The organism is Flavobacterium glycogeni (genome assembly GCF_048286775.1).
In the GTDB taxonomy this organism is placed as follows: Bacteria; Bacteroidota; Bacteroidia; order Flavobacteriales; family Flavobacteriaceae; genus Flavobacterium.
This window is the reverse complement of the sequence record NZ_JBLVPV010000005.1, coordinates 1-57,671: the sequence shown is the minus strand read 5'-3', so window position 1 is coordinate 57,671 and position 57,671 is coordinate 1. Positions and strand designations below refer to the sequence as shown.

Genomic DNA, 57,671 nt, shown 5'->3' with positions numbered 1-57,671 from the left:
CCTCGTAAAATAATACCTGAAACACCTCTTATTACTGCTCCCGTAAAAATTGTCGCACCCAAAAAAGTAGTGGCGGACGCTGCAACCATTCTCGCAAAAAGAGAAGTACCTATATTATGCTATCACAACATTAAAGACTTTAGCAGCAGTGCGAGCGGAAACATAAAAACGTACACCGTAAAACCTACCGCTTTTGCAGAACAAATGAAAGCCTTAGCCGATGCAGGTTACGAAACTATTTTACCGCAACAATTGTACGACTATTTAGTATACGATGGTCCATTACCCGCTAAACCGATCATGATTACTCTTGATGATACACGCGAAGAGCAATTCAGCATTGGTGCCGCTGAAATGAAAAAATATGGTTTCAAAGGCGTGTTTTTTGTAATGACAGTTTCTATTAACCGTCCTGGATATATGAGTAAAGAGCAAATTAAAAGCTTATCTGACAACGGGCATATTGTAGGCGCACATACTTGGGACCATCATATGGTAACTAAATATGCCGGAGACGACTGGAATACGCAATTGGTAAAACCTAAAGCAAAACTGGAGGATATCATTGGAAAACCGGTAACGGATTTTGCTTATCCGTTTGGTTTATGGAATACGGCGGCAATTCCTGAAATAAAAAAGAGCGATTATAAAATGGCCTATATATTGTCTACCAAAAGAGATCCTGTAAATCCACTTTACACCATCAGACGCATTATAGTTTCCGGAACTTGGACTACTCAAGGAATGATGAAATCTATTAATTCTTCCTTTAATAAAACCGAATAGTTTGTTAAACCGATCCTGTTTTTAAAATCAAATGACATTAGTTTTTCTAAATTAAATCGGTTGTAACGTAGCTGTTGATAAATGGTTCCTAATAAAATCTTTTCTCTATCAGTTCTAAGTCTTTCGGAACTAGAAACCCCTTTCATAAAAAAAGCACTATTGCATTCCTTGGAATATAATAGTGCTTTTGTTTTTATGTGAAATAACCGTTCTTATCTTGGTGACAACCAACCCTCAGGGTTATTGTACGTTGTATTTTGAAGAATTAAAAATTTGATTACCGTTTTTCCAGTCTCACCATTGGTTCTTACTTTTCCAATGCTTTGCTTAATACTCACTTTATCGCCTTTACTAACATTCACAGAACTCAAATTTTGGTACACTGTGAAGAAATCTCCGTGTTGTATCATTACCGCTTTGTTTACAGGTGATAAAACAATAACGCTCGTTACTTCCCCGCCAAAAACGGCTCTGGCACTTGCGCCACGATCTGTGGTAATTTCCACGCCACTATTGTGAACCGTTATGGTATTGAATAATGGATGCGTCTGATTACCATAACCAAGAGATATAAAACCTTTTTCTACAGGATAAGGCAACCTTCCTCTATTGGCTCTAAAATTGTCTGCAATTATCTTAGATTCTGGTGTTAATTCTATTTTTGATGATGAAACCGCGGCTTTTGAAACCGGAGCACTTGGATTAGCTTTTGCTTTTTCTAAGGCCGCTTTTCTATTAGCAGCCGCAATAGCTTCACGTATTAATTTATTGATTTGTCTGTCAATTGTTCTGTATTCCTGTTGTCTTTTCTTAATTTCTTGGGCAATCTTATTTTTATCTTTTTTAATAGAATTGACCAGTTTTTGTTGCTCTTTTTTCTCTTTTTCGAGTGACAATCGCTCTTTTTCGTTCTCAGCGATGAGTTTTTGTTTCGCCTTTTTCTGAACATTTAATTTTTCGTTGTAATCTGTAAGCTGGTTTGATTTTGATTTTATTTCCTCACCCTGCATTTTTCTGAAACCAGTATATTGCTTCATATACTGCGCTCTTTTATACGCTTGTAAAAAATTCTCGGAAGACAATAAGAACATGGCACGGCTTTCTTCGGAACGGCTTTTATATGATTTTACAATCATTTCAGAATAATCATCCTTAAGTACAGCCAATTCCTTTTTTAGCTTATTAATTTGCACTTGATTGATATACATATCATTTCCAAGCAATTTAGTTTGCTTTTCGGTCGTGTTTATTAATTTTTCTTTAAGCTTTATTTTAGTGCTTTGAATCACTACTACATTAACCGCAGATTTTTCTTTTTTCTTTACGGTTTGTAATAACCTTTCATTTTCTCTAATTTCTTTTTGAATTTGAGCTTTACGTTCTTCTAATTTTTCTTGTTGGGATTCCTGACTCCATACTAATGAAGTCATACAGATAAAGATTAGGCTAAGGAGAAATTTTGGCATATTAAAAAAATATTTTTGCTAATTTACTTAATTATAATTCTTTTGTACCCATTTGGAACACTATATGGAAAAGAAAGTTCTTCATTGAAAGTTACCGTGTTGTAATCCAGATTAATTTCGGTATTGCCTTTCTTCTGGAAAGTATTGATCTGAACACTTGTAGGCAAAGTTACCTCCTTGTATACTATATTGTCAGCATAAGCCACTTTTATCATTCGTTCTTCGGCAGTTTGAGTGATTTCTTGTTTTTGAACCAAAAACTTATCAGCATCCAAAAAGAAAGATTTTTTCGTATTTGTATTCGAAGTATCATCCAATCGGTACGTTTGTTCTAATAATGATTCCAGATATTTCCCTTTTGTCAAATCATCTATTGCTTCTCCCAATAACATATTTTGAATTTTACTAAAATCTAAATCAGTTCCCAGCCATTGGCTCAAACTGCTAAAATCGCCTTCAAAATAACTACCGTTTATTTTTTCATAATAGTTAACTGACTTTGGCGTAATCAATGCTTTCGCCATTGTAATTCCAAGGAAACGGATGCTTACCAAAATTTGTTCATCCTTCTTGATCTTAATTTCAGCCGTAACATTTTGGGTTTGTTTGTTGTCAGCATAACGGGCGTTTGACTTTATATATAATGTAGAAAATTGATTTTTATTGTTGTAATGATTTTCTATGATTTTTTGGGACGTCATATAGCCCGCCTCCGTTGTTGGCGCATTACTGGCCGCAACGACAATGGCTTTCGATTTACAGGAAACCATAAAAAGAGTTAATACTACTACTATTGCTATTTTTTTCATTATTTTTTTTCTTTTAATAATTGATTGGCTTTGGAAAAATACACTTCTTTTTTCTTGAAATCCCCTAACCCGTTGTATGCTTCTCCCAACTGTATGTTGAAATTTATTTCTAATGCTCTGTCTTCCACTAAATAATCCAAGCCCATTTCCAGCATGTCCTTGGCTTTTTTAAATTGTTGCAATTGATTATTCGCCATCCCTGAATAATAATAAAACTGGGGCTGTGTTGGAAAAGTCTCCATCATTACCGACGCTTTTTTGGCTACTAATTCAAATTGCTTTGTCTCTGTATACGTTTGAAGCAAAAGCAAATTGGTTTCGATATCATCTCCTGAACCATTTTTTAATGCTTGTTCATAATACTTAATCGCTTTTACCCATTGCTTTTTCGCATGATAAAACTTCCCTATTTCTTTAGCTACATTAACTTCTTTGTCATTATCGAAATACGAAATCGCTTTTTCTAAATCAGTTGTGTATTGAGGATTTTTATCTGCAAAAATCAAAAACTCATTCAGTATTCTGTGCTTTATTTTAGCATCTATTTTGGCACTGGCCAAAACCACATTCATGGCGTTTATTGCTTTTGGTCCGTCATTAGTATCCAAATAATTTTTGAACAGCGTTACTTGGGCCCATTCGGAATTTGGCAAGGCTTTTTCCAGCTTTTTGACAATTTCAAAAGCTTTTGCTTCTTCATTATTTTTAGAATACAAAAAAATCAAACTGATATAATTAGACTCTTCTTTTGGGTTCTTTTCAATTTGCTCTAACAAATTTGAAGCTTCCATATTCTGAAATTTCCCTTCCGATAAAATCTGGTTTTTGTATAAATCCCGTCTGTCAGTTTTTCCAAATGTTTCGTTTAACTCGTTAATTAAGTCCAATGCTTTGTCAAACTGTTTGGTACCCATATAAAGCGATGTCAAATCTTCTTTATACTTCTCGTCAAATTCTATCAGTTTATTGATCACCACTATTGCCTGGTTATAGTTGCTAGTTTCATAACTCACATCATACATTCCCACCCAGAACCATTTGTTTTTCGGGTCAATTTGTGTGGCTTTTTCAAATGAAGAATAGGCGTTTTTATATTCTTTTAATGCTAAATAATTTTTACCTAATTCATAATACACAGCTGCATCATTCGGTTTAATCTTGATGCATTTATCCAAAGCCACTACCGCTTTATCATAATTTTCGATTCCTTTTTGAAGCAATGATTCATAAAAAAATTCCTGAAACTGATCAGTATCGAGCTTAATTTCTTCAGGTTCCGTTTGTGCCAATAGCAAAGCTGAATTGCATTGCAAAACCAGAAATAAAAGTATTAAAGCGCTTTTTTTCATTCTGTTGTTTTAATCCTGAATTGTTTTAAATCACACAAGAATTGAACCATTTTTTATTCTAAAACCGAATAATCACCAATACTGACACTTGTAAAAGTACCGTCAAAACTGGCATGATTACCAATCATTGCATTATCTAAATTCGCATTTTTTATATGAGAGTGCGTTTGTACCAAACTATTTTTAATACTGCTGTTTACTACATGACATCCTTTTCCTAAAGAAACATTAGGACCAACTGTTGCGTTTATCAACACCACATCTTCCCCAATATAACATGGCGGAATAATTGTGGCGTTTTCTAACTTGACATCAAAATCTACCAAATGTGTTCCGTCATTGTGCAAGAAACCTAGCATTCTGGAATTTGTTTCTACCGTAACGTCTTTGTTTCCACAATCCATCCACTCATCAACCGTACCCGGTACAAATTTCATGCCTTTTGCCATCATTTGCTTAATTCCATCGTTAATTTGATATTCTCCACCGTGAATAATATTATTATCTAATACTAATTGAAGTTCGTTTTTTAAAACGGCAACATCTTTAAAATAGTAAATTCCAATAACGGCAAGGTCCGAAATAAATTCTTTTGGTTTCTCCACCAGTTCGACTATTTCATTCGCTTCGTTTACGTTGATTACACCAAAAGCTTCTGGATGATCTACTTGTTTTACCCAAATAACACTATCGGCATTTTGATCTAAATCGAAATCGGCACGAATTAAAGTATCTGCATAAGCAATAACAGCTGGTCCGCTCAAAGAATCTTTGGCACACATAATAGCGTGACCGGTTCCTAAAGCTTCATTTTGATAATAAATAGTTCCTTTGGCACCTAATTTTTGTGCAATAGCAATTAACTCCTCTTCTACTTTTTTACCAAAACTTTCGTGAATGATAAAGGCGACTTCTTCAATATCTTGATTCAATACGCCAGCAATATCTTCCACCAGACGGTGAACGATTGGTTTTCCAGCGATAGGAATTAACGGTTTAGGAATAGTTAATGTATGTGGGCGAAGACGTGAACCACGACCGGCCATTGGGACAATTATTTTCATTTTTTATTTTATTAACCACAAAGTTCACAATTCCGAATCGTCGGGATTCGCAAAGTTCACTAAGTCTATTATTTAATAGTAATTATATTTTAAAAACACCTCGACTGTGCTCAGTGTCTATGTCATTAAGTTAAGAGATTTTGCACGTCACTTCGAGGCATAATTTTTATTCTAAAAAAAGCAATATAAAATGACATTCATTGTGTCACCCTGAGCGCAGTCGAAGGGCTACGTAATAAAAAACGTCAATGGTAGGCTTAATTTTTTTACAAAAAAAGCAATATAAAATGACATTCATTGTGTCACCCTGAGCGCAGTCGAAGGGCTACGTAATAAAAAACGTCAATGGTAGTGATTTTGAATTGTAATGCGATAGCTTTACTATTCAAAATAGTATCGAGAAGTCTTTAATATCAAAAGGTTCTCGATACTTCGTAAAAATTTTCTATCGCAAATTTTCACTCAACTCGAACTGACGAATCCTGTAAACTGAATACTATAAACTGAACACTGCTAACTATTTTACTCCAGTGCTTCCAAAGCCACCTTCGCCTCTGGAAGTTTCTGTTAGTTCCTGTACTTCGATCCACTCTGCACGTTCGTGTTTTGCTATGATAAGTTGTGCGATGCGCTCACCGTTTTCAATAACGAAATCTTCATTGGATAAATTTACTAAAATCACACCAATTTCGCCACGATAATCTGCATCTACTGTTCCAGGAGAATTCAGGACTGTAATTCCTTTTTTGGCAGCCAGGCCACTTCTTGGACGTACTTGTGCTTCGTAACCAATAGGTAGTTCTATGAAAAGACCTGTTTTTACAATAGTTCTTTCCAGTGGTTTAAGATTTATCGATGCTGTTAAGTTGGCTCTTAAGTCCATTCCTGCTGAAGCTATGGTTTCATAGTTTGGCAAGGCGTGTTGTGATTTGTTGATTATGTTTATTGTCATATTTGTTTGTTTTGAAGGGATCGGAGGGACAAGTCGCGACTTGTCCGTACCTATTGTTTTAGATTGTTTTGAGTTATAGCCCTGATTACATCACTTGATTTCTATTTTTCAGCGGAGTTCTGTGAACTTCGTTTGCAGTGAAAATCCTTTTTCTTTTTTCTTTAAAAAGGAAAAGATTACTTCACTATACTTTTATTTTCATTTGAGTTCAGTGAATTTCATTTGCAACGAATAGCAGGAAATAGCTCCTAAAAATTTAAATTAAATTCTAATTCTTTTTTCGGCTTAAAATTTTAGTTAATAATTCTTTTTCATTGTGGTATATAAAATACATAAATGCAAGCAGTAATGTGATTCCGACATAATAATTTTCTCTAAAGCCATAAAATGAAACTGCCGAAAATCCTATTGAAATCAACAGATACATTGCGATTTTGTTGGTGTCATACGGAATGGGGTAATATTTATTTCCAAAATAGTAGGAGATAAACATCATGCTTCCATAAGCCGCAATCGTGGCAATTGCAGAGCCGTAATAGCTCATTGTTGGGATTAGCAGGTAATTCAGTCCGAGTGTAATTATGGCGCCAATAATGGAAATATAAGCCCCAATATGGGTTTTGTCTATCAGTTTGTACCAAACGGAAAGATTCGTGTAAATTCCAAGGAAAAAGTTAGCCAAAATGATTAACGGGACCACTTTCATGGCTTCCCAATACGACTCATCCTGAATCATGATGTATTTTAAAACATCGACAAAAACGATTACGGACAGTAAAATAAAAGAGCCAAAAATGACAAAATACTTGGTAATCGTGGCGTAGGTTTGAGGCGCATCCTGATTATCAGCGTGGCTAAAAAAGAAAGGCTCAATTCCTAAAGTGTATGCCGTACGGTACAAAACCATGAACAAACCGAGTTTATAACACGCCGAATACACACCTACTTCGGCATCTGCAATATTGGCAGGCAGTAATTTCCATAACAAAATTTTGTCAAATTGCTCGTTGATGGCAAATGCGATTCCGGCAACCATAATAGGCAAACCATACTGCATCATTCGTTTCCAAAGCTTGTAATCAAACTGCCATTTCAGCAAAAGGTAATTAGGGGAAAGTATCAGGAATGTAACTAAGCTCGCAACGATATTAGACGCAAAAATATAGCCTATTTGAAAATCTTCTACGTAAAAAGAACTTAAAAAACTGTCCGGATTTGATTGTGCAATTACCGGTAAATAGCTCAAAAAGAAAAGGTTTAGAACCAGATTGATTGCAACATTTCCAATTTTGATTATAGCATATTTTATGGGTTGCTGATTGACTCTTACTTTAGAAAACGGAACAATCACCAAGGCGTCAAGGACTAAAATCCAGATGGTGTACGTGATATATTGAGTATCAATTCCAGACCAAACAGCTAATTTATTTCGGAATAATAAGGCTATGAATAAAAACGAAATAGATGTCCAAAAAAGCGAAACGGATGTTGTTTCCACAACTGAATTCTTGTCTGTTTCCTTATTGTAAAACCTAAAGAAAGCTGTTTCCATCCCGTATGCAAGAATAACATTGAAGAAAATCATGCAGGCAAAAATGACAGAAACCTTACCATATTCGGCTTTAGGAAGCAGATCTGTATACAATGGAACCAGCATAAAACTGAACATTCTTGGTATGACCGTAGCCAATCCATAAATGGCAGTCTGTTTAAAAAGATTTTTATATAATCCCAAAATGATGTGTCTATTACTATTTATAAAAACAAAAATAACGAATTCTTTGGTTTAATCATCTGAAGTGAATATTTGTTTTGGAACAGAAATCCCAGCGACAGAAACAAACTCATTCCACCTTTGCTATTTGATTGGCGGATAAGTACCCATAGGTTTTTCTCTGGGATTTATTATTTTGAAAAAATAGGTTTTATCGTCTTTCTTGTATTCTAATACAGCTTCGTTAGGTTTCAAATCAAATTTAGTTTTTTGAATAACCGGTGCTTTGTTGCCATATTCTTTGGCAGGATCTCTGTGCAGAATCAAATCTTCCTTTTTATTTTCTCTGTAAAAATGGGCTACAAAAGTATTTTTGGCAGTTCCTTTTATAGCGGACTCCTGATTCTGAAAATAGATTTTCTCCAGTTTGATGTTTGCCGCAAGTGGTTTTTTGAATTCAATATAAAAATGAGTTCCGCTGCTTTCCTTACCGTCTTCCCATTTCTGATAAAAGACTGATTTTATTTCTTGAGGAAATTCCGTTTGAAGTTCTGGTTTCATGGCACAAAATGTCAGGCTAATTGCAATTATAAATAAGAAAACAACTGTTTTATATCCTTTCATACTTTTATTATTTAGCTTAATCCTTCTTCGTTTAAAATTTTAAGAAAATGAAATCCTTTTGGGACATATCCTTGGTTGTAATAAAAACGATGTGCGGTGAAATTTCCGGTAAAAGCATCCAAAACAATCATTGTACAACCGGTTTCTTTGGCCTTAACATCAATATAATCTGTCATCATTTTGCCCAAACCTTTGGAACGGTGATCCGGATGAACAATAAAATTATCAATCTCTATGTATTTTCCAGACCAAAGTTTTGTTCCAGACCAAAATCCAGTAACAGCGACACAAACTTCATTTTCAAAAACGGCTACTTGCTTGTAATTATGCGGAATCATTTCAACCAGATACGATTCGTATTTTTCTACCGTAAATGTGGGATATAAAAACCGCATTACTTCAATGTTGCCAAGCATTTCCTCTAATGTGGTCAGTTCTCTAATTTCTAATTTCATTCTTCCTAGTATTGTTTTAAACTATAAAATTAAGCAAAAAAAGAGCCACGCAATGCGTGGCTCTTTATATATTTGAATAAATTTTTATTATCCATTCAATGCTTCCGCTCCACCAACAATCTCTAAGATCTCATTAGTAATAGAAGCCTGACGTGCTTTGTTGTACGTTAATTTCAATTGATTTCTCAATTCCGTTGCATTATCAGTTGCTTTGTGCATCGCTGTCATACGCGCTCCGTGCTCGGAAGCAAATGAATCACGAATTCCTTTGTACAATTGTGTTTTTAATGATTTTGGAATCAAAGTCAACACGATTTCTTCTTTTGAAGGCTCAAAAATATAATCTCCTGTTGAAACTGGAACATCCGATTTTATTGGCGCTAATGGCAAAAATTGTTCGGTTTGAACGATTTGTGTCGCAGCATTTTTAAATTGGTTGTAAATCAACTCAATTTTGTCATATTCACCAGAAACGAATTTCTCAGTCAACATATCTGAAATCTTAGCTACATTATCAAAAGTCAAAGCATCAAAAATAGCGCTTTGATTGTCAACCACTGAAAGTGTTTTACTCAAAACATCGTTTCCTTTTTTACCGATGGCAAAAACATCCACTTGCTTGCCTGCGTAAAATTCAGCACGGTTTTTAGCTTCTTTAATTGCATTGGTATTAAAGGCACCTGCCAAACCTCTATTTGAAGTTACTACAACTAGTAATACTTTCTTGATATCACGTTGTGTTGTAAATTCTCCACCGGCATCACCTTCAAGTGTAGCAGAAAGATTTTGCAATAATTCCGTTAATTTTTCGGCATAAGGGCGCATTGCTGTGATTGCATCTTGTGCTTTCTTTAGCTTTGCTGCAGAAACCATTTTCATTGCCGATGTAATTTGCATCGTAGATGAAACGGAAGTAATTCTATTACGGATTTCCTTTAAATTTGCCATTCTTTATGTAAAAGTTATAAGTTAGGAGTTATGAGTTAGAAGATTTCCTAACTCATAACTTTTAACTCCTAATTTAGTTATATTTTGCTGATAATTCTTTTGCTACAGTTTCGATTACATCTGTAATTTCGTCTGTTAATTTTCCTGCTTTCAACGCATCAAGAGTAGCTCTGTGTTTGTTGTTCAAGAACTCCAAGAAATCTTTCTCAAATTCTCTTACTTTGTTCACAGGAACATTTCTCAATAAGTTTTTAGAACCAGCATAGATAATCGCAACTTGGTCTTCAACAGTATAAGGATCGTTCAAACCTTGTTTCAAGATTTCAACGTTTCTTTTTCCTTTTTCAATTACGTTTAAAGTAACGGCATCTAGATCAGAACCAAATTTAGCAAACGCTTCCAATTCACGGAATTGTGCTTGATCCAGTTTTAAAGTACCTGCTACTTTTTTCATTGATTTAATTTGCGCATTTCCTCCAACACGAGATACCGAAATACCTACGTTAATTGCCGGACGAACCCCAGAGTTAAACAAATCTCCATCCAAGAAAATTTGACCATCTGTAATCGAAATTACGTTTGTTGGGATATAAGCAGAAACGTCACCAGCTTGAGTTTCAATAATTGGTAAAGCAGTCAATGAACCACCACCTTTTACAATTGATTTCAATGAATCTGGTAAATCGTTCATGTTTTTAGCAATTCCATCATCTGCAATTACTTTACAAGCACGTTCTAATAATCTACTGTGAAGGTAGAAAACGTCTCCAGGATATGCCTCACGTCCCGGTGGTCTTCTTAATAAAAGAGAAACCTCACGGTATGCAACAGCTTGTTTAGATAAATCATCATAAACAATTAAAGCCGGACGACCTGAATCTCTAAAATATTCTCCAATTGCAGCACCTGCGAAAGGAGCATACACTTGCATCGGAGCTGGATCAGAAGCATTAGCAGCAACAATAATGGTATACGCCATTGCTCCTTTTTCTTCTAACATTTTAGCAATTCCTGCTACAGTTGACGCTTTTTGTCCAATTGCAACATATATACAGAATACTGGTTTCCCAGCATCGTAAAATTCTTTTTGATTTAAGATGGTATCGATACAAACAGTTGATTTACCTGTTTGACGGTCACCAATAACTAGCTCACGTTGTCCACGACCAACTGGAATCATAGCATCTACTGCTTTAATACCTGTTTGTAATGGCTCAGTAACTGGTTGACGGAAGATAACTCCAGGAGCTTTTCTTTCCAAAGGCATCTCGTATAAATCTCCACCGATTGGTCCTTTTCCATCAATTGGAAAACCAAGCGTGTTTACTACACGACCTACCATTTGTTCTCCTACTTTAAGAGAAGCAATACGTTGTGTTCTTTTTGCAGTTGAACCTTCTTTGATTCCTGTTGATGGTCCTAAAAGCACCACACCAACATTGTCTTCTTCAAGATTCAAAACAATCGCTTCTAAGCCATTGTCAAATTCTACTAATTCCCCGTATTGAACATTCGAAAGCCCGTAAACACGAGCAATACCATCTCCAACTTGAAGTACCGTTCCTACTTCTTCTAGTGTAGCACCAGATTCAAAACCTTCTACTTGCTTTCTTAATATTGCTGAAATTTCAGCAGGTTTGATTTCCGCCATCTTAATTTATAATTTAGACACTTAAATGTGCAATAAAACTAATTACTTAACTCTCTTTTTAATACTTGTAATCTGTTGGCTACTGAAGCATTGTATTGCTTGTCGCCTATTCTTAAGATAAATCCTCCAATAATTGAAGCATCTACTATATTTTCGATTGTGATTTTTTTATCCGAAAGGGTTGCAATTTTAGCCAAAACTTGTGCTTCTAATGCTACATCCATAGGAATAGCTGTAGTAACCTGAGCTACTTCAACACCATTCATAATATCAGATAATTTACTGTATTCTATTGCAATTGCTTCTAGAATTTCGAATCTTTTGTTTTCAAATAACAAATGAAACAACCCTTGAGTTACGCCATTGATACCTGCAAAAACTTCTAACAGTGCTTTTTCTTTCACTTCCACTTTCATGGTAGGATTTTGAATAAAAGTACTCAATTCCAAATTACCATTAATTGTCGAAGCAATAGATTTCATGTCGTTATTTACAACTTCGGCAACACCTTTTGAGTTTGCTAAGTCTAGAATTGCTTTTGCATAACGAATTGCTGCTCTTGTACTTGCCATAATTGTTAGTTTAACTTTACGTCACCTAACATTTTCTCAACTAATTTAGTTTGAGCTTCTTTGTTAGATAATTCGTCTTTCAATATTTTTTCTGCGATACTCAATGATAAAGTTGAAACCTGTAATTTCAATTCTGCCATTGCTGCATTTTTTTCACTTTCAATTGCTGCTTTCGCTTGTTCGATCATTTTCAGACCTTGAACTTGCGCTTCGTTTTTAGCATCAGCAACCATTTTTTCTTTCATTTCACGAGCATCTTTAAGCATATTGTCACGCTCTAATCTTGCTTCTTGTAAAATACGTTGGTTATCAGCTTGAAGATTTTGCATTTCTTTTCTAGCATTTTCAGCAGAAAGTAATGCATTTTTAATTCCTTCTTCTCTATCATTAACTGCATCAAGAATTGGTTTCCAAGCGAATTTTTTCAATAAAAAAATCAACCCAACAAATATTGCTATCTGCCAAATCAACAAACCAAACGAAAAATCATTTATTAACTTATCCATTATATCTAATTATAAATTTTAAAGTATGAATTGCTTTTAATCGCAATTTGTAATGTTTTAATTTTAAAAACAATAGTCACAACCAACCGTTGCAACTATTGCTTTTTTAGTTTTAATTAAGCGAATAAAGCCGCGAAACCAATACCTTCAATAAGTGCAGCTGCAATAAGCATAGCTGTTTGGATTTTTCCTGAAGCTTCTGGTTGACGAGCAATAGCGTCCATTGCTGAACCACCAATTCTACCAATACCTAAACCTGCTCCGATTACAATTAATCCTGCTCCTACAATTTCTGGAATTTGCATAATATATATATTAAAAATTAAACATTCTTATTAATAGTCTAAAGTTGTAAAGTCTAATGTCATAAAGTCAAGCTGACTTTAAACTTTCGACGTTTGACTTTCGACTTAATGGTGAGCTTCGTCGTGATGATGCTCTTCGTTTCCTGCTCCAAAATAAAGGGCAGATAACATGGTAAAAATATACGCTTGTAAAAAAGCCACTAATATCTCAAGGATAGAAAGTACAAAAGCTAATCCAAAAGATAGCGTGCTTCCAATCCAGCTTTTAAAGATAAACATTAAACCAATGATGCTCATCAAAACTACGTGACCCGCAACCATGTTAGCGTACAAACGTATCATTAATGAAAATGGTTTGATAATTGTTCCCAATAATTCAATTGGAGCCAAAATAAATTTCATTGGAGTTGGCACACCCGGCATCCAGAAAATGTGTCCCCAATAATTTTTATTAGCCGTAAAAGTTGTTATTAAATAGGTCAATATTGCCAAAGAAGCTGTAATGGTGAAATTCCCGGTTACATTGAATCCAAATGGCATTAATCCAAGAATATTTAAAAACAATATAAAGAAAAATATAGTCAATAAATAACTCATGTATTTTTTATAATGTTTTTCTCCAATATTTGGTATAGCAATTTCGTCTCTTACATAAAGAACAAGCGGTTCAAAGAAACGTCCCGCACCTGATGCAATACCATTATTTTTACTGTATGATTTAGCTAATCCTGTAAATAACAAAAACATCACAATAGCTATACCCAAAATCCCCACAACACTTTTAGTGATTGAAAAATCCAATGGCCTAACATTTGTAGGATGACCGTGCTCTTCTGTTAAAGCGCCATCCGCCTCCGTTTTATATATTTTTTCGTGGTGCAATACGTAGAAGTTTCCATTGTGTTCTGCAACTTCTCCACCGTGATGAAATTTTGAAGAAGAAAACACTTGTAAACCATTATCCCAAAGAATAATTGGCAATGAAAAACCATAATGTTCACCCGTTTCTTCATTTGCCGAAAAGGTAAAATCATGCGCATCTAAAAGGTGATGATTGATGAACTCTTTTATTTTAGATTTTACATCTGTTGGTTCAGCATGAGCTCCTTCGGCTGCCTCATGAGCAACTTCTGTTTTTACTTTCACAGTATCCTGTTCAGGATTTGCAAAACTCATTAAAGGAAGACAGGCTACTAAAGTCGCTACTATAAATCTAAGTGGTTTGTTTGAAATCACCATAACAGTTAATTATCTTAATTTATTACGTTTCTGAAATTTGGTGCAAATGTACATCTTTTATTAATATTCAAAAGAATATAAAAAATTATTTTTGATGGATTTGTTCCTTGAATAACATATTTATTGCTTTTCGTTTAATATACGTATTGTTAATACGGTTTCAATTGCTAAAAAGAGAATAAACATCATAAAAAAATTCTTTTTCTCTATTGCATTGTTTTGTGTTGTAGCCTGCAATATAGGCTTTAAAATCAGATAACAAACAATCATTTTAATACTGGTACTCAAAAGAAATGACATACCCACGTTATCAAAACTGCGTTCTTTGACTTTTAACAAAACCACAAATATCATGATAGACAAAACCAGAAACAATATATAAAGGGTTTCTATCGAATAATAAAAAGTCGCATCATTTATATCAAACACATAAAAAGCAACCCGATGAACAACATAAGCTAATCCCGCAAGTGCCAACAAAGGCAGAAGCGGTTTGTAATTTTTCAAATTCATTGTGTTTATTTTTTGCCGTAGCGGCACTAAGGTGCAAATTTATACCATTTTATCTTTGAAAACACCGTCTTTTTTTATGTCAAATCGAGCACAATATCATCAAGCTAAGCAATTTTAACCGTCACTTCGAGTGATTTTAAACATTAATGCGAAAGCTTTAATGTTTAAAATTGTATCGAGAAGCCTTCAAAACGTAAGGGTTCTCTATACTTCGTAGAAATTTTCTATCGCAAATTTCTGCTCTCCCGAAGCGTCGGGACGAATTGACGAATCCTTAACCTTAAAGACATTGAAATCGAGCGTAGTCAAGATTATTCTGGTATTTCTATTGAAAAATTACTGCGTTTTATTGATTTCGTTCACCTGTCGTATCACATTATACAAAGCCAGTGCAACGCCAACCATTACTGAAATCTTGCTGTAATATACTTTTGGATGGGGATGATTCTCGTCTAACCAGTCTCCGAAATAGGAAAATAGAAAGATGATGGCTCCCATTTGAATCGGAATGTTAATCAGCGCAAGCCATTTATTCGCTCTTTTTTTGTTGGGATTGTTGTCCATCGTTCTGGATTAGATTTTTTATATTCGTCTTCATTGTACAAGAAGCGCTAAAATCAGCACCGGGTTCTACTGATAGTTTTCCCGTGGTAACTTCTCCATGAATACTGGCTTTTGATTTTACATTCAGCACTTCGGTTACTTGAATTTTTCCGTCAAATTTCCCTTCAATATCCGCATTTTTACACACAATATCTCCGGTAACGCTTCCGGCAGGGCCAATGACAATTTTCCCGCCAGACTGAAAATTCCCTATCAAGTTTCCGTCTAATCTAAAATCAGCATGCGAAATAATATCCCCTTTTATAGTAGTTCCTTCAACAATTCTATTGGTTTTACCCAAAAGATCGGTGTATGATTTTTGCTTTTTATCAAACATATTTATGGAATTTTTGGCGCTAAATAAGTGTCCATATTTTTCTTGATTTGAATCACTTTGTAGTTCTCACCCGAAACCACAATAGCAGGATCGACCAATTTATATTTCACATTTTCTTTCAATACAAAAACAATATCCTTAGCGTAAACTTCTGATTTTATTCCGTGAATCGTGATGAAATTTTCTTTTTCAGTATAAACATCATAGGAATAATATAGTTTCTGAAGGTTTTCTGCAGCAATAAACATTTTGATTTTTTCCTCTATTGCTTTTGTATTTTTATCCTCTCGTGAACCTACACGATATAGAATTTTCCAATTATTTGATTCTGTTGTATTCAACTCCATTTTCTCTAAAAACGGGATTTGACTCGTCAGGATTTCTTGCGCATTTTTTCCTTCTTCGCTGTTCGGATAATTATCAGCCACTCCTTGCAAAGCATTTTTGTAAGCCATTACTCCTTTTAATTTTCCAATGGCGTTTGCTTTAAGCAGTTCGAATTTTGATACAATTTCATCTCCCGAAAACTGATTAATCAAAGCGTCTGAGTTCTCTAAAACCGCAACAAATTGTTCTTGTTGGTATAATTTATACCATTTATTATAGGCTCTTTCAGGCGTTTCATTTATTGAAGCCACAGTTAAGCTTGTGTTGTTTACAATTTGCGCATAACGAGAATCCGGATATTGAGCCGATATTCTTTTTTTCATCGCTTCTGCTTTACTTACATCGGTGATTTGATATAATTTATACAAATTATACATCGATGGAAGAATCAGTTTTTCCTCTGGATTATTGTTTAATAATTGTTCCAGTTTAGCGATGGCTAAATTATTTTCTTTGAATTTTTCCTTATAAATAATCCCCAATTGGTAATAGGCAAAATTACGTTCTTTACCAATGCTGTCTATTTCCGTTTGTATTGTTGGAAGTTGTTTCAAATAAAAATCCGTGGTGTATTGCTGCTCCACAATTTTCTCCGCTGTTGATTCCTTCTCAAGAGTTTCTTTATCATCGTTCAGCGGATCTGCCGAAGTTGGATCTCCAGTACTGGATGATATTCTCCAATTGCCAGTCGGGGTTCTGTCACCCCACGTTTTTTTGAATTCTATTTTTCCAAAAGCTACGGTCGTAGGATTATAAAAATAGAAAATACTCCCTGCTTGTTGTGAGGAAATAGTAGTAATAGCCGGCGGCATCAATGCTGATTTTTTTGCCGGTTTTCCCGGTTCCTGATTAGAAGCCGGATCAATAGAACTGGTTGTACTATTTCTTTCTATATTTTCTTGTTTTTCTTTTCGCTTTTCTTCTAAAACTCTCTTGATTTCATCCTCTTCTTTTAATTTGACGATGTATTTTTCAAAATAGGCGATTTTATCGCTCTCATTCAATGAAACAACATTTAAAATACTGTCATTTCTTTTGGCAAGAGCCTCATACAAAATCACTTCATCCAGATTATTTCTAATTTTTTGAATTTTATTATGCTCTCTCGTTTTGTCATGGAGTTTTACCAATGTACTGTCATAATATTTTGCAGCAGCAGGATATTCAGCATTTCTAAAATACATATTTCCTAAATTTCGGTAATTTGAGGCTACTAAATAGGAATCTTTTGAATCAGTTCTTAAGGATAAGTTGTAAAAATCTAACGCTTTCTTCTGATCGTTTTTCTGATCATAAAACACCGCCATATGATGAAAAATTAAATCTTTATACGGTCGATTTTCTCTGTCTTTTGCCAGTTTATCAAATGTTTTTGTAAAGGAATTGAAATCACCGTTTTGATAATCAAATAATTCCGCTTTTTTAGCATGCGCCTGAATGACAAATTTTCTATCTGCTTTTCGGTTCATGTCAATCACTGATTGATACGAACTAACGGCGCTGTCCTTGTATCCTAATTGTTGATACAATTGTCCCAAAACAAAACGATATCGTGCTCTTTCCTGATTTACTTTGGTGAATGCTATGGCTAATTTTAGTTTAGCAACTGCGCTGTCTTTTTCTTCTAAATTTAAAAAAGACTCAGATAAAAGGGCATTTGCATCAGCAAAAACTTGTTTTTTTACTTCGTGGTCTTCTAATAATTTACTTATGTTTTTTATTACCAAAGCATCGTTTCCTAACCGCATATTGGTTTTTTCACGCCAAATTTTAGCCTCATAAATCTTGCTGCTGTTGGGATATTTGTATAAAATATAATTGAATGCGTCGAGTGCCGGAACAAATCGTTGGTCGTAATAACGGGATTTACCAAGCATAAGATAGGCTTCGTCAATTTGAGTGTTTTTTTCTCTTCCGCCAATGTTCATGGAATGTTTTTGAATGGCTTTGGTCGCTTTGGCTTCTGCCAATTCAAAATTTGTGTTTTTCGGTGTTGTGGTGGAAGCGAGGTCTTCTACAATTTGCATTTTTTCTATTGGCAGACGTTTCCAGAAATCATCATCACTGTTGGATTTTACTTCCTTTACTCCTTTGTCCAAACCTACTTGACCGTTGTATAAAATATTATACTTTGTACTTAAGGCATGGGAATTTCTGGCCATAAAAGTATCTCTCTTAGTAGAACAGGCTACTAAAAAACCGAAAAATAAGAAGAAAAATAACTGTTTGAATCTACTGACTTTCAATGGAAAACGTTTTTATCAATTAACTTTTAAATATGCTTTTTAGTATACTTACTGGTAAAAATACGTTTCTTTTTGCTATCGTGAAAATTATCTGGATTTATTTGAGTCCTGATTGTTTGCGTGAGGGTTGTAGCGGAAATCCTTTTTTATTCTTTTTCAAGAATAAAAAAGATTGAGAGTGAAAGCCCGACCCGGATTTTTTTCCGGGTCACGCCCAAATTAAGCTCTTACGGGCTTGAATGCTATACCTTTTGATTTGACAGCTTAAAAATAAACCGCTAATTCGCTAATTAAACACTCAAATTAATAAATGCAATTGGCGAATTAGCGGTAAACTGTTTTTTCTATAGCTGTTTTGTTGAATTTTAAACCGCAAAAAATGCTTCTAATTCCTTTAATGTTTCCTCAGAAGTTTGAATGTCTTTGACCACTTCGCCTTTGTGTAAAGTGACGATTCTGTCACTTACCTCAACGGTGTGCAACAAATCATGGCTGGAAACCAGCACCGTAACATCCGGATTATCGGCTAAATCCTTGATGATTTTTTTTAATCTAAATTGTGTCGTTGGATCTAAATTGGCAAACGGTTCGTCCAGAATAATCACTTCCGGATTCCCGATTAATGTGGCGATGATGCCCACCTTTTTCTGATTCCCTTTGGATAAATCGCGTAAATATTTCTTGTTTTTAAGGATTTCTCCGTTGAAGAATTCTTCGTGTGTTGCCAATAAAGCATCGACATCGGCTTTATTTTGTCCGCGCAAATCGCCTATAAAATAAAAATATTCCTCGGGAGTTAAGTAGCCAATCAGGAAGCTTTCATCGAGAAAAGAAGCGGTGAATGGTTTCCAGTTTTCGCTGGTGTTTACTTGTACCTCATTGTTGACAATATTCCCTGTTGAAGGCTGGATTAAATCCAATAAAAGGCTGAAAAAAGTGGTTTTTCCGGCACCGTTATTGCCCACTAATCCAAAGCTTTCGCCTTTTTTTATTTCTAAATTGTCAATTTTTAATACGGTTGTTCCGTTGTATGTTTTTGAAAGGTTGTTTACTTGTATCATTTTTTTTTAAGTTTAATCGTTTAACTGGTTATTTGGTTAATCTGATTTCTAATTATCCTTTTTGTTTGTAGGCCGCAATTGTGGCATATTTTTCGGATTTGTAAATTTTTTCAATCAAAGAAAAAACCTTGTCTTTCAAAGCAAATCCAATTACTCCTGCCGAAGCCACTAAGGCTAATCCCACATTTGCATTGGCCAAAGTCGAACCTAACCAATACAGTAAAACCGGCAAAGCCAACTGTGGAATAGAAATCAACATGGTTTTTATATTGAATGCTTTTTTGTCCCCAAAAGCACCTTTACCGGAACTCAAATCGATTGGCGTTTTGGTATAGGCGCCGCCCAGCAAAACCAAATGGGAATTGACTCCAATGTTATAAATTGCACCAACCACTATTGTCAAATATACCTGCCATCCAAAATACAGATAGAAAGAAGCAATTGTTGTGGTAACTATTGTAGCGATTACCATCAACCACCATTTAGAACTCAAATAGCCTTTGTAAGGAATATTTTGTGTCATCATTAACTGGTAATAGGCGCTGTCCCAGCTGGGTACAAATTGTCCGAAAGTGATGAGGAATCCACCGGAAACGAAAATTCCGGCAAAAATGTGCATCATAGGATTATTGTAGGCCTCAATTCCATTGGTAAAGAAAAGAAAGCCATAAAAAAGAAACATCACGCTCAATCCTACGGTGGTTTTAGATCGTTTGTTTCTTTTGATTAATTTAATGTCATTTTTCAAGAACGTTCCGATGGTTCCAAATTGATTCAACCAAGTCAACTCCTCGGTTTTGGCAATATCGTGTTTGTTCGACAATCCCGCATCGAGGTATAAATTGCTTTTGAAATATTGGAAAGTAACATAATATATGGCGATTAAAGCCAATACTGGAATACTAAACGCCCAATAGGTATTGAAAATAGCATTAAAAAACGGAGCAGTATAATCCGTGATGTTAAACAGTCCGTAATACTGTAAACCTCCTAAAACGGTTGCTATTGCTAAGAAAATTGCAAATAAATTATCTTTGTTACTCAATACAATATTTATAAAATTATTGATGTACAGCAGTGAAAACAGCGCGGTATACCAAAGCACCACTGACACTACATCATAACCTTCAATTATTAAAACAACACTAAATGGAATCAGGAAAAAAGCATGCACCAAATTAAAGAAGGACAAAACGGTTTTTCCTAAAGAGAAATGAACAATAGTGGATTTTTTTATAGGGAAAATCAACATCGGACGAATATTCATCACGGGTATTTTTTGCAACATAAATCGGATGATTAAATCCATCAACACATAGTAAATCATGAATTTGTTTACCGTTACGATCGGGTCTAAATTCATTTTTTTAATAATATAAAAAGCCCCGATTCCTAATGCTAAGAAAATTAAAATGAAATAAATGGCGACGAGACCCATCAGGATTTTCAAAGCCAAATTAGTAGCGAAGGAAGCCGATCTGATAAATGCTTTCCATTCGAGATAAAGAAATTTTTGAATCATAGTTTGGTTATTTTGGTTTTATAGTATGTAAGTCAAAGTAAGAAAACGTTACAAATTTTCTAATTTATATTCTGGGTAGGTTTGTTTTAAATAGGCTTCTGCTTTGGAAGGGATGATTTTGAATAAAATATAATTTAAAATCCCAAAAAGCACTACCATCAAACTTACGGAGAAAAGCCAGTAATCATTTAACAAATACCTTTCTGCACGACTGCTTACTTGCGTAAAAATATAAAACGGAAAAGTCAGAGCTCCCGAAAAACTGCCATATTGGTTAATGATTTCTTCAAATAACCATTTCTTTTGATTGGTCTCTTTTTGTATCTTTTTGATTTTCTTATTCTTATAAAATTCATGAAAAATAAATCCAAAATAAATAATACAAATGGCAATAAAAATATAGTCGTTGTAAATGCTTGTTTTAAGGATCTTAAAAAGTAAAAAGATCATTACTATTGTTAATAGAATTCTTGGTGCTTTAAAAAATGTTTTAAAATGTTGAAACACCAAACGATTGTATTTTTTACGAAGAACAGCTTGACGATTTTCAACCACGTCCATAAACCCAAAAACGCCAAACTTCCTGAATTCCTTATTCAGGACTTCGTCAAAAGTAAGCTTGGGGTTTTGTTTCCATTCGGTTTCAATGGCGTTCGCCAAATGATCGACTAATTCCGTTTGTAAATCGTAATATTCTACATAATGCTGGCGGGTAAAAAAGTAAAGTTGGTCTATTTGTTTGGTGGTTAGTTTCATAAGAAATATATGTTAAACTAATTTGTGTTTTTTGACTATTTCAAAGTGCTCCAAAGTCATTTTAATTTGATAAAAGGAATAGAAAAACTCAAGACCAAATAAAAAACAGATTATAAAATTATCCCCCAAGGAATGATTAACATTAAAACTATATAATGGATCACCATTAATATTACACTGATAAAAGAAAACAAAAGTAATCCACCCTCTAAATAAAAACAATCTTCCATAAGTTGTTTTAACTTTTGATTTCCATATTAAAAACAAACTAACAATTGTGGCTAGAACCATTAAGAAAAACACGCCTGTTAACCCCAAATTAAGAGTATAAAAAAACTTTTCCTGTTGAATATCGGAAATAATTGTGGCTAATAAAATCCCAAAAACAAGAGCTAAAATTAATACAATCACAGCTTGTCTTTTAGAATAAGAAACCAATTTATCTACAACAACTTTTGGAGCTTGAAATAACATTCCTAACCAAAAACTACTAGATGTTGTCTCCAATAATCCGTCCCATTTATTAAAAACAGTTTGAAATGCTTTTTCAAAGTTTGACTTATTATTTTCTAATTGATTTTCAATATCCGAAGCGATATGATCAATCAATTCCAGCTTTACATCTTCATAAAAAACTCCTTTATCTAATAAAGTTCTTTCAATTATTTGGATTTCTTCTCTACTTAATTTCATATTAAAATTCTAATTTAGGATTTACCAAGCTCTGCATGTTTCGGATAAAATCTTCCAGTTCCGAAAGTCGGTTTACGGTTTCTTTCTGGCCGCTTTCCGTGAGTTTGTAATATTTACGCATTCTATTATCCACTTTTTCAATTTCCACATCGAGCAAGCCTTCGGCTTCCAGTTTGTGCAAGGCCGGATACAAAGCACCTTCGGTAATGTTCAATTCGCCTTGGGTAATCGCTTTTACTTTCTGGGTGATTTCATAGCCATACATCTTGCCGTTTTCTTCGAGTAATTTCATGATAATCGTATTCAGACTTCCTTTGTATAATTGTGAGTTTTTCATGGTTCAGTCGGTGCAAGTTTGGTGGTATTTCTTATTTCAAAAATCAAATATACATAAGATTCTTATACATAACAGTTTTAGGCATATAAATTTTCAATACTTTTGATTTTTAGAAACCTAATGTGTTTCCTATCTTTGTAAAAAAATAATCACATGCCATCTTTTTTAAAACTAATAATAAAAGAAGTAAAACGCGAAACCAAAGACGCTGTTTCCATACTTTTTAACGTACCTGAGGAATTAAAAGCGAATTATACTTTTGTCGCGGGTCAATATATCAATTTAAGATTAACCCTGGACGGTGCCGAGATTCGTCGTGCGTATTCTATTTGCTCTGCTCCTGAGAGCGGTGAATTGCGCATTGCGGTGAAAGCAGTGAAAAACGGTGCTTTCTCTCAATTTTCCAACACAAAACTTAAAGCTGGTGATGTTCTTGAAGTAGGAAAACCGGAAGGAAAATTTATTTTTGAACCACAAGTTGGCCGACAAAAAAATTATGCGGCTTTCGTTGCCGGAAGCGGAATCACACCCGTACTTTCTATCTTAAAATCGGTGCTGAAAAATGAACCTAAAAGTTCTTTTGTATTGGTTTATGGTAACAAATCTCCAGAAGAAACCATCTTTCATCAAGAATTACACGATTTGCAATTGCAATATGTGGGTCGTCTTTTTGTACATTATGTTTTCAGTCAAGCCAAAGCAGAAAATGCTTTGTTTGGACGAATTGAAAAATCAACGGTGAATTTTGTTTTAAATAACAAACACAAGGAATTAGAGTTTGATAAGTTCTATTTATGCGGTCCGGAAGAAATGATTAATGTCGTTTCTGGAGTTTTGAAGGAGCATAATATTAAAGAATCGGCAATAAAATTTGAATTATTTTCTTCTTCTACGAAAGAAAATAAAATAGAAAAATCATTGGAAGGTCATTCTAAAATCACCGTTATGGTGGATGACGAAGAAACGACTTTCGAAATGTCACAAAAACAAACCGTTCTTGATGCCGCTTTAAAACAAGGTATTGATGCTCCGTATTCGTGCCAAGGTGGGATATGTAGCAGCTGTCTGGCTCGCGTTACATCCGGAACTGCCGAAATGACGAAAAACTCCATTCTTACCGATAAAGAAATCGCCGATGGTTTGATCTTAACCTGTCAAGCGCATCCTACCTCAGAAAGCATTTATGTAGATTATGATGATGTTTAGAAAATACAAAATGAATTATAACGAAAACTTCTCTGAAAAGGGAAGTTTTTTTATTTTAGGAAAGTTCTTATTTTTCTTATATTAGCAGAATACTATTACAATCATAATCCACACTATTTAGGATAAGTTTGTATGATAGAGTCACACATATCTACCAAAAAATGGGTGGCTTTGTGTGATTTTGTGACACATATATACAAGTTACTACAATATTAAAAAAAATGACTCTAGAAGACAATATAAATAGTCAAAACATAGAACTTTGGAATGAACTGAATTCTAAATTTGATTTCAAACTTATTTACTCAAAGGATGAAATATCTTGGCGAGTAAATACAGAAAGAGATCCGATTGAAATTTATACTTCAAGCAAAACTCCAAATATTCCTTCATTTACACATGAGCTTCTTCATGTTTATATTGAATCTAATGGAATGTCTTCAGACAGAGATATTTTAAATAGTATGTATGGCACAGATTCTTTTCAAATATTAACTAATAATGCTTTATTTGCAAGAATTCATAATTACTGTTCTCATACAAAAATGTTTCCTTATTTTATAAAAATGGGGTTTAAAGAACGTGATTTTATAGCAGATAGAATTAAATTGAGTTTTATGAGTTATTACATTCTCAAAATAATGTTGAAATCAAAAAAATCAAAAGAAACTGTTATTACAGATTTTATAGGACATACGATGGCATTATTTAATGACAATGAAACTGCCAACAAGAAAGTAACAACTAGAAGTTTAAATAAACTTAAAAAGTTAAACCCTACATTATTTAAAATTATAGAAGATTTTAATATTGAATGGAGGAATTCGGAAAACCTTAATTTATCATACTACTTCGAAATATTTGATAATAATTTAAATGATTGGCTAGTTGAAAATAAAATACTGTAGGTAACAGCTACAACGGATTTGGGCAATAGGCTTAATGGCAAGTTGATTTTGTATTATTTTATCATATGTACTTAATTTTTAGCACATTAGACAAAAAAGGTTACTAATAAAAACATCTACATTATGAAACCAAAAATTTCAATCTTATTTATTATAATATTTATCGGATTAATGACAAGTTGCAGCAAAACGGATGAAGATTTGAATCCGCTTAATTTAACGGCAATTGGACAGAACAATCTTTTTGGAAATGGACGAGAGAATATTGTTCAGCAGAATTTCACAATTTCTGACTCAAACTCTTGGAATGAATTATTGACTAAAATGAATTCCGTGAATAATAACAGTGACGGATTTACAGAAACGAATATTGATTTTGCGAATTTTATGGTTATTGCGGTTTTTGATAAAGTATATGGAAATGGTGGACATTCAATAGATATCATCAAAATTACAGAAACAGAGAATAAAATTATCGTAACAATTGACAATGTTTTAAAAGGAGATGCAACCGCTGTAATGACACAGCCATATCATATTGTTAAAATCCGGAAAACTAATAAATTGATACTATTTGAATAAAATAACGTACTAACACCCTATCTAGCGCTCGTTTGTCCACGTTCTCTGGTGCTCGTCTGCGACGAGTACCTATTTAAATGAAAAAATAAATTGTAGCGTTTGCAACGCGGATAGCTAGAATTTGGCTGCTTCAATACTTTACAGAATAGATTATATTAGCCGCGTTGCAAACGCTTTATTTAGTTCACATAAGTAAGTAGATACTCGTTGCAAACGAGCACCAGAGGATGTATTAAACACAAACCACAACCAAAAAAATTCTATTTTTGTGTTTAAAAAATTGGGAATTAAGGAATGTTCACTGATTTAAAATCAGCTTATCAAATTTCAAACTAAACTGCGACTGTAAACTATTTTTACATGAAATCCATTCGAGAAATATTCAAGAACAACCCTTCCCTTCTTGACGAACCAGAAGTTGCGCAACTTTTGGATTATTGCGAGCAATTGCAGGATGAAATCGTAGAGTTCAAATTTCAGAAAACAAACAATAAAGAACTAGCAATGCTCGATATGCTCAAAGAAGTTATCAAAGGCTGTAACGCCATCGAAAAAGAACAAATGGAACACGAGCGTTTTGGTTTTGAAGCTCCAGCTTATCAAGAAACCATTTCGAACTTAAAGAGTTATATTTTGAAGCGTTGCCAAGACGAAAAAATTTATTTGTGATTTATTTTTTATACGAATTCATTTGTCATTAAAGAACTATAAAAAAGCATTCCACAAAAAAAGATTTTTTTGTCTTTTGTTTTCTTCTTTATCCTCGCCATAGGTGAACCAATCCTTAGTTTTTTCTCCTATCAACGACTTCAGCCCCACTAAGTCATAGGTTTTTTTGGCTGTGATGGGTTGTATGTCGGATGCGTTACTGATTTTTAAATCTATTTTGGTAGCTATAAATGAAGTGTATAATCTTGGTATTGAAAGTCCTAAAATCATACCCGGCAAACCATTTATTGAACATGGACCGCCAGAAATGGTAATATCGTCTGTGTAAAAAGCAAATACATATACATCATCCATTATTTTGCCGACAGCTTTTCGGCAATTATAACCGGCTATTTCTCTATGTTCATTTGTGATTTTCCATTGTATATTTGGTATGCTGTCTGCTATTACAAAATTAGTTCCTACTATTTGCTTTTGCATATTCATTTTTCCTGTTGTAAAATCAAAATACCAAGTGTTTTCTTCATCCGCATCTTTTTCGTGTTTTGGTATTCTTGTTTTTGGGCTCCATCTATCAAATTTATATAGGCTTTTGTTGTCGGCAAAAGTATAGGTGAAATAGGATATTTTTAGGTCAGACAGGTTGTCTTTCATCATCTCATCCCAACTGTCATTGCTCATCGTTTTTTTGAGATTGGTATTCACTTCATACTCAATTACAGCTTTATCTATAAATTGTTGTGCTTTTGATGTAGTTGTAAAAATTAGTGCTGCAATAAAAAAAAGTATTGATTTCATATGTTGATATTTATTGTTTTTTATCGGTCATATGTAATTAATGACCGTTAATATTGTTTTTTTTTTGTCATTGAACTTCGTTTCGCATATCATCATTGGTGTTCGCGACCCAATTACAGTCATGCTCATTTCATATATAGATAACTTAGATAATTAGATTTTTTGAATGCTCATTATTGTAATTCCTTGAACTTCGTTCAGAACAGTTGCTAATTTATTTTTTGGCTGTTTCTCCTTTGTTTTTAAAATTCCAGGAAAAGCCTATCATAGCATATCTTTTGAGCCTATCGTTTCGTTCCTCGCCTATTACGTTTTCATAAACATATCTATTGATGCCTATATTTTGATTCAAAATATCTCGTACTAGGATATAAGCCGTAAACTCATCGTTTTTGAAGGTACGTTGCAGCCTTGCATTCCACAATTGATTGGTAAGATTGGTTTGAAAATCGGTCGTTTTTTGACGAGAATTTAAATTGTAGTCTGTAGACAGTTTCCATTTTTCTTTGAAATAAACCCCTATATCCAAGTCCAAATTATTAGTGTTAAATGATTTTATTTCATCGTTTTGAGAAGTACTGTTTCTGTTATTTGAAAATCTATTACTTAAACTAAATTCGTATTTCTTTTCTTTTGATTTATTTAAATAAATTGAAAATCCTGAATTCAACGTATTGGAGTTGTTGGTTTTGTTATTAATACTAAGTACTGATTTGTTATAGTTAACAGATGGATTAAGATTAACGTGTAAATCTATTTTTTTTATCTTAAATCCATATCCAAAATAAAAATTTCCAGAAAAATTACCGTTTGTGTTTATGGGTGTGCTAATTGTTTTAGCGCTTTTTGGATCTATATCTTTATTGTAAGAAATTAAATTGGCAGTCGTTCTAAAAGAAATATTTTGGTAAAAATGCGATTCTGTCAAAATACTATAACTATTGTGTGATAGGCTTATACTATTGGTAAAGGATTGCTTTAAATCTGGATTACCTACAGTTTGATTAAAGAAATCTTGATTGTTTCTCAAAGGCTGTAATTGATCGATAGTAGGCTGTTTGGTTGCGCCTTGATAATTGAAACGCAAGTTACTGTTGCTTTTGTACTTGTAAGAGAGATTTGCATTTGGAAAAAAGTTAGTATAGCTGCGCTTGTATTCTTTGTTTAAAGTTTGATCTTGCAAATCAAACGAAGTAAAACCAAAACCACTTCCAAAGCTATAATTTATTTTTTTGGCATTGTAACTCAATTTTATATTGGGCTTATTTGTTGTTATGGTCTGTTTGAACTGGTTTGATAAAGAATCTACAACCAAATCATACTTGCCTGTAACATCTGAATAATCATAGGTTAAATAGTTGCTTTCACCAGTGTTATGAGTAACTTGATAGCCAAATTGCAATGCAAATTTCTTACCAATAGGCTCTGTATAGGTAACGTTTAAAGCAAGATTTTGATTTGTTTTTTCTCCTATTTTGTTTTGATCTACATCAACCCTGGAGGAAAAATCGCCTCCTTCATAACTTTCGTTGGAAGACTTTAAGAAATTATTTGCATCCGTATTCAACGTGTTCCAACTACCGTTTACAGAAAATGTACGACGGGCTTTGGCGAATTTATGTTTATACAAAATACTTGCAAACAAAGATTCCTTATCTGATTTTGTAGTAAATGTTTTTTCCTGTTTGTTTTTTAATAATCCATCCTCTCCCGTAGTATTTCCGTTTATAAATTCATCGCTTTCTGTATTATAAAAATTGGTTTTGGCGGTAAATTTTATCGAGTTTACAGAATCTAATTTTACGTCGTAAGTAGCATTTAGTTTAAAATTACTTCTGTTTACATTGCTTACCTTCGATGTGTTTTCGTTTAATTGGGTTTCTCCTACTTGTGTTTGGGTAATCCTGCTATTATTGTTGGTGTAAATTTGCTTATTGTATTTTGGCGATAAATTCAATGTTTGTTTATCATTCCACTTGTTGCTGTATTGCAATCCTGCGTTGGTGTTTTTGATAAACCCATTTTGAGTGTCAACATAAGGTTCTTCATCAGTATTGCCACCTGTCCATTCATAACTTACATTTCCATCGTCATCCATGTTCATGCTTATATCATCTCGTCCTCCAAATTTTTCGCTGTCTTGCCAGTCAAGTCCGTCTTGACCCGTATTCCCATTTAATAAAAAAGCGGACAGTTTTCTTTTGCCTTTAAAAGAGCTAAACATAAGATTGCTATTGTATCTGGAATCCATAGTTGTTAATGGTCCGTTTGCAGCATCTATTTTACCAAAATAACCTTTCTTTTTATCCTCCTTTAATTTCAGGTTAATTGTTTTTTTTGTCTCGCCATCATCAATTCCTGTAAACTCGGCTTGATCACTTTTCTTATTAAAAACTTGTACTTCCTTTACCGCATCTGCCCGTAAGTTTTTTACCGCCATACCAGGGTCATCGCCAAAAAATTCTTCGCCATCTACTAATACTTTTTCTACTGTTTCACCCATGGCTTTTATAACACCATTTTTATCTACTTGTATCCCTGGCAGTTTTTTTAGTAATTCTTCTACGTTTGCATTGGCACCTACTTTAAAATCACTTGCCCTGTAACTGGTAGTATCTCCTTTAATTTTAATAGAACCTGTCTTTATAATTACTTCTCTAAGCGCATTAATTTTGCTTATCAAAGCAATTGTCCCCATTTTTTTTTCGCCTTCTTCAACAGTTATGGCATCTACATAATCGGCATATTGGCTATGAGCCGTCATCAATATATAGTTTCCTGCTTTTACATTTTTGAGATTAAAGTTCCCCTCTTTATCCGATCGGGTAAACTTGTATAAAATAGAGTCTTTGGGGGTTAATAAAGCAACAACCGAATTGTAAATGGGGTTTTTTTCGCTACCTTCCTTTAAAACACCCGAAAGGTTTGTTTTTTGAGAAAACGCTGAAAAAGAGAATAAGAACAAAATTGCAATTGTTACAGTAATTTTTGGCATAAATAGTTTCTATTTTTATTGTATTAGCATTTCAAGATTTCTAAAAGCAACTTGATTAAAAAAGCTCCTCTTTCTCCTAATTGAACTTTGAGTTGTAAGACCTAACTCACAGCCAGCTAAACTAGTATTTTTAACACTAATAATTTAAAACCTATTTGTTAAATAATTTATAAAATTATTCCTTCAAGAAATAGCTAAAAAAAACAATAAACCTAACTATGAATTTGATTTAATTCACTTGTTTACACTAATGTAAAACTTTTACAATAGAATCAACAGTAATCGTTCGCATGGCGTCTTCATAGCCATCCACTTTTTTATTTCCATACACCGAGGTCGGTAATTTTGGAAACTGATTTCTGTCCGAAACCAAGGCATTTTCCAATGACTGATTAAAGGGCGAAAATCCGGCATACGGATGCGTCGCGCCCCAAAGCGTAATCACTTTTACGCCAAGCATGGCTGCAATATGCGCATTCCCGGAATCCATCGAAAGCATCACATCCAGATTACTAATGAGCTGTAATTCCTGTTGAAATTTGAGTTGCCCTGCCATAGTAATGACATTTTCTTTGTTGGAAGCAAGCGAATCCAACAGTTCAATTTCTTTTTTTCCGCCACCAAAAAGTAAAATGGTATTGGCTGCATCCAAAGCTAATTTGTCTATCACTTCCTGCATTAAATCCAACGGATACACTTTAGAATCATATTGTGCAAAAGGAGCTATTCCTATTAGTTTTTGATTTTTATCTCCAATTATTGCTAGAATTTCTGGGCTCAAAACTGCTTTTTCAGGAAAAACCGTCCCGACGCTTCGGGAGGACAAATCAACTGTAAAACCGAGTTGTTCAAACACTTTCACATGTCTTTCAAACATCGTTGGCAATTGCTTAAACACTTTATTTTCGGGTTGGGTCAACGATTTTTTCTCCGCTCTTCCTTTATCAACCGATGCTGTTTTTTTTCCGCTTAAAGCAAAAAGGTTTCGGACGATTTTAGAACGCAAAACGTTGTGTAAATCGGCAAAAGCATCGATTTCTAAACGTTTTAAATCTTGGAACAAACGCAACAATCCTAAAAACCCTTTGTGTTTTTCTTTTTCATCGAAAGCAAAAAAAGCAACATTGGGAATCCCTTCAAAAAAAGGTTTGAAAAAAGGTCGGGAAATGACCGTAATTTTAACTTCGGGATGCTGCTTTACAAAAGCGCGTAAAACAGGAACCGTCATGGCGACATCTCCCATTGCGGAAAGTCTCATGACGGCTATATGTTTGATAGTATTTGACAATGCTGAGTTTGCCAAAAATTACTTCTTATTTTGATACAAAACAGGATTCAAATCATCATCGTTGTACATTTTCATTTGCTTGTACACTTTCATAAATTTATCCCCATTCTCGATGTCTGTCAATAAATCATCGATGGCCAAAGACAAGTCCGTTCTTTGTTCCAATAAAATATTCAATTTAGCTTGACATTTATCTCTATGATCTTGTGAAGCTTCGGCACGAGTAGCTTCTTCTCTCATGTGGTAAATTTTCAAAGCCAAAATAGACAATCTGTCAAAAGCCCAAGCCGGACTTTCTGAGTTGATTTTCGCTTCGTCTTTTACCTTTACATGACTGTATTTTTGAAGAAAATAACTATCAATATATTCCACCATATCGGTGCGTTCTTGATTAGAAGCATCGATTCTTCTTTTCAAAGTCAAAGCGGCAACAGGATCAATATTTGGATCACGAATAATATCCTCAAAGTGCCATTGCACGGTATCAATCCAGTTTTTATGATACAATAAATGTTCAAATTTATCTTTTGGGAAAGGATTATTAATCGGTTGGTCAACATTATCAAACTGATGATAATCTTTAATGCTTTGTTCGAATACGGAGTACGCTAATTTTGAAAACATATCTTTATATTTTAAAGGACAAAGATACTTTTTTATACTTTTATAGATTATAAAAATATTTATAAGTTTAATAGCAAAAATAAAAACATGCAAATTCATTATTTATCAGAAGACAATAGCATCCTAAATCATTTTTTAGGACAAATACGGAATGTAAATGTTCACAATGACAGCATGCGTTTCCGAAGAAATATTGAACGTATTGGCGAAATAATGGCGTATGAATTAAGTAAAAAATTACAGTACAAAAGTGTCGAAATCCAGACACCATTAGGTATAAAAAAAACTACCGAAATTAAAGATCAATTGGTTTTATGCTCCATTCTAAGAGCTGGATTCCCCCTGCATTTGGGGTTTTTGAATTATTTTGACAATGCCGAAAATGGTTTCGTATCTGCTTTTAGACATCATCCCAACAATGATGATTACTTTGATATATTAGTCCAATACCAAGCTATTGCAGATATAAATGAAAAAAATCTGGTATTAGTTGATCCAATGCTTGCCACTGGTCAATCTATTGTTGCAGTTTTCAATACATTAATGGAAAGAGGTACGCCAAAAGAAATTCACATTGCCGTTGTAATTGCCGCACCAGAAGGAATCAACTATCTTGAAAAACATTTGCCGGAAAACTGTCATCTTTGGGTGGCTTCTTTGGACGAAAAACTCAATGAGCACAGTTATATTGTTCCCGGATTAGGAGATGCAGGAGATTTGGCCTACGGTGAAAAATTATAATTGGGAGAAAAAAGCAAAAAGACTGCAGGCAGTCAGCACATACATAACTAATTCCTGATTTAATTTTTCTTGAGGAATTTCAATATGGCTGGTTGCCATCATGGCCAAAGGCGCAAATGTAAAAAGCAACAAATCATTGCTTTTATTGGCCGAAATCAGAAAAATTACTACTCCAATAAAGAAAGACGCGATGATTTTTTTGAAAGAAGTATGCAACAATTGTGGTCTGTTTGACAATGTGGCAAACATAGAAACTAGGAAAAACAAAGCGATTGTGGCATAGATTGACAAAGCGCCATTTTGATAATTATTTGTGAAATAGTTGATTTCAAAATTAATTTGTACACTATTAATGATGTATTCAATGACATTCAAATCGAAAACTGTTGCATAAATCATAAACAGAATTCCAACAATAAAAAAAGCGATAAAAGGTAATATCCAGTTTCTATAATCTCTGGAAACATGGAAAATTATGGATATGAAAACCAACACTATGAAAATTATACTCCAAAAATGAAATAGTGCAGCCAGAAAAATCCATAATGAAGCATCAAATATTTTTTCTTTGGAAGCTTTCAGGGATTGCAATGAAATCAATCGGCGAAGCGCCAATAGAATAAAGAAATTAGAAACAATCAGGTTTAAATTATCTAATACTGAAGGAAAAAAAAGTAGAAACAAAAAGTAAAAAAAAACTGTGTAGGTGCTGTCTTTACTCAATCCGTTTCTCTTCACAACAAAATTCGTGATAAAAACAGATGCCAATAAAACACAGAACGACATTCCTTTTTTTAAAATTAATAAAAAGGAATTCATCCAGGATAAATCTTGAAATTGGTATATAGAAAAGAAAACCAGCATTAAAATTACGACCAATGAAAAATTTAATGGTGTAGATTTTCTAAAAACACTTGTTATCATACGGATATTTTATACTTTTGTGTTCGTAAATATAATACTTGTTTAAAAAGTAAACCCTGCAAGTTCAAAAAGATTCTTCAAAATAAGAACTTTTACTACCCAGAGTTCCTCAAAAACAATTAATAAAATTAATTTTATACATTATGAAATCATTTTTCGAAGGAATAGAATACTTATTTGTAAAGATTTTATTTGCTCCTCTAGACTTTTTACGCTCATTAGAGCTATCATCTTGGTTTGCTGCTAATACAATCAACTGGATTTTCATGATTATTTGTGCTTCGGCAATGGTATATTGGATCAAACAATTGAAAATTTTTGAAGACGCCGGAACAGAGAAACAAGATACTACCGCTCACTCTTTCTTAAAATAATAATTAAAAAAAAGTGAACGATAATTGGAAACTATTTTAAGTCGTTTCCAATATCTTTTCTAAAATACATCTTATCAAAATTTAGCTTGTCTATGTTTTGGTAAGATTTTTTTATGGCCTCTTCAAAATCATTTCCATAAGAAGTTACGGTTAAAACCCTTCCTCCATTTGACACTACGTTTCCGTTATCCAGTTTAGTTCCAGCGTGAAAAACAATCGAATCCTCAATAGTATCTAACCCAGAAATTACTTTTCCTTTTTCGAAATCTTCAGGATATCCACCAGACACCACCATAATTGTAGTGGCGCTTCTTTCGTCAATTTCCAGATTGATTTCGTCTAGTTTTTCATTGGCTACAGCCAAAAACAATTCGACTAAATCCGTTTTCAATCTTGGGATAACCACTTCGGTTTCCGGATCGCCCATTCTCACATTGTATTCTATTACGATTGGTTCGTTATTCACATTAATCAATCCGATGAAAACAAATCCTTTGTATTGAATTCCGTCTTTTTGAAAACCATCAATAGTAGGTTTTACAATGCGTGTTTCTATTTTTTCCATCAAAACAGCATCAACATAAGGAACCGGAGAAACAGCTCCCATTCCGCCTGTGTTTAATCCAGTATCGCCTTCGCCAATGCGTTTGTAATCTTTAGCTGTTGGCAGAATTTTATAATTTTTCCCGTCGGTAAGAACGAAACAACTTAATTCTATACCGTCAAGAAATTCTTCGATTACCACTTTAGAACTGGCGTCACCAAATTTTTGATGCACTAACATGTTTCTCAATTCTTCTTTGGCTTCTGCCAAATCCTGAATAATCAAAACACCTTTTCCTGCGGCTAAGCCATCTGCTTTCAAAACATACGGAGGTTGCAATGTTTCCAGGAATTCACATCCTTTTTCTACCGTTTCTGCAGTGAAACTGTCGTAAGCAGCAGTTGGGATTTTATGTTTGATTAGAAATTCTTTAGCAAATTCTTTACTTCCTTCTAATTGAGCACCCATTTTTGAAGGACCGATAACTGGAATATGACTTAACTCAGCATCGTTTAGAAAGAAATCATAAATCCCTTTTACCAAAGGATCTTCTGGTCCTACCACAACCATTTCTACTTTTTCCTGAATAACAAACGATTTTATAGCTTCAAAATCAGTTGGACTAATAGCAACATTAGTAGCTATAGAAGCCGTTCCAGCGTTTCCTGGCGCTACAAAAAGTGTGTCACAAAGCGGACTTTGAATCATTTTCCATGCAAAAGCATGTTCTCTTCCGCCTGAACCTAGTAGTAAAATTGTCATGGTGTAGTTTTCTTTAGTTGTGGTGCAAAAATAGTTCGTTTTATGTTGAAATAATTAATCTTTTTAAAAAAAGTTACTCGTTATGAGTTAAAGTAATTAGGGTTTTATAACTTTGATAAAAATCTTCCTTTCGATGGAAAAATTAAAAAACATACATCCAGGTGAAATTTTATTAGAAGAATTTCTTATTCCATTGGAAATAACAGCGTACCGATTATCAAAGGATTTGAAAATTCCACAAACCAGAATTTCTGAAATCACTAAAGGAAACCGACGAATTACGGCTGATACCGCTTTGCGGTTGAGTCTGTATTTTGGTAACTCGGCAAAATTTTGGTTGGGTCTTCAAGATGATTTTGATATTGAAGAAGAAAAGGAAAACAAAGCCGAAGAATTGCAATCTATCAAACGTTTTGACATTCCAAAAGTAGCGTGATGTTTCCACTATTCGACTTATCGCTGCAGCTAAATGGCTTCCCAATGAAGGAAGCTAAAGTCGAATTGCGAAAAATTGTGGCATTTTCTGAAAAGGAACATGAAGTTTTCGTTGAAAATAAAAAAGTGGAAATTGTCAATTTTCATTTGCAAAATAATCCATTTTATAAAGATTTAGCCGGAATGACAACTTTTACAAACTGGAACGCATTACCGGTTTTAAATAAAAAAAACTTACAGAAACCGTTACAGGAAAGACTTTCGAAAGGTTACTTTCCTAAAAACAGTTACGTAAACAAAACGTCCGGTTCGAGCGGAACTCCGTTTATTTTTGCCAAAGACAAATACTGTCATGCGTTGACTTGGGCCTCAAACATATACCGATTTGGTTGGTATGGAATTGATTTTAATACTTCCTATCAAGCACGTTTTTATGGTATTCCAATGGATTTCATAGGTAATCAAAAAGAACGATTTAAAGATGTATTGAGTCATCGATTTCGATTCTCCATTTTCGATTTATCAGATGAAATTTTAGAAGGATATTTGAATCATTTTCGAACCAAAAAATTCGATTACATCAATGGCTATACCAGTTCGATTGTTTTATTTGCTAAATTTTTACAAAAGAAAAACATCGTATTAACAACAATTTGTCCCACGTTAAAAGTATGCATGGTAACTTCTGAAATGCTTTTTGAAGAAGATAAAATGCTTTTAGAAAAACAATTTGGCATTCCTATTGTCAATGAATATGGCGCTTCGGAACTGGATTTGATTGCTTTTCAATCCCGAAGCGTCGGGACAGAAGGCGAATGGCAGATTAATTCGGAAACATTGTTTGTCGAGATTTTGGATGAAATGAATCAACCTGTTCCTAAAGGCACAGCAGGCCGGATTGTGATTACTTCCTTGTTCAATAAAGCGCATCCTTTTATTAGATACGACATTGGTGATATTGGAATTCTCGATGAAAAAAGCACATTACAAAAACCAATTCTCAAAAAATTAATAGGCCGGACCAACGATGTCGCTATTTTACCCAGCGGAAAAAAATCACCCGGACTCACTTTCTATTATGTGACAAAAAGTATTATTGAAGATGACGGAAACGTAAAAGAGTTCATAATCAAGCAAACGAAAATTGATACTTTTGAAATTGAATATGTGAGTGAAACCGAATTAAATTTGGCACAAATTAAAAAAATTGAAGAAGCGATTACTTTGTATCTGGAACCCAATTTAAAATTTAGTTTTCTAAGAAAAAAATCTTTAGAAAGAAGCAACAGAGGGAAATTGAAACAGTTTAAATCAATGATTTAACGTAACGTGGTTTTATGATTAATTGCGTGAATAAAAATCCTGTCATACAAAGTATCGAAACAACTACGTTAAACCCATGAAACCTCCTGTAAACGGCAAAATTGTGTTTTAACAGCTCATATTTAGAAGCCGAAATTGAGTTTTCTCTAATTCTGTAATAAGCCAAACTTTCCGGAACGGGTTGTGCCGTTTTTATTTTCTTAAGAATTGTAAGCCAATGCACCCAATCCTGACGTTTTCGAATAGAGGAAACGGTTATTTTTCCGAAGTAATTTACATCATAGATTCCTGTTAGATTCCCAACATAATTACAAAAAAATAACTGACGATAAGAGAGGTTTCTTGGTGATTCTATTCTTCTATTGAGCGATTCTCCTGCCTCATCAATGCATTCGTAAAAGGAAAAAGTAAACGGTAAATTATATTTTTTGAGAAAATCAATTTGTAGCTCTAACTTGAGTGGTTTCCACAAATCGTCTGCGTCTAAAAAGGCTATATATTTTCCAGATGCTTTAGCCAAAGCTGTATTTCTGGCAATTCCGGTTCCGGAGTTTGCATCGAGTTGAAAAAGTTGAATTCTATTATCTTGACTGGAAATTTCTTTTATTATTGAAACCGTTTGATCGGAAGAACAATCGTCTACAATAATCATTTCCCAGTTTTTATAGGTTTGATTCTGTACTGACAAGATTGTTTTTGCGATAAATTTTTCACAATTGAAGGATGGAGTTAATATGGATACAAGCGGTTTTTCCATTTTAATATGCTTTTTCTTCTCCTTTTAAGGTATTGTATATCGTGATAAAAATAATCTTTATATCTAATAAAATAGACCAATTTTCCATATAAAAAATATCGAATTTTACTCTATTTATAATATCAACATCCGTTTCGACTTCACCTCGAAACCCTTTTGTTTGAGCAAGTCCCGTGATTCCTGGTTTAACAAAATGACGTACCATGAACTTATCGATTTTTAGTGCATACATTTTAGCGTGGCTAACCATATGGGGTCTAGGACCAACAACTGACATTTGACCTAACAAAACATTGAAAAATTGTGGTAACTCATCGATACTTGTTTTTCGTATAAACCGTCCTGTTTTGGTAACTCGAATATCGTTTTTGGAAACTTGGTGCAAATCAGCTTGGTCATTTAGTTCCATCGATCTGAATTTGTAACAATTGAATTCTTTATAATTCAATCCATTCCTCTTTTGTACAAAAAACAAAGGTCCTTTAGATTCCCATTTTATAATGATTGCTAAAATTGGTATGAGCCAAGATAATACTCCCAAAATTATTATTACAGAAAACAAAAGGTCAAAAACACGCTTAACAGCCTTGTTTAAGGTATCGTCAAGCAATATATTTCTTAACGAAATTACTGGAATATAGTCATAATATTCAAATGTAAAGTTTCGGGAAAGAATTTGTTTTTCGTCAGGAATAAATTTTAAAGTTTTTAAGTTGTTATCCGCAAAAAAGACAATGTCATTAATCTGTTTTTGTGTCAAATCACCCATAGAGCAATATATTTCGTCTATTTTATGCTCTAAAACAAATGCAAAACTTTCTGATAGATGATTCCTTTTATCATGTCCTAAGTCGAAAACTTTCTCTAATTTATATCCATAATCTGGATTTTCTGTAAAAAAAAGTTGCAGTGGATTGATACTTTTATTATTTCCCAATAACACTACTGTCCTAAAATTTCCTCCAAAAAGTACTCTATATTTCTTTAGAAAAAAATAGATAAATAATTTGATAATTAGAATTATAAATAATGAAGTCGAAGTAAATAAAATAATCTTTTTGAAACTAGAATCTTCAGAATCTGAAAAAGCTAATGCTAGACAAAATAGTGTAAATAACACACTTTGTTTCATTGCACAATTTAGTATAGAAATTACTTTAGTGTATCTGTATACCTCATAAAAACCTAAACTAGCCGCTATAATAAACCATGCAGAACTAATAAGAACAGAATAAAAAATCTTATTAATAGGGAAATCTGTCAAATATACCAATAGTATATTGATAACCATCAGGTCTATTAAAAATGAAAATGGGCGAATATAGCCCGAGTACCTCCCTGTTTTGGTTTTCACTAGCTTATGTACTTAGAAAAATCTTTATGTTCCTCTTTAGAAAGCTCCTCTTTAGATAATGATTTAAAGTAATCGTAGGTAATTTTCATTCCTTCGGCACGACCTACTTTGGCTTCCCATCCCAGCAATTCTTTTGCTTTCGTGATATCAGGCTGACGCTGCAAAGGGTCATTGACAGGTAATGGATGAAATACTACTTTTTGACTAGTTCCTGTCAATTTTATAATTTCTTCGGCAAAATCCTTGATGGTAATTTCATCTGGATTTCCAATATTTACCGGATAAACATAATCCGAATGCAATAATCTGAAAATACCTTCGACTTGATCGTCAACAAAACAGAAAGAACGCGTTTGCATTCCATCCCCAAAAATAGTTAAATCTTCACCTCTAATAGCCTGACCGATAAAAGCCGGAATTACTCGGCCATCATTTAACCGCATTCTTGGTCCATATGTGTTGAAAATTCTAACAATTCTAGTTTCTACTCCATGAAAAGTATGGTACGCCATAGTTATAGATTCCTGAAAGCGCTTGGCCTCATCATAAACTCCTCTTGGCCCAATGGTATTTACATTTCCATAATATTCTTCGGTTTGAGGATGAACCAATGGATCTCCATATACTTCGGAAGTGGATGCTATAAGAATTCTGGCTTTTTTAACTCGTGCCAATCCTAAAAGATTATGTGTCCCTAAAGAACCAACTTTTAAAGTTTGAATAGGAATCTTTAAATAATCTATTGGACTTGCCGGGGATGCAAAATGAAGTATATAATCTAAATTACCCGGAACATGGACAAACTTCGTGATATCATGATGATAAAATTCAAAATGTTCGAGTTTAAACAAATGCTCAATATTTTTCAAATCTCCAGTAATGAGATTGTCCATGCCAATAACAAAATAACCTTCTTTGATAAAACGGTCACAAAGATGTGATCCTAAAAATCCTGCAGCTCCGGTGATAAGTATTCTTTTCATTACCTAAAAATTTGATTTTGGTTTTTTACAAAAATATAGTTTGTTTTCTAAAAAAGACTTGATTTAAAAAATTACTGATTTAAAAAATCTGACTTTACTCTAAAAGTGTAAAATGTTTACAATAAAAGATCTGTTTATGGTTCCGTACAAACTAAATTAGTTGATATACGTTAATCTAATAAAAACATAATTTTGAATAGTTGCTATTAGTTATTATATGACTATCCGTAAATCATTATTATTTTGTTTTTTTCTATACAGTAAATCAACCTCTATGTATTTATTTTTATTTCCAAGATTGAAATCAAGCATTCCTAATAATTCAAACTCTTTACTTATCAGATAATCATTCATTTCAGTAAAAGATGGCTGATTGGAATATAACTCCTCTAAATTCGCTTCGATTATAATATAATCAATGCCTTTAATGGTTATTTCTCCTCCTTTTAACACTTCTAGTTCATACCCTTGAACATCTAATTTTAGTAATGATAATTCGCTATTACTATTAAGTAATGACACAGAATCCAATTTTTTTATTACAACATTAATTTGATCCAAATCATTTTCTTCCTTAGGAAAATGGATGTTTCCTGAACTTATTTCTAATATAGAACTTGTGTGTCCAAATTTGTTTTTATTGAACATAATAACCCCATCCTCATTACCCAGTGCAATATTATAAGTAGTAATGTTTTTGTTATTCTTGAATTTTTTTTCAATTATTGGATACAAATCAGGTAACGGCTCAAAAGTATCTATACGCGCTTGTGGATATAAATGACTGGCAACCCTAGTAAATTGTCCCGAATTAGCTCCAACATCAATAATATGATTCAATTCAGGAACCATTAGTTTTAAATTAGAAACTACCTCAAATGAAGCAAAAGAAAAAATATTCCCTTTTAACGCTTGTAAAAGCCATTTTGATTTTGCGATTATAAATAGTCGCTTTATTAATACTGAATATTTCACTTATTACTTTTTAATTTATTGTGTATGCAATCTTCTAATTTTAATTGAAATTCCGGTAAAATTTTTTCATAAGAAAAATACTTTATTACAAAATCTCTTGCTTTAATTCCCATCAATTGAGCAACTTCAGGATGTTCTCTTAGATAAATTATATGCTGTTTTATAGTTTCAATAGTATTCTCATGAAAATAATAACCGCCTCGAGAATTCTCAAAGTTACCCTTTATTTCAGAATCTTCATGGCCTGTAACTAATGATGGTTTAGCACTCGCCATCATCCCTAAAATTTTTGAAGGCATAACCAAATCTTTGAAATCTGGTTTTTGAAACAATACATGAACATCTGCAGCACATAACAAATCATTTAACTGATTATAAGGTACTGGAGGATAATAGGTGAAATTTAGTTTGTCTTGTAATTCCTGAACAACCTCCAATCGTTTTGCTCCTTCTCCTACTAAATAAAAATGAAATTCAGGATTAGCTTGCATTACGGTTACAAACTCAATATAGAAATCCCAATCTTGTTTATCTCCAATGTTACCCGAATAAAGAATATTAAACGTATTGGGGTTGAATACTTTATTTTCTTGAGCAATTTCAGGATTTATTAAAGAATAATCAATCCAATTGGGGAAGTATATTGGATCACTAGTGGTTTTTAGTGCCAGTTTTTTTAACATCCCTTGACTTATTGTACTGATGAAATTGGCACTGTTTAGTAATTTGGTTTCTATTTTAAATAACAAACTTGGCATTATTTTATTACCCGAAGAAATGCCAGATTTAAACGCAGCATCAAATTCAAAATCCTGAACATGAACCCATAAAATGCCTCCTCTTAATTTTCTTAGTATTAAACCTAAAACGATTGACATTGTAAACGGCATTATGACAAGTACTACATCTGTTTTTTTAACTTTTACTATATTAAAAACAGAGCCCAAAAAGAAATGAACCATTTGAAGCACTCTCTTAAAAAATGTTGGCTTTGCAGGTGTGTATTGTTTGAATCTATATACCGTTACATTGTTTATAGTTTCTTTTGAAAAGAGCGGATTATTTACATAATTAGAATGGATTTTCCATTGCGGGTAATATGGAACTCCAGTTATTAAATTCACTTCATGTTTTAGAGCCAAAAATTCAGCCATATCGGTAGAATATAAACCTATCCCGCTGTCCTCCGGGAAATAATTATGGCTTAGTATAGTGATTTTCATGTATGAAGTTTATTTCTTTATCGTTTCTAAAATTATACCTTCAATAGCAGAAATAAATTTGGTTTCTGTAAACTTATTCCTTGCGTAAACTCCGTTTAAAATTGCTTTTTTTTGTAATTCTTCCCAATTTGAAATTATGAATTTTAATTTTAAATAAAGATCTTCTTCACTTTTTTCTTTACAAAAAACAGCATTTTCCTCTGAACATATATCTGGAATTCCAGCATGTTTCGTTGTTACAATTAAAGTATTGAATGCCATTGCCTCAAGGATACTAATGGGTTGCCCTTCCATACTAAAAAAAGTAGGGAGACAAAAAACATTTCCCCAAATCAATAGATTTTGTTTTGCTTCCCCAGAAACAATTCCAAGATACTCTACATTATTTAATTCTGCCATTAATGCATCTACATTATTCCCTATGATCTTATTTCCGGCTATTCTAACTTTAAGAAATACCCCTTCTTTATTTAATCTTTTGATAACTTGAAGCAATAGGTTTATCCCTTTTTCTTCTAATAAATTACTTAAAAAGAAAAGTCGTATTTCTGAAAAATCTTTCTTTTCATGTAAAATATCTTCCGAAACAATTAATTTCTCTTCTACAAAATTATATAACTCATGAACAGAAGCCGCCGCTATAAAAGGGGCTAGATTATCTCTTAAAGAATTAGAAAGGACAATACCCGTATCAAATGATGCAATAAGCTTAAAAAAAATGTTCCTTTTTATTCCTTTTAAAGATTGGTATTCTTTTTTAAGATGGTTGCTGTGCAAATGAACTATTGTTTTCTTGTTTAAAATTTTAGACAACAAAATAAAAGGGGCATATTTTAAAACACCAAGAAAAGTAATTCCAATTGTGATATAAACGGCATCAACTCCAAAAATTTTATAGAACTGAAAATAAGTTTTTAAAAATGATAATTTATCAAAAGAGAAATGACCAATTGCACTGTTTACCTCATCGGAATGTTCCGTATTTATTTTTTTTACATTCCAATTTCTCTTCAATAAGCCATTCGCAACAACTTGATTGGACAAGCTAATTCCTTTTGGCGGACCTGGAAAAGGACCAATGACAAGGAGGTTACGTCTCATTTTTGGGTGTTTTATCAAATTCTGAAGTGTAAATAAACATACAAGTTACAAAGGAATAGATAATTATTCCATTTTGCCGTTCTAAAACACTTTCGAAAAGAAAAACAAAAATATAAAATAAAAAAAAGACAATCGCTTCAGCATTCTTTCTTTGGATAAACATTCGGATAAAATAGATCAACGAAAATAAATACAAACAAATGCCCACAACACCCGTGGCTAATCCTATTTGAAGAAATTGATTGTGCGCATTATAATTTTCCTTTGATAAAACCGCATACCCATCTACAGCCAATTGTTTACTTAAAACTTCTTGAGCATCTCCAATTCCATATCCTAAATAATTTGATTTCTGAATTACTTTTTCACTTGTATTCCATAAAATGTACCTAATTCCTGAGGATGTTTCCTTGTTGTTTATAATTTTACTTGTATCAAATATTTCTAAGAAACGGCTTCTAATTTCAGGAACGGACAGTGATAACACAAATAAACTTATAAACACAAATACCAATTTAGCGATTTGTTTTTTATCTTTTTTCAGAAATAAAAGAACACCCGAAAGGATACAAAACGAAACAATAGCACCCTTTCTTGCCAGTATTAAAAGTCCAGAAATCAAAACTAAAAATAAAATAAAATTAAACGTTTTGTTTTTGAATCCTTCTGTCAATATAAAAAATAATGCTATCGAAAAACTGATTGATATATAAATAGGGTGCTCATCCAAACCCCAAAATTCATTGGTTATGTAGGAGTAACAATAATATAAATCGTGTTTTTGACTAAAATAACCCAGTTGGAATAAGTAAATAAATATTAAAATTGAATAGATACTTGCGGCAATAATAAACGTTTTTCGGAACATTTGATTGAACTGTACTCTTGTTTCGACAGTTAAAAAAGAATAGGCTACAGGTATAATCAATATTGGAATGCAACGGACTAAAATTGTAAAACTCCTTTGGATATTTTCAGAAAAAAGTAAGCTGAGCGCATAACTAATAAAGAAAACACTAAATATGACAAATGTTTTCATTTCAATTTTAGCTCTGTTTCTATCTTTAACAATGGAAAAAAGACTCAGAACAAAAAAAACAAATACCGTTAAAGGCTTTATTTTAAATGGTAACAACACGAATAAACCGCAAAAGAAAGCACTATAAGTTACCGCTTTTTCAAATGTAAATTTGTTGATTTTTATTTTTATCCTCATTGTTTCAAGAGATTAGTAGGGCTTGATTTGCGAGGTAATTTAGTTTTTAACCCTTTAAAAATAAAATAAAGAACATAAATAGCCATAGAATAATAGATAAATCGATGTGAAGATCGTAGATTATATTCAAAACTATGAACGACATATAAAACTAATAATAAAAATTGAAGTACAGCCCAGAAGTATTTTTTGTTCAGTAATTGATTTTTTATAAAATAATCTACGGCTGCAAAATAATACCCCAATAAAGAATAATAAAAAATGCTGAAAATTGGGTATTTGGCCAATTCGCCAATGGCCGTAAAAGGAGCTATTTCGTTTATTCTTAATTTAGAGGCAATACTATACCAGTTTGTCATTCTTCCCGGTAATGGGTTTAATGTAGTGACTAAATTATTGATAGAAGCATTTTTATACAAATGAATTGTTTCAGATGTGGCATAAAATCCAAAAATAAAAGTGTAATAAATGTTCATTATAGTGTACTTGAATAAAATCTCCGGTTTGTAAAGCGTCACCTTCAAATATGGAATTAAACCATGTCCATTGGCTTCTAAACGCAGTGAAATATTATATCCAAAAAAAATAATCACAAAAGGAATAAAAAAAATATAAAAAGCCTTGGCTCTGGAACGATTTAAAAATACCGAATAACTTAATCCAAATGCTAATAAATAAATAGTTGCTGATCTACTCCCTACTCCTATTCCTACTATAATCGCTATAAGGAAAGCAGCTAGTGCCAGCGATCTATTTTTTCTATACACAGTGCCTGACAACAAGCATAAAACAATAAATAAATTTTGATAAATGATTTTGAAAATAGAATTATCCTTAGGAATATATTCTACCCGATAAAATAGTAAAGAACCATAATCTATGTAAACCAATACTACACATAACAAAGCTATCGCTACTATTATCTTAGAAATTTGATTGGTATCGAGCTTTAAATTTCGCGCATCTATAATTTTGATTCGCTGTTTTGCTAAAATAAAATACGATTTATTAAAAATTGAATATAGAAAAACACCTATCAAAAACAGCAAAAGCATTTTGAGGTAAACAAAAAAGGTTCGATCAAACTTCTTTTTTCCAATAAAATCAAACTGAAAAAAATTGAATTTCTCGTATTTTGGATAAAAGTTATGATATAAAACAGTAGAAATTAAAACTCCCACAAAGAACAATACAAAAATATCAACAGGTGACAGCAAAAATATTTTTCGCTTCCAATAAAGAATCCCTACCAGTAAGAATAAGAAAAATAAAATTACAACCATTAATATCTTTTTTAGATGGGCTAGCCTCTTTCAAGCGCTTTAATCGAAGCATTTGTATTGTAAAAATTTGCAGTATGCCCTACAATATACATATAAAGCTCTCCGTCTTTCTCATTCATCAATGAAATTTGAGGACTGGACTCCGATCCTTTGAATACCTTAATGGAATACGTTGGTGTTTTATAGACTGGAATACTATCGGCATTTGTAGCTTCATACCATCCAGAAGCATTTTTACCTACAAATACTTTTCCAGTCAATCTATTCAATACCACTAAAGTATATTCATTAGCATCTACTTGGTAGAGTTCCATCTGATATTTTTGTTTGTTTACAATTTCTTTCAAACTAAAAGAGTCCGGTTTCTTTTCCTCTTCCTTACACGATACTAATAGTATTAAAACAAATATCAAATAGAAATAGTTTTTCATTTTTTAGTTTTTTTTAATTTAACGTTTGCACAAATATAGTTGCAATTTTTAATTTTCATTATCAAATTACGGTATAATCACATCCCTTTAAAATAGTTTCATGGTCTCTATTTTTCATATCAAATTATAACAATGTTTTCTTTTTTATAGCAAAATAAAAAAGAAGCATAACCATGATTATATCAACACTTATACGAAGAAGCAACAAATTAATAAAACTCATTTGATTCATTACATACATCAGCAACACTACAAAAACATAAATCAAACACGAAAAAACAAGCGCATAATTATACTGTTTCAATGCGCCAAAAGCAACTAAAGAACAGCTGCCTATAACTATAGAACAACTTATCACCGGAATCAATACCACCAATGATTTTAGTAAATAAGCATATTTTACCATTTGAATCCCTCCAAAAAAAGTCATCATTTCTTCGGAAAAATAATAAATACTTCCTGAAAAAAACAAAGCACAGCAAATAGTAAAAAGAACCAATCGCTGCAAAAAAAATTTGTTTTTAGTCCTTACAATTGAGGGGAAAACAGCTTGTTGAATGACTTCAAATGGAAATATGAAAGCGAAAATTATTTTAGAAGCAATATCAAAACCCGAAACCAAGTTTTTTGAACAGAAATAACCAATTAAAAAAATGGTCCCAAAATTTAAAAAAAGTGTCGAAAATCGTCCTAAAAAGAACAAGTATCCTTCTTTCAGATAGTGCTTAATGGTCTCTAAGGGAACAATTATAAATTTAAAATCAGATTTCTTTTTTAGAAAATAAAACCCTAAACCTCCCCAAACAATGTTAGATAGAACTAAAATAAAAATATATACCGCGATATGATTTGAATTCTTTACAAATAGTATTGTAAGAAAAACCAATAAAGTTCTAGAAACAACACTAACAATGGCAATAGGTTTCATTTTTTCGATTCCCTGAAAATACCAAATTGGGAACAAAATTTCCCCAATTCCCATAAACAACATAAAAAATATCAAATCAATATGTTTTGCTATTTCATCGTTAAAAGAAAATAACCCCAGAAGTGCAAAACCAAAGGCAAATAACCCTGTTTTTATAGTTAAAATTGCAGAAATGATTTCATCCGTTTTAGTCTTGTTTCCTTTGTTTTCAACAATGTATTTCGCCGCATACATATCAAATCCAAAATTAACTAGTATTAAAAAATATTGAACAAATGAATCAACCCAAGTAAGGACTCCATAATCTTCTTCTCCTAAAGTCCTTATTAAATAGCCAAATAAAATATACTTTGAAAGTATATTGGTAAACTTTATTACACTAAAATAAAAGAAATTATGTGCGATTTCATTACGTAATGACAGGTATATTTTTCTCAACATTTACTTTCAAATTAGTTGTATTTCCCTAGACTAAATTGTTTCGTCCCATGCTCTAATTTCGATATTAAAAATCCTTTTGATTTTACTTTTATCTAAAACACTGTATTTGGGTCTTTCAGCCGGAGTTGGATAACTTGAAGTTGGAATCGGTTTTAAATGGATTTTTATACTATTTATTTCGAATATTTTATGGGCAAAATCAAACCAACTGCATTGTCCTTCATTACTAAAATTGTAAACTCCATAGGTATTAATTTCAGAGTTTTTGGAGGTGTGTACAATAATTTGCACCAAAATATTCGCTAAATCTACCGCATTTGTTGGTGTTCCTATTTGGTCATCAACAACGGACAAACTCTCTTTTTCACTTGCCAATCGCAACATTGTTTTCATGAAATTGTTCCCAAATGGAGAGAAAACCCAAGAAGTTCTTACGATAAAATATTCATCTAAGGTCTTTTGAATGGCTTTTTCTCCATCTAATTTAGTTTGGCCGTAAACACTTTGAGGATTGGTAATATCATCCGCAGTGTAAGGTGTTTTTTTGGCCCCATCAAAAACAAAATCAGTAGAAACGTGAATTAATTTTGTTTTGAAATCCCGACAAACTTCAGCTAAATTTCGCGCACCAATCACATTAATTTCAAATGCTTTTTCAGGTTCACTTTCTGCTTTATCAACTGCTGTGTATGCAGCCGTATTAATACAAAAATCAGGTTTTACTTTTGTAAAAAAAAGCTCCATCGCGTCCTTTTGAGTAATATCTACCGTTTTAGAATCACAAAAAACAAAATCAATTTGAGGATAATTCTCCGCAATAAATTGCAAGGATTGCCCCAATTGTCCATTCGCGCCTGTGACAAGAACTACCATACTCTTTTTGCGTTTTCTAAAGTCTGTAATACGAAATGTTTATCGGAAATTAATGCCTGTGTATGGATTTCTGTTTGATGATGTAATCCGCGAAGCACTCCTTTTTTAAAGGTATTCTCTTTGAAACTTTTCATAAAATAGCCCTTTTTATCTTTAATAAGTTCCGATTCTAAACTGTAACATCCCTTGAGTTGAGTCGGTATAAAATTCATAATTTAATTTAAATAATAACAAATACATGCATTTCGAAAACTCTTTTAGTAACCATGACACAAATCCTTTCAATTTTTATTACAATATAATGCATTTTGTAGCATTCTTATAAATAGTAAAAAATTGAGAATCCTGCCTTTGAGAATTAAATTTATCTCTAAAAATTAAGCTTTTATTTGTTGTGTTTTTAGCAATTGTTTTTTATAAAAAGCAATAAAAAAACATATTAAAATGAACATAAAAACAAATAAAAGAGGCAAAATTAATTTCAATTTTCCGTTGGTAGAAGCTGTATTTTCTATATTTATAGTGATACTGTTCTCTTTTACAATTTTATCCGAAGTTAACAACACAACTTTTAGATTTCCTATCTCTTTAATTAATGATTCTTTAGTTTTAATGATATCATTTAATTGTGCATTTTCATTGTAATATACCAATTTATCACTCTTTTGATGATTTCTAGACACAGAATTTGAAAACTCGTTTAATATTCCATCGATTTGAGAAACAATTCCTTCGTTAGTATTTATTTTTTGTTGAATGTTTTCCACTGAAACTTTCTGAATTTTACTATAATAATCGCTAGTATTCAAATAGTTTAATATCGGTTGTATTTCTTTTTTACTTTCCGATATTCCCTTTGTTAATACAGTAATGGTATGAAAAGCATAATTTTTACTAGTGGTAGTTTCTTTAACAATAGATTTTAAATCTCCATCTTCTGACATCAATTTTAATAACTCAAAATTTTGTTCACTGTTATTGATAAAACCATAAACATCAACAATTGGATCAATTGAAATTTTTGTTATACTAGTTGGTTCCTGAATACCAATTTCTTTAAGAAAAACAGTATCCCCTTCTTTGATTTTAGATTCGATCAATTCAATTTTTGAATATAAATAATCGGTACTTCCAAAATTTGGGGTAACAATAATTTGATGGTCATAGGCTTTTTTTGTCACATCTAAATAAAATCCTAATCCAACTCCAATTACAAGCAAAATCGAAATTACAATCGCATTTTTTACAAAAAACTGAATACATTTGAATAAAAAGGTATTGATCCATTCAAATAATCGTACTATTTTTTTAGAAATTTGTGTTAAATCAATCTCCTGATCCTCTTGGTTATTGGGTTGGTTTTTGTTCATTCTATGTTTTTATTTTACGTTGAAAATTTGTTCCAATATCTTTATTGTAATCAAATAAGTAGGTTTTACACCCGTAGTTCCAAGCCCGCCTGAAGCCAATGTACTTCCGGTTTCCAAAGGATTATCTGATGCATAATACGCATATCTCACTTTGATATCATGAGGAACACTCTTTCTGATTTTTGAAGCGGATTGAATGGCTTTTTGGTAATAAGAACCTTCCATTTCCAATCCAATAACTCCCCAAGTTGATTCATAGAAAAACTTCAATAAATCTCTGTTTTGTAATGAAGTTCCCAAAACAGTAACCATTGGACCTGCAAAAACAGCAATATCATTCCCTTCAAACATATCAGCAGTCAATTCATTTTCGAAAAAATAATTATCCGCCGTTCCTTCATTGATGTGTGCGTTCGGAATCATAATGTCTCCTTTTCCGCCTTCCAGAATTCCTGCTTTCCCCATGATAGAAACTGATTCTACATTAAGCAAAGTCGCTTTTTTATACGGTTTCAATAACTCATCAATCGTTTCATAAGCTTGCTCCCCAAAAGCGTAATCCATAACAATCAACACGGGTTTTTTATCTCCGGTGTTTGCCTTTGGAAATGATGTTTTTGACCAATCAATTTTGGCTGTATCAAAAATCTGTACATCAATATTTGTTCCCGATGTATCTGGTAACGAAATCATTCCGTGTTTCAAAGCTACCGCCGAAACCTGATTTCGAACTTCATTAGCACCAGACTTACTCAATTCCTCATAAATAAAGAAATCAGATTTGTCTTTAAACTTCGTTTTTAAAACCTCAGTGGCGAAAATAGAGTTCATCACACTGTGCATGTTCGCGCTAATCACATGAATCGGACGGTCCAAAAGTTGATTGTCTTTTAAAACCTCCTTGATGTTAGTAGCCCAAATTTCACCGTGAATATGATGTCCCAATCGTTCTCTTAAAATAGGACTAAAGGTAATCGTTCTCTTATTATCGTCTACTATTTCTTCAATAGCTAGTTTTCCCAACCAAAAAATAACGTGCAAAAATCGATCTGGCGCCGCGGTTGAACCAAATGCATCATAAATATCCAACACTTCCTCAAATGTTCTTCCCAGAATATTCGCAGCATGTGAAATGGCTTTTTCTTTTTCTACAAGGGTCAATTTTTTCTTTTGAGAAACGGCTTGTTCCAGTTTGAACCAATCACGGGAAACTTCACCGGCATCATCCAGTAAAACTCTATTTCTAATTTTATGGGATTCGATGAAAATAAACGTCAAATGCGTCAAAATATCATAAATATCCGAGCGTCCGCGGGTGATTTCCACGTTCATTTGTTCCTCATCGATACGGTAACAATTGCGTCGTCTTTTTGGCGGAACAATCGCCTGAAAATGAGATTTTGAATAGCCTTCTTCCGAAGTTAAATTGATGAATCTACATTCTTCAATTCCTACCGGAAGACGTTCTATAACATACAAAAGTCCACTTAATTCTACTTTTTCATCTGCAATATTTCCATATATTTCTGGGCTTAATGCCAATAATGCTTCTCTCAATGTATCCCCGGAAACACCCATTGGCTTATAAAATCCTCTATTGAAAAGATGGCGCATGGTGATGTACATTTTTTCAATTGCCGCCGATGATTCTTGCGCTCTAGAGCGTGATATATTTTTAGTTTCTTTCATTCTTCTTTACTTTTCTAACCTTCCAAAGGTACCTTTTTTATTTATTTTTTAATAAATCTACGATATTTCTGTCATTGGAGAGTCTCGGAATTTTATTTTGTCCTCCCAGTTTGCCTACGGATTTCATATACTCCTGAAAGCCATTTTTAGCCACTTTGGTGACAACCACTTTACGCAACACTTTCCCCACAATCAAATCATCATAATACATGTTTTGTTTTCGCATCGCATTGTCTAACGCTTCCGCAAAAATTACACTGTCCTCCGGTTCGTTTTCAAATTCAATGAACCATTCGTGATACGGTAATCCTTCTGTTGGCGTGATTTGTGGCGCCACCGTAAATTCATTGATGCGGATATCAGTTCCAAGAATTGCTTCCTGTAATGCACTTTCCACTTCTTTACCGATCACATGTTCGCCAAAAGCCGAAATATAATGTTTGATTCTTCCGGATACTATGATTCTGTATGGTTTTAAACTGGTAAACTGAACGGTATCTCCAATATTGTAGCCCCAAAGTCCCGCATTGGTAGAAATGATTAGGACATAATTCACACCCAATTCTACTTCTCCGATGGTGTATCGTTTTGGTCCCGAACCTTCGGGATCGGTATAAAATTCGTCGCTTTTTATAAATTCATAAAAAATTCCGGAGTTCAAAAGCAATAACATTCCTTTTTCCTTTTGCGAATCCTGATACGCAAAAAATCCTTCCGAAGCAGGAAATAACTCAATACTGTCTACTTTTCTTCCTATCAAATTCTCAAATTTGGCGCGATACGGTTCATAATTTACACCACCGTAAATAAACAAATTGAAGTTTTTGAAGATGTCTCCCACGGGCTTCCCTCCTTTTTGATGTAATTTCTCAAAATACATTTGAACCCAAGACGGAATACCAGAAATGACCCTCATGTCTTTATTAAATGTTTCCTCGACAATCGCATTTACTTTGGTTTCCCAATCCTCAATACAATTGGTTTCCCAAGAAGGCATTCTGTTTTTTTGAAGGTATTTTGGAACAAAATGCGCCACAATTCCAGACAATCTTCCTAATTTAACCCCATTTTTTTCTTCTAATATTGGACTTCCTTGCAAGAAAATCATTTTGCCGTCAACAAAATCAGCGTTTCCGGTTTCATGAATGTAATGCAGAATTGCATTTCGAGCCGCCTCAATATGAAAAGGCATAGATTCCTTAGTCAACGGAATATATTTGGCTCCGGAAGTAGTTCCAGAAGTCTTGGCAAAATAAAGCGGTTTTCCTTTCCAAAGGATATTTTCTTGGCCTTTTACCACCTTATCAACATAAGGTTTCAATGCCTCATAATCCCGAACCGGAACTTGTTTTGCAAAATCCTTCTCGTTTTTTATTTGGTCAAAATGATGGTCAATACCAAATTGTGTTTTCTTCGCTTCTTTGATTAATTTTTGTAAAACTTTCTTTTGAGTTTCAATAGGATTATTGGCCCAAACTTGTGTTTTCTTGTATATTTTTTGCGCAAATAATTTTGCAGCACTAGATTTTATTGACATTATTAGAATTATTTTTTTGTGTCTTGTTTCTTCCCCTTCGAGGAGTTCCGATAGCTATCGGAAGGGAGGGGATTTTTTTCTTCTTTCGCTACTTGTTCTCTCAATTCCAATTCTTGCTTTGATGCAGATAAATCAGCTTGAGAAGGTGCTTCATCTGCAGCCGAAAGTATCGAATCTTTATTGAATTTTGCATATTCTAACTCTCCTGTCAATACTTTTTGAATCGACTGGATGTAGGCTTCGTTTTTCTTTAAAGCTCGTGACAAAGAATCTGATTTTAAAGCCAGTTCCATTGCGTCTTTCTTTAATTTTGAGGAATAATAGCCTGGTATAAATTCTCGTAAAGGAGTAAAAGCAATAATAAAAGTGGTAACAAATGTAATAATTATTGCTCCCAAAGTCGCTACCACAAAAACATTCATTAAAGTAAGTTTCAAAGAAAATGTTTCTTCAAAAGTATCTTCGTTAAGTATTACTAAACGTCGTTTATTGAATAAATTTTCTTTGAGTTTGCGCCGTTTTAGCCTTTTTTTAGACATCCTTTTTTATTATTGAACAAATATAACGATTATTGTCGTTGATTGTATTCGCTTGTTTTTGTTCACTTTTCTTAACCTAAATTTATTTTTAATAAATTTTTAACGCTTTTGAAACCAAATAAATGTATCAAAATGAGTTTCAGTTAACTAATTCTATTTACCTTTGCCCTTAGATTTATTACAAATTTGCTTCGGCATAAATTATCGTATTATGAGTAGTATAGGTGTTACAGAAATCCTTGTTATATTGGCCATTGTTTTATTACTTTTTGGAGGTAAAAAAATTCCAGAACTAATGAAAGGTCTAGGAAGCGGAATTAAAGAATTTAAAAACGCAGCCAAAGACAGTCAGCCAGCTGATAAAAAAGAAGAAGAAACAAAATAAAAAAAAGGCTTTTCATAATTTGAAAAGCCTTTTTTTTGTTTTTTAAAGTATCATACTTAACTGAATACGTTTTCTGTCTTCATCCACTTCGGTCACTTTTACCTGAACATGTTGGTGTAATTTCACTACTTCGTTTACATCGCTTACAAAACCTGCTTTGAGTTGAGAAATGTGAACCAAACCACTTTCTTTTACTCCAATATCCACAAAACAACCAAAATTGGTAATGTTATTGACAATTCCTGGCAAAACCATTCCTGTTTTTACATCTTTTATCGTTTTTACATTCGGGTCAAATTCAAATACTTTGGCTGATTTTCTTGGGTCTAATCCTGGTTTTTCGAGTTCTTTAATAATATCTTTCAATCCCAATAAACCTATTTCTGGAGTAATGTAATTTTCTGGTTTTATTAAAGCGGTTTTCTCTTTGTTGGCAATCAAATCATTCACGGTTAATTTCAAATCTTTGGCCATTTTTTCTACAATTCCATACGCCTCGGGATGCACTGCTGAATTGTCCAAAGGATTTTTTGCATTCGAAATTCGAATAAAAGCAACTCCTTGTTGATAGGCTTTTTCGCCCAAACGTGGGACTTTTTTAAGTTGTTTTCTATCTTGAAAAGGTCCGTTTTCAGAACGGTATTGCACGATGTTTTCAGCCAGCTTCTCTCCTATTCCACTTACATAACTCAATAAATGTTTACTGGCCGTGTTGATGTTTACTCCAACCGAATTCACGCACCGAATCACCGTACTGTCTAATTCTTCTTTCAACTTATTTTGATCCACATCGTGTTGGTACTGCCCCACTCCTATTGCTTTTGGGTCAATTTTTACTAATTCCGCCAAAGGATCTGATAATCGTCTTCCGATTGAAACCGAACCTCGAACCGTAACATCATAATTAGGAAATTCGTCTCTGGCAATTTTGGAAGCAGAATACACGGATGCTCCGGCTTCGGAAACGATAAAAACTTGAACCGGTTTATCGAAAGCGATTTTCTTAATAAAGAATTCGGTTTCACGTGATGCCGTTCCGTTTCCTATGGAAATGGCATCAATTTTATACGAATTAACCATCGAACGAATTTTTTTCATCGCCATCGCTTCCTCTTTTTGTGGCGCATGCGGATAAATGGTTTCATTGTATAACAAATCTCCTTTTTCGTCCAAGCAAACAATTTTACATCCACTTCTAAATCCAGGATCAATCGCCAGAATTCGTTTTTCACCCAAAGGCGGCGCCAGTAATAATTGCCCCAGATTGTTCGCAAAAACCTGAATAGAATTGGCATCAGCCTTGGCTTTGGCTTCTTGCAAAGCTTCATTTGAAATCGCCGGATTCAATAATCGTTTGTAGCTGTCTTCTATAGCTAATTGTACGTGTGGCGTGGTTTTATTTTGACCTTTTAAAATTAACGCATCAATAATATCATACGCTTCATTAATATCAATTTCCACTTTAAACTTGATAAAACCTTCATTTTCTGCACGAAGCATCGCCAGCAATCTGTGCGAAGGTGCTTTAGTCAACGGTTCAGACCAATCGAAATATTGATTGAATTTCTGCGCCGCTTCGTCGTCTTTTTTAGTTTTTACTACTTTGGTTGTAATGGTTGCTTTGCGTTCGTACAATCTTCGGAGTTGCTTTCGAACATAAATATTTTCATTAATCCATTCGGCAATAATATCTCTAGCTCCTTGCAGCGCTGCTTCTTCGTTGATGACATTTTCATTCAAATATTGTGTGGATATAAAATCGACATCGTCATTATTTTGCGCCATGATGATTTTAGCCAACGGTTCTAATCCATTTTCGCGGGCAACATCCGCTTTAGTTTTTTTCTTCTTTTTGAATGGCAAATAAAAATCTTCCAGTTCTTGTAAATCGAAGCTCTGTTGGATTTTTTTCTCTAATTCTGGACTAAGCGCATTTTGTTCCTGAATCGATTTTAAAATCGCTTCTTTGCGTTTTACAATTACTTCATACTCCTTTTGGAGTTTGGCAATTTGCTCTATAAAAACCTCGTCAAGATTGCCGGTTTTGTCTTTTCGATAACGCGAAATGAACGGAATGGTACAATCTTCCTGCAATAATTGAACGGTATTTTGAATGTTTATCGCTGCTGTAGCAACGGATTTTGATATGAATTGTATATTGGTCATTTCTAGTTTATGCTATTTAATATTTTGAAATGGTTTTGAAATTCTCCATTTGATTATTCCACTTGTTTTTGTGTTGGTGGCAAAAAATTTTCTCCCGTTACTACACTTTTTCCTGTTTTGTCTTCCAGTGCCAATCGGGCATTTTTTGCAATTGCACCGCCTTTTTTACTGGCTTTTGCATTTTCTATAAGTCCTTTGGCTTCATCGGTTTCGGCAATTTGTCTGGTGGAAAGTTCCGCCAAAGCGGTAAAAATTAACTCGGCTTCGCTCATGTGGTCTCTCAGGTTTTGAGACTTCAACCCTTTTACTTCTTTATGTTTCTTAACTGATAATCCCGTCCATTCCTGATGAATAATGTTGGTCAATAAAGCAAACTCATCGGATTTCTCTACACCGCTTTCTTTCCAATAATCGGTAAGTTTATTTCTGGTCTCCTGCCCTGTCATCCGTTGCTGAATCCATTTTTCGCTTCGTCCGAGTTTTTGCCAATTTTCTCGGGCACGATCCAAACTTTGTGCGGGATCGGCGAGCTCTTGCATCCTTTCGTAACCCACTTTTGCCAACCATTGTTTGAAAGGTTCCGCTTTTGGAGAAGGAATAGATTGAATTAATCGGAGCAAAGTTTCTGTATCTGCTGTATCTGTGGCTCTATTTTTACCGTCTTCTGCAAGCATTTTCAACTGTACGATTTTATCGTACGCTTCACTTCCTTCTAGTTTAAGCTTCTTTTTTAAATCAGCCCAATATCTTTTTGGTATTGTACTTCCTGTTAGTATTTCGATTACATCTATAATCGAAAAATACCAAACTTCCTTTTCATCATCGTAATGACTTCTAACTTTTTTTTGTTCAAATAATTTTATTGGACTCATAATTTAAAAATTTTGTAGAGACAATATTGATAGACTAAATTAAATTTGCCCTTATATATTCCTTTTTTTATTGTAAAAAAACAGTGTAATATATGAAATTTAATCAAAAATTAATCAAACAACCACTATCTTTAATCCTTATTTTTACACCAATGATGGTTTTATTATATTGTTTTTTGATTCTCAATTTCTTGTCTTTTGTGGTAACCGGCTATGATAAACGATTGGCGATTACCCATAAAAAAAGAATTTCTGAAAAAACACTTTTAAGCTTCGCATTTATCGGCGGAACAATTGGTTCCGGGTTAGCGATGCTTGTTTTCCGACATAAAACTTCAAAAACATCTTTTTTATGGAAGTTTTTTTTATACCAAACGAAAATATAATATAGACCAATTTTGATAATTGGTTTTTTTATGGTAAATTTGGACTATATTATAACAGTAATTATGGCACATGCAAAAATTTTGGTGATTAAGG

At 33.2% G+C, this 57,671-nt stretch carries 57 protein-coding genes (1 of these 57 running past the window's edge); 11 read left to right on the top strand and 46 right to left on the bottom strand.

Going from position 1 to position 57,671, the window contains the following annotated elements:
- Window positions 1-786 carry the 3' portion of a polysaccharide deacetylase family protein gene (locus ACNQGX_RS05525; protein ID WP_417974781.1) on the top strand. 63 nt of this gene lie to the left of the window's left edge, so 786 of the gene's 849 nt are visible here — the last part of the coding sequence; its start codon lies beyond the left edge, outside the window; the stop codon is at window positions 784-786.
- Window positions 787-998: 212 nt separating this feature from the next.
- On the opposite strand, the gene ACNQGX_RS05520 is transcribed toward ACNQGX_RS05525, so the two are convergent.
- The 23 genes from ACNQGX_RS05520 to ACNQGX_RS05410 form a co-directional block, all read right to left on the bottom strand.
- Window positions 999-2,216: a murein hydrolase activator EnvC family protein gene (locus ACNQGX_RS05520; protein ID WP_417974779.1), complete on the bottom strand. Its 1,218-nt coding sequence runs from the start codon at window positions 2,214-2,216 to the stop codon at window positions 999-1,001.
- 59 nt (window positions 2,217-2,275) lie between these two features.
- Window positions 2,276-3,061: a lipoprotein insertase outer membrane protein LolB1 gene (gene lolB1 / locus ACNQGX_RS05515; protein ID WP_417974777.1), complete on the bottom strand. Its 786-nt coding sequence runs from the start codon at window positions 3,059-3,061 to the stop codon at window positions 2,276-2,278.
- On the bottom strand, window positions 3,061-4,410 hold the full coding sequence (locus ACNQGX_RS05510) for a tetratricopeptide repeat protein (RefSeq protein WP_417974775.1): 1,350 nt from the start codon (window positions 4,408-4,410) through the stop codon (window positions 3,061-3,063). The genes lolB1 and ACNQGX_RS05510 overlap by 1 nt, the downstream gene beginning before the upstream one ends.
- A gap of 53 nt (window positions 4,411-4,463) precedes the next feature.
- Window positions 4,464-5,474 carry a sugar phosphate nucleotidyltransferase gene (locus tag ACNQGX_RS05505; RefSeq protein ID WP_417974773.1) on the bottom strand — a complete coding sequence of 337 codons (1,011 nt, stop codon included), beginning with the start codon at window positions 5,472-5,474 and terminating at the stop codon, window positions 4,464-4,466.
- Between the two features lie 517 nt (window positions 5,475-5,991).
- Entirely contained in the window at window positions 5,992-6,426 is a 435-nt protein-coding gene (gene dut, locus ACNQGX_RS05500; protein ID WP_417974771.1) for a dUTP diphosphatase, read from the bottom strand.
- A gap of 268 nt (window positions 6,427-6,694) precedes the next feature.
- On the bottom strand, window positions 6,695-8,161 hold the full coding sequence (locus ACNQGX_RS05495; protein ID WP_417974769.1) for a lipopolysaccharide biosynthesis protein: 1,467 nt from the start codon (window positions 8,159-8,161) through the stop codon (window positions 6,695-6,697).
- 123 nt (window positions 8,162-8,284) lie between these two features.
- Window positions 8,285-8,764, bottom strand: coding sequence for a hypothetical protein (locus ACNQGX_RS05490; protein WP_417974768.1), 480 nt, complete (start codon window positions 8,762-8,764; stop codon window positions 8,285-8,287).
- An 11-nt stretch (window positions 8,765-8,775) separates the two neighbouring features.
- Entirely contained in the window at window positions 8,776-9,219 is a 444-nt protein-coding gene (locus tag ACNQGX_RS05485) for a GNAT family N-acetyltransferase (RefSeq protein WP_417974766.1), read from the bottom strand.
- Between the two features lie 87 nt (window positions 9,220-9,306).
- Window positions 9,307-10,167 carry an ATP synthase F1 subunit gamma gene (gene atpG, locus ACNQGX_RS05480; protein ID WP_417974764.1) on the bottom strand — a complete coding sequence of 287 codons (861 nt, stop codon included), beginning with the start codon at window positions 10,165-10,167 and terminating at the stop codon, window positions 9,307-9,309.
- A gap of 73 nt (window positions 10,168-10,240) precedes the next feature.
- The gene (atpA, locus tag ACNQGX_RS05475; RefSeq protein ID WP_073209437.1) at window positions 10,241-11,818 is read right to left on the bottom strand and encodes a F0F1 ATP synthase subunit alpha; all 1,578 of its coding nucleotides are present in this window, start codon (window positions 11,816-11,818) and stop codon (window positions 10,241-10,243) included.
- A gap of 38 nt (window positions 11,819-11,856) precedes the next feature.
- Window positions 11,857-12,390 (bottom strand): ATP synthase F1 subunit delta, encoded by a 534-nt coding sequence (gene atpH / locus ACNQGX_RS05470; protein WP_131914635.1) that lies wholly within the window; start codon window positions 12,388-12,390, stop codon window positions 11,857-11,859.
- 5 nt (window positions 12,391-12,395) lie between these two features.
- Complete coding sequence (locus ACNQGX_RS05465; RefSeq protein ID WP_417974761.1) at window positions 12,396-12,896, bottom strand: F0F1 ATP synthase subunit B; 501 nt, start codon at window positions 12,894-12,896, stop codon at window positions 12,396-12,398.
- A gap of 116 nt (window positions 12,897-13,012) precedes the next feature.
- Window positions 13,013-13,201 (bottom strand): ATP synthase F0 subunit C, encoded by a 189-nt coding sequence (gene atpE, locus ACNQGX_RS05460; RefSeq protein WP_165929386.1) that lies wholly within the window; start codon window positions 13,199-13,201, stop codon window positions 13,013-13,015.
- A gap of 105 nt (window positions 13,202-13,306) precedes the next feature.
- Window positions 13,307-14,440 (bottom strand): F0F1 ATP synthase subunit A, encoded by a 1,134-nt coding sequence (gene atpB / locus ACNQGX_RS05455; RefSeq protein WP_417974759.1) that lies wholly within the window; start codon window positions 14,438-14,440, stop codon window positions 13,307-13,309.
- Between the two features lie 120 nt (window positions 14,441-14,560).
- Window positions 14,561-14,953, bottom strand: coding sequence for a hypothetical protein (locus tag ACNQGX_RS05450; RefSeq protein ID WP_417974757.1), 393 nt, complete (start codon window positions 14,951-14,953; stop codon window positions 14,561-14,563).
- 336 nt (window positions 14,954-15,289) lie between these two features.
- On the bottom strand, window positions 15,290-15,517 hold the full coding sequence (locus tag ACNQGX_RS05445) for an AtpZ/AtpI family protein (RefSeq protein WP_417974755.1): 228 nt from the start codon (window positions 15,515-15,517) through the stop codon (window positions 15,290-15,292).
- On the bottom strand, window positions 15,483-15,893 hold the full coding sequence (locus ACNQGX_RS05440) for a bactofilin family protein (RefSeq protein ID WP_417974753.1): 411 nt from the start codon (window positions 15,891-15,893) through the stop codon (window positions 15,483-15,485). Before ACNQGX_RS05440 ends, ACNQGX_RS05445 begins: the two co-directional genes overlap by 35 nt.
- 2 nt (window positions 15,894-15,895) lie before the next feature.
- On the bottom strand, window positions 15,896-18,526 hold the full coding sequence (gene porW / locus ACNQGX_RS05435) for a type IX secretion system periplasmic lipoprotein PorW/SprE (protein ID WP_417974751.1): 2,631 nt from the start codon (window positions 18,524-18,526) through the stop codon (window positions 15,896-15,898).
- Window positions 18,527-18,891: 365 nt separating this feature from the next.
- Window positions 18,892-19,587 carry an ABC transporter ATP-binding protein gene (locus tag ACNQGX_RS05430; protein ID WP_131914628.1) on the bottom strand — a complete coding sequence of 232 codons (696 nt, stop codon included), beginning with the start codon at window positions 19,585-19,587 and terminating at the stop codon, window positions 18,892-18,894.
- A 52-nt stretch (window positions 19,588-19,639) separates the two neighbouring features.
- The gene (locus ACNQGX_RS05425) at window positions 19,640-21,109 is read right to left on the bottom strand and encodes a DUF5687 family protein (protein ID WP_417974749.1); all 1,470 of its coding nucleotides are present in this window, start codon (window positions 21,107-21,109) and stop codon (window positions 19,640-19,642) included.
- A gap of 48 nt (window positions 21,110-21,157) precedes the next feature.
- A complete protein-coding gene (locus ACNQGX_RS05420; RefSeq protein ID WP_417974747.1) occupies window positions 21,158-21,865 on the bottom strand; it encodes a hypothetical protein in 708 nt (235 codons plus the stop codon).
- A 12-nt stretch (window positions 21,866-21,877) separates the two neighbouring features.
- Window positions 21,878-22,558, bottom strand: a complete 681-nt coding sequence (locus tag ACNQGX_RS05415) for a hypothetical protein (RefSeq protein ID WP_417974745.1) — start codon at window positions 22,556-22,558, stop codon at window positions 21,878-21,880.
- Between the two features lies 1 nt (window position 22,559).
- Complete coding sequence (locus ACNQGX_RS05410) at window positions 22,560-22,895, bottom strand: PadR family transcriptional regulator (RefSeq protein ID WP_417974743.1); 336 nt, start codon at window positions 22,893-22,895, stop codon at window positions 22,560-22,562.
- Window positions 22,896-23,048: 153 nt separating this feature from the next.
- On the opposite strand from ACNQGX_RS05410, the gene ACNQGX_RS05405 reads away from it, so the two are divergent.
- From ACNQGX_RS05405 to ACNQGX_RS05390, 4 genes are all read left to right on the top strand, one after another.
- A complete protein-coding gene (locus ACNQGX_RS05405; protein WP_417974741.1) occupies window positions 23,049-24,101 on the top strand; it encodes a 2Fe-2S iron-sulfur cluster-binding protein in 1,053 nt (350 codons plus the stop codon).
- Between the two features lie 221 nt (window positions 24,102-24,322).
- Window positions 24,323-25,009 (top strand): hypothetical protein, encoded by a 687-nt coding sequence (locus ACNQGX_RS05400; protein WP_417974739.1) that lies wholly within the window; start codon window positions 24,323-24,325, stop codon window positions 25,007-25,009.
- A 123-nt stretch (window positions 25,010-25,132) separates the two neighbouring features.
- Window positions 25,133-25,591, top strand: a complete 459-nt coding sequence (locus ACNQGX_RS05395) for a protease complex subunit PrcB family protein (RefSeq protein ID WP_417974737.1) — start codon at window positions 25,133-25,135, stop codon at window positions 25,589-25,591.
- 360 nt (window positions 25,592-25,951) lie between these two features.
- Window positions 25,952-26,260 carry a hypothetical protein gene (locus ACNQGX_RS05390; protein WP_417974735.1) on the top strand — a complete coding sequence of 103 codons (309 nt, stop codon included), beginning with the start codon at window positions 25,952-25,954 and terminating at the stop codon, window positions 26,258-26,260.
- A 36-nt stretch (window positions 26,261-26,296) separates the two neighbouring features.
- Here the strand turns inward: ACNQGX_RS05390 and ACNQGX_RS05385 are convergent, their stop codons facing one another.
- The 4 genes from ACNQGX_RS05385 to ACNQGX_RS05370 form a co-directional block, all read right to left on the bottom strand.
- Window positions 26,297-27,058 carry a GLPGLI family protein gene (locus ACNQGX_RS05385; protein ID WP_417974733.1) on the bottom strand — a complete coding sequence of 254 codons (762 nt, stop codon included), beginning with the start codon at window positions 27,056-27,058 and terminating at the stop codon, window positions 26,297-26,299.
- A gap of 214 nt (window positions 27,059-27,272) precedes the next feature.
- Complete coding sequence (locus ACNQGX_RS05380) at window positions 27,273-30,053, bottom strand: outer membrane beta-barrel protein (protein ID WP_417974731.1); 2,781 nt, start codon at window positions 30,051-30,053, stop codon at window positions 27,273-27,275.
- A gap of 247 nt (window positions 30,054-30,300) precedes the next feature.
- Window positions 30,301-31,311, bottom strand: coding sequence for a glycosyltransferase family 9 protein (locus ACNQGX_RS05375; protein ID WP_417974729.1), 1,011 nt, complete (start codon window positions 31,309-31,311; stop codon window positions 30,301-30,303).
- A gap of 48 nt (window positions 31,312-31,359) precedes the next feature.
- Window positions 31,360-31,965 (bottom strand): DUF4254 domain-containing protein, encoded by a 606-nt coding sequence (locus ACNQGX_RS05370; RefSeq protein ID WP_417974727.1) that lies wholly within the window; start codon window positions 31,963-31,965, stop codon window positions 31,360-31,362.
- A gap of 87 nt (window positions 31,966-32,052) precedes the next feature.
- Between ACNQGX_RS05370 and upp the strand changes: the two genes are divergently transcribed.
- Window positions 32,053-32,706, top strand: coding sequence for a uracil phosphoribosyltransferase (upp, locus tag ACNQGX_RS05365; RefSeq protein ID WP_417974725.1), 654 nt, complete (start codon window positions 32,053-32,055; stop codon window positions 32,704-32,706).
- Here upp and ACNQGX_RS05360 read toward each other — a convergent pair.
- The gene (locus ACNQGX_RS05360) at window positions 32,701-33,630 is read right to left on the bottom strand and encodes a DUF6427 family protein (protein WP_417974723.1); all 930 of its coding nucleotides are present in this window, start codon (window positions 33,628-33,630) and stop codon (window positions 32,701-32,703) included. The genes upp and ACNQGX_RS05360 overlap by 6 nt on opposite strands.
- 143 nt (window positions 33,631-33,773) lie before the next feature.
- Here ACNQGX_RS05360 and ACNQGX_RS05355 point away from each other — a divergent pair, with 143 nt between their 5' ends.
- Window positions 33,774-34,004, top strand: coding sequence for a DUF6341 family protein (locus ACNQGX_RS05355; protein ID WP_282729563.1), 231 nt, complete (start codon window positions 33,774-33,776; stop codon window positions 34,002-34,004).
- A gap of 31 nt (window positions 34,005-34,035) precedes the next feature.
- Here ACNQGX_RS05355 and purD read toward each other — a convergent pair whose 3' ends face one another.
- Complete coding sequence (purD, locus tag ACNQGX_RS05350; protein ID WP_417974719.1) at window positions 34,036-35,310, bottom strand: phosphoribosylamine--glycine ligase; 1,275 nt, start codon at window positions 35,308-35,310, stop codon at window positions 34,036-34,038.
- Between the two features lie 133 nt (window positions 35,311-35,443).
- Between purD and ACNQGX_RS05345 the strand changes: the two genes are divergently transcribed.
- The gene (locus ACNQGX_RS05345) at window positions 35,444-35,746 is read left to right on the top strand and encodes a HigA family addiction module antitoxin (protein ID WP_131990779.1); all 303 of its coding nucleotides are present in this window, start codon (window positions 35,444-35,446) and stop codon (window positions 35,744-35,746) included.
- Window positions 35,746-37,068: a phenylacetate--CoA ligase family protein gene (locus ACNQGX_RS05340; protein ID WP_417974717.1), complete on the top strand. Its 1,323-nt coding sequence runs from the start codon at window positions 35,746-35,748 to the stop codon at window positions 37,066-37,068. The genes ACNQGX_RS05345 and ACNQGX_RS05340 overlap by 1 nt, the downstream gene beginning before the upstream one ends.
- On the opposite strand, the gene ACNQGX_RS05335 is transcribed toward ACNQGX_RS05340, so the two are convergent.
- The 15 genes from ACNQGX_RS05335 to ACNQGX_RS05265 form a co-directional block, all read right to left on the bottom strand.
- Window positions 37,052-37,825: a glycosyltransferase family 2 protein gene (locus ACNQGX_RS05335; RefSeq protein ID WP_417974715.1), complete on the bottom strand. Its 774-nt coding sequence runs from the start codon at window positions 37,823-37,825 to the stop codon at window positions 37,052-37,054. The two genes, ACNQGX_RS05340 and ACNQGX_RS05335, sit on opposite strands and share 17 nt — an antisense overlap.
- Window position 37,826: 1 nt before the next feature.
- Window positions 37,827-39,116 carry an exopolysaccharide biosynthesis polyprenyl glycosylphosphotransferase gene (locus ACNQGX_RS05330; protein ID WP_417974713.1) on the bottom strand — a complete coding sequence of 430 codons (1,290 nt, stop codon included), beginning with the start codon at window positions 39,114-39,116 and terminating at the stop codon, window positions 37,827-37,829.
- 62 nt (window positions 39,117-39,178) lie between these two features.
- Entirely contained in the window at window positions 39,179-40,162 is a 984-nt protein-coding gene (locus ACNQGX_RS05325; RefSeq protein ID WP_417974711.1) for a UDP-glucuronic acid decarboxylase family protein, read from the bottom strand.
- Between the two features lie 213 nt (window positions 40,163-40,375).
- Window positions 40,376-41,137, bottom strand: coding sequence for an FkbM family methyltransferase (locus ACNQGX_RS05320; RefSeq protein WP_417974709.1), 762 nt, complete (start codon window positions 41,135-41,137; stop codon window positions 40,376-40,378).
- On the bottom strand, window positions 41,134-42,360 hold the full coding sequence (locus ACNQGX_RS05315) for a WcaI family glycosyltransferase (protein WP_417974707.1): 1,227 nt from the start codon (window positions 42,358-42,360) through the stop codon (window positions 41,134-41,136). The genes ACNQGX_RS05320 and ACNQGX_RS05315 overlap by 4 nt, the downstream gene beginning before the upstream one ends.
- A 9-nt stretch (window positions 42,361-42,369) precedes the next feature.
- Window positions 42,370-43,461, bottom strand: a complete 1,092-nt coding sequence (locus tag ACNQGX_RS05310) for a glycosyltransferase family 4 protein (RefSeq protein ID WP_417974705.1) — start codon at window positions 43,459-43,461, stop codon at window positions 42,370-42,372.
- Window positions 43,451-44,500 (bottom strand): O-antigen ligase family protein, encoded by a 1,050-nt coding sequence (locus tag ACNQGX_RS05305; protein ID WP_417974703.1) that lies wholly within the window; start codon window positions 44,498-44,500, stop codon window positions 43,451-43,453. Before ACNQGX_RS05305 ends, ACNQGX_RS05310 begins: the two co-directional genes overlap by 11 nt.
- Before the next feature lie 173 nt (window positions 44,501-44,673).
- Window positions 44,674-45,960, bottom strand: a complete 1,287-nt coding sequence (locus ACNQGX_RS05300) for a hypothetical protein (RefSeq protein WP_417974701.1) — start codon at window positions 45,958-45,960, stop codon at window positions 44,674-44,676.
- 20 nt (window positions 45,961-45,980) lie between these two features.
- On the bottom strand, window positions 45,981-46,391 hold the full coding sequence (locus tag ACNQGX_RS05295; protein WP_417974699.1) for a hypothetical protein: 411 nt from the start codon (window positions 46,389-46,391) through the stop codon (window positions 45,981-45,983).
- 124 nt (window positions 46,392-46,515) lie between these two features.
- On the bottom strand, window positions 46,516-47,760 hold the full coding sequence (locus ACNQGX_RS05290; protein ID WP_417974697.1) for an oligosaccharide flippase family protein: 1,245 nt from the start codon (window positions 47,758-47,760) through the stop codon (window positions 46,516-46,518).
- A gap of 30 nt (window positions 47,761-47,790) precedes the next feature.
- On the bottom strand, window positions 47,791-48,633 hold the full coding sequence (gene rfbD, locus ACNQGX_RS05285; RefSeq protein WP_417974695.1) for a dTDP-4-dehydrorhamnose reductase: 843 nt from the start codon (window positions 48,631-48,633) through the stop codon (window positions 47,791-47,793).
- Window positions 48,634-49,010: 377 nt separating this feature from the next.
- Window positions 49,011-50,003 carry a hypothetical protein gene (locus ACNQGX_RS05280; protein WP_417974692.1) on the bottom strand — a complete coding sequence of 331 codons (993 nt, stop codon included), beginning with the start codon at window positions 50,001-50,003 and terminating at the stop codon, window positions 49,011-49,013.
- A 9-nt stretch (window positions 50,004-50,012) separates the two neighbouring features.
- The gene (locus tag ACNQGX_RS05275) at window positions 50,013-51,692 is read right to left on the bottom strand and encodes a DUF6909 family protein (RefSeq protein ID WP_417974690.1); all 1,680 of its coding nucleotides are present in this window, start codon (window positions 51,690-51,692) and stop codon (window positions 50,013-50,015) included.
- A 37-nt stretch (window positions 51,693-51,729) separates the two neighbouring features.
- The gene (locus ACNQGX_RS05270) at window positions 51,730-53,229 is read right to left on the bottom strand and encodes a GH3 auxin-responsive promoter family protein (RefSeq protein ID WP_417974688.1); all 1,500 of its coding nucleotides are present in this window, start codon (window positions 53,227-53,229) and stop codon (window positions 51,730-51,732) included.
- Window positions 53,230-53,237: 8 nt separating this feature from the next.
- The gene (locus tag ACNQGX_RS05265) at window positions 53,238-53,768 is read right to left on the bottom strand and encodes a peptidase (RefSeq protein WP_417974686.1); all 531 of its coding nucleotides are present in this window, start codon (window positions 53,766-53,768) and stop codon (window positions 53,238-53,240) included.
- Window positions 53,769-53,979: 211 nt separating this feature from the next.
- Here ACNQGX_RS05265 and tatA point away from each other — a divergent pair, with 211 nt between their 5' ends.
- The gene (gene tatA, locus ACNQGX_RS05260; protein WP_131914599.1) at window positions 53,980-54,153 is read left to right on the top strand and encodes a twin-arginine translocase TatA/TatE family subunit; all 174 of its coding nucleotides are present in this window, start codon (window positions 53,980-53,982) and stop codon (window positions 54,151-54,153) included.
- A 42-nt stretch (window positions 54,154-54,195) separates the two neighbouring features.
- Here the strand turns inward: tatA and ACNQGX_RS05255 are convergent, their stop codons facing one another.
- Window positions 54,196-56,319 carry a Tex family protein gene (locus ACNQGX_RS05255; protein ID WP_417974684.1) on the bottom strand — a complete coding sequence of 708 codons (2,124 nt, stop codon included), beginning with the start codon at window positions 56,317-56,319 and terminating at the stop codon, window positions 54,196-54,198.
- A gap of 53 nt (window positions 56,320-56,372) precedes the next feature.
- Window positions 56,373-57,191 carry a BRO family protein gene (locus ACNQGX_RS05250; protein WP_417974682.1) on the bottom strand — a complete coding sequence of 273 codons (819 nt, stop codon included), beginning with the start codon at window positions 57,189-57,191 and terminating at the stop codon, window positions 56,373-56,375.
- A 92-nt stretch (window positions 57,192-57,283) separates the two neighbouring features.
- On the opposite strand from ACNQGX_RS05250, the gene ACNQGX_RS05245 reads away from it, so the two are divergent.
- Window positions 57,284-57,577, top strand: coding sequence for a DUF1294 domain-containing protein (locus ACNQGX_RS05245; RefSeq protein ID WP_417974680.1), 294 nt, complete (start codon window positions 57,284-57,286; stop codon window positions 57,575-57,577).
- Window positions 57,578-57,671 lie beyond the last annotated feature (94 nt).

What these genes read in the sequence shown, in the direction of transcription:
- ACNQGX_RS05520 (WP_417974779.1), bottom strand. Translation starts at nt 2,216, where the DNA reads ATGACTTCATTAGTATGGAGTCAGGAATCCCAACAAGAAAAATTAGAA.
- lolB1 (WP_417974777.1), bottom strand. Translation starts at nt 3,061, where the DNA reads ATGAAAAAAATAGCAATAGTAGTAGTATTAACTCTTTTTATGGTTTCC.
- ACNQGX_RS05510 (WP_417974775.1), bottom strand. Translation starts at nt 4,410, where the DNA reads ATGAAAAAAAGCGCTTTAATACTTTTATTTCTGGTTTTGCAATGCAAT.
- ACNQGX_RS05505 (WP_417974773.1), bottom strand. Translation starts at nt 5,474, where the DNA reads ATGAAAATAATTGTCCCAATGGCCGGTCGTGGTTCACGTCTTCGCCCA.
- dut (WP_417974771.1), bottom strand. Translation starts at nt 6,426, where the DNA reads ATGACAATAAACATAATCAACAAATCACAACACGCCTTGCCAAACTAT.
- ACNQGX_RS05490 (WP_417974768.1), bottom strand. Translation starts at nt 8,764, where the DNA reads ATGAAAGGATATAAAACAGTTGTTTTCTTATTTATAATTGCAATTAGC.
- ACNQGX_RS05485 (WP_417974766.1), bottom strand. Translation starts at nt 9,219, where the DNA reads ATGAAATTAGAAATTAGAGAACTGACCACATTAGAGGAAATGCTTGGC.
- atpG (WP_417974764.1), bottom strand. Translation starts at nt 10,167, where the DNA reads ATGGCAAATTTAAAGGAAATCCGTAATAGAATTACTTCCGTTTCATCT.
- atpA (WP_073209437.1), bottom strand. Translation starts at nt 11,818, where the DNA reads ATGGCGGAAATCAAACCTGCTGAAATTTCAGCAATATTAAGAAAGCAA.
- atpH (WP_131914635.1), bottom strand. Translation starts at nt 12,390, where the DNA reads ATGGCAAGTACAAGAGCAGCAATTCGTTATGCAAAAGCAATTCTAGAC.
- ACNQGX_RS05465 (WP_417974761.1), bottom strand. Translation starts at nt 12,896, where the DNA reads ATGGATAAGTTAATAAATGATTTTTCGTTTGGTTTGTTGATTTGGCAG.
- atpE (WP_165929386.1), bottom strand. Translation starts at nt 13,201, where the DNA reads ATGCAAATTCCAGAAATTGTAGGAGCAGGATTAATTGTAATCGGAGCA.
- atpB (WP_417974759.1), bottom strand. Translation starts at nt 14,440, where the DNA reads ATGGTGATTTCAAACAAACCACTTAGATTTATAGTAGCGACTTTAGTA.
- ACNQGX_RS05450 (WP_417974757.1), bottom strand. Translation starts at nt 14,953, where the DNA reads ATGAATTTGAAAAATTACAAACCGCTTCTGCCTTTGTTGGCACTTGCG.
- ACNQGX_RS05445 (WP_417974755.1), bottom strand. Translation starts at nt 15,517, where the DNA reads ATGGACAACAATCCCAACAAAAAAAGAGCGAATAAATGGCTTGCGCTG.
- ACNQGX_RS05440 (WP_417974753.1), bottom strand. Translation starts at nt 15,893, where the DNA reads ATGTTTGATAAAAAGCAAAAATCATACACCGATCTTTTGGGTAAAACC.
- ACNQGX_RS05430 (WP_131914628.1), bottom strand. Translation starts at nt 19,587, where the DNA reads ATGATACAAGTAAACAACCTTTCAAAAACATACAACGGAACAACCGTA.
- ACNQGX_RS05425 (WP_417974749.1), bottom strand. Translation starts at nt 21,109, where the DNA reads ATGATTCAAAAATTTCTTTATCTCGAATGGAAAGCATTTATCAGATCG.
- ACNQGX_RS05420 (WP_417974747.1), bottom strand. Translation starts at nt 21,865, where the DNA reads ATGAAACTAACCACCAAACAAATAGACCAACTTTACTTTTTTACCCGC.
- ACNQGX_RS05415 (WP_417974745.1), bottom strand. Translation starts at nt 22,558, where the DNA reads ATGAAATTAAGTAGAGAAGAAATCCAAATAATTGAAAGAACTTTATTA.
- ACNQGX_RS05410 (WP_417974743.1), bottom strand. Translation starts at nt 22,895, where the DNA reads ATGAAAAACTCACAATTATACAAAGGAAGTCTGAATACGATTATCATG.
- ACNQGX_RS05405 (WP_417974741.1), top strand. Translation starts at nt 23,049, where the DNA reads ATGCCATCTTTTTTAAAACTAATAATAAAAGAAGTAAAACGCGAAACC.
- ACNQGX_RS05400 (WP_417974739.1), top strand. Translation starts at nt 24,323, where the DNA reads ATGACTCTAGAAGACAATATAAATAGTCAAAACATAGAACTTTGGAAT.
- ACNQGX_RS05395 (WP_417974737.1), top strand. Translation starts at nt 25,133, where the DNA reads ATGAAACCAAAAATTTCAATCTTATTTATTATAATATTTATCGGATTA.
- ACNQGX_RS05390 (WP_417974735.1), top strand. Translation starts at nt 25,952, where the DNA reads ATGAAATCCATTCGAGAAATATTCAAGAACAACCCTTCCCTTCTTGAC.
- ACNQGX_RS05385 (WP_417974733.1), bottom strand. Translation starts at nt 27,058, where the DNA reads ATGAAATCAATACTTTTTTTTATTGCAGCACTAATTTTTACAACTACA.
- ACNQGX_RS05380 (WP_417974731.1), bottom strand. Translation starts at nt 30,053, where the DNA reads ATGCCAAAAATTACTGTAACAATTGCAATTTTGTTCTTATTCTCTTTT.
- ACNQGX_RS05375 (WP_417974729.1), bottom strand. Translation starts at nt 31,311, where the DNA reads ATGAGACTTTCCGCAATGGGAGATGTCGCCATGACGGTTCCTGTTTTA.
- ACNQGX_RS05370 (WP_417974727.1), bottom strand. Translation starts at nt 31,965, where the DNA reads ATGTTTTCAAAATTAGCGTACTCCGTATTCGAACAAAGCATTAAAGAT.
- upp (WP_417974725.1), top strand. Translation starts at nt 32,053, where the DNA reads ATGCAAATTCATTATTTATCAGAAGACAATAGCATCCTAAATCATTTT.
- ACNQGX_RS05360 (WP_417974723.1), bottom strand. Translation starts at nt 33,630, where the DNA reads ATGATAACAAGTGTTTTTAGAAAATCTACACCATTAAATTTTTCATTG.
- ACNQGX_RS05355 (WP_282729563.1), top strand. Translation starts at nt 33,774, where the DNA reads ATGAAATCATTTTTCGAAGGAATAGAATACTTATTTGTAAAGATTTTA.
- purD (WP_417974719.1), bottom strand. Translation starts at nt 35,310, where the DNA reads ATGACAATTTTACTACTAGGTTCAGGCGGAAGAGAACATGCTTTTGCA.
- ACNQGX_RS05345 (WP_131990779.1), top strand. Translation starts at nt 35,444, where the DNA reads ATGGAAAAATTAAAAAACATACATCCAGGTGAAATTTTATTAGAAGAA.
- ACNQGX_RS05340 (WP_417974717.1), top strand. Translation starts at nt 35,746, where the DNA reads ATGTTTCCACTATTCGACTTATCGCTGCAGCTAAATGGCTTCCCAATG.
- ACNQGX_RS05335 (WP_417974715.1), bottom strand. Translation starts at nt 37,825, where the DNA reads ATGGAAAAACCGCTTGTATCCATATTAACTCCATCCTTCAATTGTGAA.
- ACNQGX_RS05330 (WP_417974713.1), bottom strand. Translation starts at nt 39,116, where the DNA reads ATGGTTATCAATATACTATTGGTATATTTGACAGATTTCCCTATTAAT.
- ACNQGX_RS05325 (WP_417974711.1), bottom strand. Translation starts at nt 40,162, where the DNA reads ATGAAAAGAATACTTATCACCGGAGCTGCAGGATTTTTAGGATCACAT.
- ACNQGX_RS05315 (WP_417974707.1), bottom strand. Translation starts at nt 42,360, where the DNA reads ATGAAAATCACTATACTAAGCCATAATTATTTCCCGGAGGACAGCGGG.
- ACNQGX_RS05310 (WP_417974705.1), bottom strand. Translation starts at nt 43,461, where the DNA reads ATGAGACGTAACCTCCTTGTCATTGGTCCTTTTCCAGGTCCGCCAAAA.
- ACNQGX_RS05305 (WP_417974703.1), bottom strand. Translation starts at nt 44,500, where the DNA reads ATGAAAACATTTGTCATATTTAGTGTTTTCTTTATTAGTTATGCGCTC.
- ACNQGX_RS05300 (WP_417974701.1), bottom strand. Translation starts at nt 45,960, where the DNA reads ATGGTTGTAATTTTATTTTTCTTATTCTTACTGGTAGGGATTCTTTAT.
- ACNQGX_RS05295 (WP_417974699.1), bottom strand. Translation starts at nt 46,391, where the DNA reads ATGAAAAACTATTTCTATTTGATATTTGTTTTAATACTATTAGTATCG.
- ACNQGX_RS05290 (WP_417974697.1), bottom strand. Translation starts at nt 47,760, where the DNA reads ATGTTGAGAAAAATATACCTGTCATTACGTAATGAAATCGCACATAAT.
- rfbD (WP_417974695.1), bottom strand. Translation starts at nt 48,633, where the DNA reads ATGGTAGTTCTTGTCACAGGCGCGAATGGACAATTGGGGCAATCCTTG.
- ACNQGX_RS05280 (WP_417974692.1), bottom strand. Translation starts at nt 50,003, where the DNA reads ATGAACAAAAACCAACCCAATAACCAAGAGGATCAGGAGATTGATTTA.
- ACNQGX_RS05275 (WP_417974690.1), bottom strand. Translation starts at nt 51,692, where the DNA reads ATGAAAGAAACTAAAAATATATCACGCTCTAGAGCGCAAGAATCATCG.
- ACNQGX_RS05270 (WP_417974688.1), bottom strand. Translation starts at nt 53,229, where the DNA reads ATGTCAATAAAATCTAGTGCTGCAAAATTATTTGCGCAAAAAATATAC.
- ACNQGX_RS05265 (WP_417974686.1), bottom strand. Translation starts at nt 53,768, where the DNA reads ATGTCTAAAAAAAGGCTAAAACGGCGCAAACTCAAAGAAAATTTATTC.
- tatA (WP_131914599.1), top strand. Translation starts at nt 53,980, where the DNA reads ATGAGTAGTATAGGTGTTACAGAAATCCTTGTTATATTGGCCATTGTT.
- ACNQGX_RS05255 (WP_417974684.1), bottom strand. Translation starts at nt 56,319, where the DNA reads ATGACCAATATACAATTCATATCAAAATCCGTTGCTACAGCAGCGATA.
- ACNQGX_RS05250 (WP_417974682.1), bottom strand. Translation starts at nt 57,191, where the DNA reads ATGAGTCCAATAAAATTATTTGAACAAAAAAAAGTTAGAAGTCATTAC.
- ACNQGX_RS05245 (WP_417974680.1), top strand. Translation starts at nt 57,284, where the DNA reads ATGAAATTTAATCAAAAATTAATCAAACAACCACTATCTTTAATCCTT.